Here is a 44924-nt window from a genome sequence, read left to right on the forward strand (position 1 = left end):
GGTTAACTTTGAGCATATCGACATCGCTGGAGATCGGGCGGGATAATAGCGCAGTTCGGCCCAATCGCAGGCTCGCGAGCTGTTCTAGCACGACATCTCACGGAGCTCCTCGCTGCGGCTTGTATGCCACCGATCTCGTCCTTCCCCTTTCACTGCATATCGGTACGCTTGATGAGAACTTCGGCCACGCCAAAGACAACAACCTTGTCGCCGACCTTGGCGCCGAGAATTGCCCGAGGGTTCAGTAGCTTGAGAGCCACTCCTGCTGCACGAGCGGAATAACGAGCGAAAATTGTGAGGGTTTGCGGCAATTGCCGAAAATATGCCGGAAACGTCAGGCGCTTACGGCTTGGTCGACAGTGCCCTGATGACCGATTCGCGGCCATGAAACTGCACGCGGCTGCGGTGAGATTTTCTCCGGAAGCGGCCATTTCAAAATCGAGAGGAAACTCGCCATGTCACCAGCGCCCATTGCGCACGCCTCAAATGCCAAATCGCGCATTGGCGCCATCTTACGTGCCACGAGCGGCAACTTCCTCGAGCAGTTCGACTTCTTCTTGTTCGGGTTCTACGCCAGTGCCATCGGAAACGCGTTCTTTCCATCAGGAAGCGAAACCGCTTCACTGCTTAACACCTTCGGTGTGTTCTGGCTGGGTGCCTTGATGCGACCTGTTGGTGCGATCGTGCTTGGAGCCTATATTGACCAGATTGGCCGTCGGCAAGGCCTGATCATCACGCTTTCGATCATGGCCATTGGCACCATCATCATCGCCTTTTGTCCGGGCTATGCGACGATCGGCATTGCCGCACCTGCGATCGTGCTGTTCGGACGGCTGTTGCAGGGCTTTTCTGCCGGCGTTGAGGTTGGTGGTGTTTCCGTTTACCTCTCCGAGATTGCCACTCCGGGCAACCGCGGCTTTTACACATCTTTCCAGTCCTCGAGCCAGCAGGTTGCGATCTTTGTCGCGGCCCTTATCGGATATTTTTTGAGCGAAGCACTTCCGGCCGAAATGGTTGCCGCTTGGGGCTGGCGGATCCCGTTCTTCCTTGGCTGCTTGATCGTACCGCTTATCTTCTTCCTGCGCCGGACGCTGGAGGAAACTCCGGAGTTTCTGGTCATGAAGAACCACCCGACGGCCCGCGAGATCTTTGCCTCCACACTTGCGAACTGGCGCATCGTCATTCTCGGCATGATGATCGCGATGCTGACGACCACGACCTTCTATTTCGTGACGGTGTACACGCCTACGTTCGGCAGGCACGTATTGCAGTTGTCCTCGCAGAACACGCTGTTGGTGACGCTCTTGGTCGCGGTGACGAACTTCATGTGGAACCCAATTGGCGGCGCGATTTCCGACAGAATCGGCCGGAAACCGGTCCTGCTGACCATTGCCGGCCTAGCCTTGGTGACTGCATATCCGGCGTTGTCTTGGCTTGTAACGGACCCAAGCTTTGGCAAGATGCTGATCGTGGAGATGATGTTCTCGTTTTACTTTGGCACCTATAGCGGCGCCATGTTGGGCGCTCTGGTCGAAATCGTGCCGAAGCACATTCGCACAACTTGCTTTTCTTTGGCGTTCGCACTCGCCGCGGCTCTGTTTGGCACGTTTACGCCGCTTGCATCGACTTGGCTGATCGACCGGACAGATGACAAGGCGTCGCCCGGTTTCTGGTTGATGTTTGCGGCTTTGCTCGGCATTATCGCCGCGCTCACGATTTATCCAGGAAACACCAAGAGAGTTGCGAAAGCCGTTGCGACCCGAGCGGCCTAACTTGGCGGTAAGCGCGCAATTTACCACGCGTTAGCACGCGCGCCCGCGGGACGTTGGGGGCCGAAGGCTGAACTGAAGTTGGTGCGCGACTATCCCTGCGGTGATTTTCACGATGCTGCGCGGCCGTTCTGGCGATCACGGTTCTTCCTATGTGATCTGGGGCAGTATAGGGACGAGCTGGCGGTGATGTTGACCGGGAAAGGCTTAGCTTATCAGCCAACCTCGATTCCGTCCGGTGGTCGGACGGTGCGCTGCCCGCACTTGCAGTTGCGTGAAACACGGCGGATTTCGCGCGAGGACTGGGATCCCTCGTGCGAGCTCCACGCTCTGATATTCTGTGCGGCCGCCACAAAACTCGAAGGCGCACATCCTCGGGCTGCGTGAATTCCCCAGCGGACTGGTCGTCTCGCAGGTAGCGACAAACGTTAGCGTAGCGGGCCGTCTTGTATCCTGGTCCGATACCGACCTCTCGGCGCTCGGGTACGCAGGTTGAAGGCTCACCTTCTTGTCGCATCTGGCGGGGAGTGGTCGAGAAGTTTGGTCGTGCCTGTACAACGAGCGATGGGCCAATGCGTAACCAGACCCAGGCTGTTGCTCGCTGCGCTCGATCAGCCGTGACCTCACGCACCGCGAGCTTGCGCAGATGAGGCGAGCTGTGCGAGCTCCGTTTCGAGCATAGGGTTGCGCTTGAACATAGCGTCGATCAATGCTTGGGCCGGCTGCTCGGCCGCCTCCACCCACGTCGCCTTCTCCGCTCGCGCGGAGGGCGCGAACACACGCTTGACCACGGTCGGCGATCCCCTCAGACCGCAATTGGCCATGTCATCCACGCCAGCACTTTGGGCGCTCCATTTTACGATTGTGGTGCGGGCGGCACGCAACGCATCTATCATTGCGCCGCGGCGAATTTGATTTGTTGCCTCTAACATGCTGACGAGACACGGCAGCTTGGAACCCAACACCTGGACGCCCCCTTCGCAGCGCCGTTCGGCCTCGATGGTCCGTAGCTTGAGGTCCAACGCTTTGATCGTGGAAACATAAGTGAGCTGCTGGACCCCGAGCCGCCTTGCAATGCCAGGTCCCACCTGCGCCGTATCGCCGTCGATCGTCTGCTTGCCGGTGAATATGACGTCCGGTGGGCCATATTCCTTGCCGATGTTGCGAATCGCGCTCGCCAACGCGTAACTCGTCGCCAGCGTATCCGAGCCCGCGAAGCTACGGTCGGTGAGCAGGACAGCGCGATCGGCACCAAATGTCAGTGCCTTTCGGAGAGATTCTTCGGCCGACGGCGGTCCCATTGTCAGGACGGTGACTTCGCCGCCGAATTGATCTCTTAGCTCGAGCGCAGCTTCCAATGCGAAGAGATCATAGGGGTTGATGATTGTCGGCACGCCCTGGCGCATGATCGTGTTCGTAACAGGGTGCACGCGGATTTGCGCGGAGTCGGGGACTTGTTTGATGCAGACGATGCTGTGCATGTACTTCTCCTAAGATGCCGAGCCGACTCCCGACGCAGCAAATGTCATACCATCCAAGGCATTTCGCCAACGAGGAATGAATGCAGGCTGACGACGAGCCGGTTGTCGCAACTGCGATGGTTTACGCACCGGCGTGATCTCAAGCTGATCGGAGTCAGGGGCGGCAACGGAGCCGCAGCGATCACGCGCCGCTTCGACGCCAAAGCCATTTTCAGGGCGCGTAGGTTGCAAACAGACGATGACAAGACTGGGCTAAGCGAAGACGCCCTACGCGTCGCCGGCGAGTAAATCCCAACCCAAGGCACACGCTAGCATCCCGATCATGCATCCGAGCTGGCGACCGCCCTCTTTTCCACGCTCTCCTATGCCAGTCGGCCGAGCGAGAGAGAGAGGAGCGAGCTCGACGCTTGGCTCAGAAGCGTTTGATCTCGATGCCGTGTCTTCGCAAGGCGTAGCCAATCTGGCGTGGGGTCAGTCCAAGCAGGCGCGCCGCCTTCGCCTGTACCCACCCGGATCTTTCCATGGCTGCGATGACGCGCTCGCGATCGGTGACTTTCGCGGCACCTACCACGGGGCGCCCAGGCGGCCCTAGCGGCGTCAGCTCGCTGCTCACCGGCCGAACGGGTGTCGCGGCTTCCGTTGCCGGCATGCTCAGCCTCGCGGGCGGTGCGATTGTCGGGCTCGGCTGTCGCGCCACTTCCGCCGGTCCACCCTTCCATAGCAAGGCCGACAGGCATTGCCCATGGCAGCACGCAAAATCATCTCTTACGATCGACGATCCTAGCGCTAGCGTCGCGGTCCGCTGCACGCAGTTTTCGAGCTCACGGACGTTGCCGGGAAATCCGCAATTCATGAGGACCTCAATCGCACTTGAATCGAATACCAGGGCACGGCCGTTCTCATCGTTGAAGTTCTTCAAAAAACGAGCAGCGAGAAGCGGAATATCAGTGCGTCTTTCGCGCAGCGGCGGCAATAGCAGAGGAACCACGCTGATGCGGTAATAGAGATCGGCACGAAACTCGTTCCTGGCCACCGCCTCTTCAAGATTCTTGTTCGTGGCCGCAATCACGCGGACGTCGACTTTGATCGTCTGATTGCCGCCCACCCGCTCGAATTCCTGCTCCTGAAGCACGCGCAGGAGCTTCGCCTGGAACGAGCCCGAGATCTCTCCAATCTCATCCAGAAACAACGTTCCCTTGTCGGCGATCTCGAAGCGCCCCTTGCGCGCGTTGAATGCGCCCGTAAACGCCCCCTTCTCGTGTCCGAACAATTCGGATTCCAGCACCGTCTCTGTGAGGGCTGCGCAATTCAGCTTGATAAAGGGGCGTTTGGCGCGCGCTGAACGCTCGTGAATAGCCTTCGCGACCAGCTCTTTGCCGGTACCCGATTCGCCACGCAACAAAACCGTGCTATTTGATTTTGAGATCACCTCGATCTTGTCAAGTAGCGCGCGCAGCGCCGGGCTGTCGCCGATAATTCCCTCGACTTGGACCTTCTTACGGTCCCGCCCATGAGGCTTGAGTTCGGAAAGTTGCTTCTGCAGCCGGAACTCCTCGTCCATAAGGCGCCCGCGATCGCGCACAAACGAGCAATGCAGTTTCGTCGTCTGGCCTAGCAGGCTGGCGACCATCGTCAGAAGGCGGAGGTCGTCCTCGAGCTGCGCACGCGTCCCATTGTCCGCGATGCGGTCAATGCTCAGCGTACCCACAACTTTGCCGTCAACATCTATGGGAACGCCGATGAACGCAACACGCGTATGACCGCCGGCATTTAGCATATCGACCTCCGAAGAACTGAAGGCCGAATGCAGCGCTAGATTCTCCACGATGAGCGGCTGCCCCGACGCGACGATTTGATCGATTGCTCCTTGCGGCAAGCGCACCCGGCAGCGCGCGTCGCGGTCTTCGCTCCTGCCGTCCTCTACGATGATCTCCGGCCCGCCGTCATGCTCGAACAGACATACGATGCCGCGCCGCATCCGCACGAGCGATCCCAGGCGCTCGATGACGCTCGCCAGCTTAGCCTCGAGCCGACATAGGCCAGTGAGCGTGTGCGCTATTTCAACGATCGTGCTTAGCGATTTCTCTTGGGACCGCACAATACAAGCGGAAGCGTCCGCGTCGGAGGTTGAGTTTGGCTTTTCGCGCAGGGAAATGCTGTCTAGCATCACGACTTCTCCGTTCCTTTCTCGATCCTCCCCATCGGACTTGTTGGATTCGTGTTGCATGCCCGATCTGACATCCTGTTCTCAGGGCGGGACGAGAGATTACCCCTCTTCATGGCACGTCGGCAGCACTTAGAGTAACTCGCTTTGCCGCTTTGTTTTCCAACTCGCTGCGCGGATTCACCCCGGCCAACATGACTTCCATCGATGAAGCTCAGAACAGCCGGGGCTCTTGGGGGCTGATTGAATTATAAGTGTTGCCCGCCATTGATCGGCACTTCGGCGCCGGTGACATAACTTGCCGCATCTGAACATAGGAAGAAAATGACCTTGGCGACCTCTTCGGGTGTACCCACTCGGCGGAGTGGGATCTTTGGCACAAGATGCGCTTCCGTGTCAGGCGACAAAATGCCCGTCTTGATTTCGCCGGGCGCGATCGCATTGACGCGAATGCCATGCGCGGCGTAATCGTGCGCCATTTCGCGCGTGAGACAAGCGAGCGCAGCTTTCGAAGTCGCATATGCCGAGCCAGCAAATGGATGCACCCGCGAGCCGGCGATCGACGTCACGTTGACGATCGAGCCTGACGCCCTTTTCAATTCGTCGAACAGGCCTTGAGCGAGTAGGATCGGTGCCACCAGATTGAGGTGGAACACGCTCATCCAGGTGTCGACTGAGGTCGCCAGCGATGTCAGCCTGGTACCGTTTGCCGCTTTTGGTGAGTTTCCGGCATTGTTTACCAGTCCGTGCAACGGTGCGCCAGCAAGGCGCTCCTTGATCTCGGCAATCACGCGCGGCAGCATCCGATGATCGCCCAGGTCGACTTCGATATAGCTGTCGCCCTCTGAGTCTGATGGGCGACGCGCCGCGTCCAATGGTTGGCGCGCGCAAGAAATGATGCGCCAACCGGCTTTCGAAAACAATTTTCCGGTGGCGCGACCGATACCGCGCGATGCCCCGGTCAATACCAGCGTCTTTCGCTCACGCAGCGGACGGCCCGCTCGATCGGCGTGAATTGGACCGCTAGGGTCCGTTTCCGACGATTGAGGTGCGACCGCTTTGTCATCTGGTAGATCTAGATTCACACGCGGCTCCCTTCCGCTCCCATCGGCTGTGCACCTGGTGCAGGATCCGGGCCAAAGCGACGCAGGGCATAAGGGGCGCACTTTTGCGACAAATGGCAGGTTCTGAACATCTGGCCTGTTTGCTTTTCGACAACAGCAACGCCGCGTCAAGCCACCACGGCCCGTTGACCGCGTCGCACTCCAGGGGTGGTCTGTGGCTCATTCGAATTGGCGGAGATAGTTTAGCTGCCTTGTGCGGAGATCAGGATCGATGGCCAGTTCGTTCAATTTTCTCGGTTGGACGCGCCGCCGCAGATGCGGCTCTGGTTCGACATCGGTGGGCTGGGGCTCGTGCCGTTGATCAGATGCGGTCGAAAGTATTTCGCAACCAGCGCATGAACAAGGCCGTCGTCCAGAAGACGAGCTGACCGCGAAGGGATTAACGCAGAAACGGCGATACGTCTACCTGACGCGCGTCCTTGCTGCTGGGACATTCTGACGTGACCGTCTGCTACGTCAGATTCCTCGGCGGCCCGGGCCACCATTGCCGTGCTCTTCACCGCGTGGCCGCCGATGGCGGTTTCGGCCCGGCGATGCCGGGACCCTAACCTTTTCTCCGGCCAGTCGACTTACACGTCGCAGTCCGACATATCCCGGGACAAGGCCGCCGATGCTCGCCGGGATTGGCCTACGCTTCGCCGGGCATTCGCTGTACCACTGCATCCCGGCAGTGCGTCGGTCAGCTCTCAGCTGCGGACGTTGCGAAACCCGATGCTGTGGAAGCCAGCAGTGTCAGGCCGACGATCTAGGCGACGATTGCGCAGGTTCAGATTCGCGGCACCTCATGAAGCCGCGAAATGCTCGTATGGATTATCGACCAGGGTCAACTGCTCCGGGTTGCTCAGATCGAATTCAATAATGCGTGGCACGAGCAGACGGGCATAGCGCGTAAAGGCGCTGGTGGGGGGAAAGCGGATCACGGTGGCGCATCGCGCAAGAAGATACATGTCGATGAGCGCGGAAGCTCCACCTTCAATTCCCATTTCCGCACTATGCAACGGCCCTGCCAGATCGGCATGGAACCGTTTTGGTACGGCGAAGATATCGGGAAACAGACCCGATATGTGATCGAGCACCTGTGCGCTATCCGTGCACAGGAAGATCTTAACAGGCTTTGGATATGGCAAAGCCATGGCTTTACGGACTGCCATGCAGACCTGACGAAGAGCGAGCTCCGAATCGGCCCAGTACGGAGCATGCCCCATGATATCTTCGCCATTGCCGTGCCGAACATGAACGCCGATGATACTATGGCCGCTAAAGTGTTGCTCATACAAGTCCTCGATCCGCGCTCGAATCTCAGACCTGAGTTTGATGTTTCGGAAGATCAGTCGTTCGGCTTCCTCATCACAACGCCACATCAGGCAAGCGTCACAGACAATGGTGTTGGCCTCGTTATCGTCTCCTGCTTGGAACAGCTCAGTCAGTTCGTCACGTTCTCGGAAGATCTGCTCGTCCGGACGATTGATACAGTCGATCGATGGCCTATTCCACCACGGCGGGAAGAACGGGCCGGGAAACGAGAGCTGGTTGACCCTGTCATCGCAAATCACCGGCACGCCAGCGATCTCCTCAACCGGCTCGAAGAACACCGGAAAGGCATTGCTGAACGGTTCGTCGACATAACAGGAACCGCGCCAGTCAATAACGAGCGTTCGCCCGGTCCGCTGCGCGTACGACCAGGCTGATGCCAACGACCAGAGGCAATCACCAAAGCCGGTGCGCCTCCGAGAAACAACAAAGCGTTCCTTCGTCACGTTATCAAACCCTTCTCGTTGCGCGAGTGTGGCGCACCAACTCATCTGCGATGCCGATCCACGCCGGGCGCTGGTCACCTGGACGCAAGTCACCCAACCCGCAAACTCATCCTGCACGGCACTGCGATTGGCAGGTCATGCTAGAGGTGTCACATTACGCACCTTTTACGACGGCCCAGTCTGTGACGGATGCAGCCGAATACGACGCTGATCCCACAGCCCGCGCAGTTCGTTCAGGAGAGCTTCGCGCCTGGTCCTGTCGGACGTGACCCTGGCGAGAAGATCGGCCAGAACAGCTTCCTTCTCGATTTGCATCAGCATGTCGAATAGGTCATGCGAGACGCGTACGCTGTCATGGCTGGAGTGACCCAGGCGGATCTCGCAGATTGTCTCCTGGCGGTCTCGGCCCGCATGAGCGCGAACCCGGTAAAGAGATACATGGGGCGGCAGTGATACAGCGAGCGCGGTCCAGTTTTCGAGCGTTGTTGCCCGTTTTTTGATGAGGAATGACCCGACCACAAGGCCATCCAGCTCGGTCGACAAAAACGCCGTAATCGCATCGGCAACGGAATCTACGATCGGTTCGGCATTGTTGTTGAACGACGTATTAAGCAGAATCGGGACGCCCGTTCGAGCTTTGAACGCATTGATAAGTTCCCAATAGGCGGCATTGCTCGTGCGGGACACCGTTTGCAGCCGAGCCGTACCATCGATATGCGTGATCGCGCCCAGCAATGCACGCATGGATTCGCGCACGCGCACGACGAAATTCATGAAGGGATATTCTGCGCGACCATCCGGCAACTCAAAGAACGCGCCCGCATCCTCCTCGAGAACCGATGGCGCGAACGGTCGATAACTCTCGCGCTTCTTGACCATCGCGTTGATCCGGTCCTTGTTTGCCGCGGGCCTCGGGTCCGCAAGAATGCTGCGGTTGCCGAGCGCACGAGGGCCGAACTCGGACCGGCCCTGTACCCACCCGATCACAGCGCCATCAGCGATCCACTCGGCTGCTCTGGCTGCGACGTCAGCGGTCCGTTCAATCTCGAGGTGTCCGGCCCATCCCTTCAGTTCCTGTTCAATGCTGTCGTCGCTGCCGACATCGGGCCCCCAATAAACCGCCTGTAGTCGTTCGCGGGGCGGAGCCTGCCCGGCCTCCTTCGACACCATCAGCGCCGCACCCAATGCGCATCCGGCATCATGCGAGGCCGGCTGCACAAAAATCTCTTCGAATAACCCTGAGTACAGCAGTTTTCCGTTTAGCGTGCAGTTGTGGGCTACCCCGCCAGCCAGGCACAGCCGTTTCATTCCGGTCTGCTCACGATAATGCCGAAGAATGTGAAAGACGATCCGCTCCAGCGCCTCCTGCAATGAAGCGCTCACATCTCGGTGTTGTTGCGTGAACGGCATTCCCTTTCGCCGGACCTCGATATTGCGCAGCAATGCCGGGCCGATACGGTCGAGGTGAACGCGGTAGGCACCGTTGGGGGAGAGCTCATAAAATTGGGAGAAAAGCTCGCGATAGCGAGCGGGATCTCCATAAGGAGCCAATCCCATGACCTTATATTCGTCGAACAGGCCGTAGCCGAGGTATCGGATCGTTTCCAGATAGAACAGTCCGAGAGAGTTGGTCTCTGGAAACGTCATGAGCTCGGTCATTTCGGTGCCCGACCCCACCGCCAACAGACCCGAGAGGAAGTCGCCACAGCCGTCGATCGCGAGAACCAGACTCTCTTCAAAGCCGGACATTGCCAAAGCGCTTACGGCATGGGCCTGATGATGGCCTACGAATGACACCCGCGAAGGGTCAACTTGGGTACCGAACTCTGCCGCGAGAAGGTGCCGCAACAGGAGATTCGCATCCAGCGGAATTGAGATCTCAGGCTGTGAGATGAACAACCGTTCGAGCATCGAATTGCAGTAGGCTTCAGTCGCGTAGAACGCAATACGATCGACGTCGCGAAGCTCCACGCCTGCGGCTGCTAGACAGTATTCTATCGCACTACTCGGAAGCTTGTTTGAATGTTTGATTCGGTTGAGACGCTCCTCTTCGACGGCAGCGATCACGCGACCATCCTTGACGAGCACCGCGGCGCCGTCGTGCAGAAACGTGTTCGGTAGTTGCAGGGGGTTTTCATAGACCCTGTCAAGCCCGCCACTCAATCCTAGACACAGCATGTTGTTCTCCGTTCATTCTGAGAGGTCTGTTGACCTATTTCGTATCGCTCGCTTGGCGAGTAGGCCGCACGTCGCCGCGGGGCCGCAGTCATCGCCAACGAAACGAGGCTCATATAAGCGTCGGCCGCGACTCGAACATTCGTTACGTCCGGTATCTGATCTCGCACGCGCGACGCTTCGCTTTAGGTCTTATTCCTCTTACCGCATCAGGCGTTGCCGAAGCAGCGCGGCCGAGACGATGAAGGGCAACGCTGCGCAGATGCAAAGTGCGCCCACATGCAAACCGACGCTGTCGACCGGCCGACCGAGCATTGCTGGACGAATGAGATCGACCGAATGTGTCAGGGGCAACAAGGCCGCTATGCGTTGAAATGAACCCGGTAACTGGCTGATTGGGAAGATCGCGCCACTCAGATACATCATGGGGGTGAGGATAAGTGATTGGTAGAAGATGAAATAGTCGTGGCTCGGTGCAAGAGCTGAAACGACCATTGCGAGGCTCGCGAAAGCAACGCCAGTGAGGGCGATCGCTGGTAACGCATAGGGAATGGACGACCACTCTGCATACCCCAGCGCGACGGCAACAATCGTGATCGCCGTCCCGGCGAGCAAGGCCTTGCTCGCTGCCCACGCCACTTCACCTAGAACAATGTCGCCGAGCGTAAGAGGCGTACAGAGCACCGCCTCCCACGTGCAACCTGTCTGCATGCGAGCGTAAGCCCCATAGATGGTTTCAAAGGTTGAGGAGACCATTGCGCTTGTGGCGACCATCCCAGCTGCCAGAAACGAGATGTATGAAGTCCCCTCAACGCCACCTACGATCATTCCAAGGCCAAAACCAAGACCGAACAGAGAGCTCATCGGCTCGGCCAGATTCCCAAGAATCGATGCCAGAGCGACTTTCCGCCAGACCAGAAAGTTGCGGCGCCATACCGCGATCCAGTTCCATGGATTAGCAGGAAGCGCGGGCGCAAAACGTTGCCACATCGTTCAGTCCTTCATCTCTCGCCCGGTTAGCCGCAAGAAGACATCCTCCAGATTTGGCGGACGCTGCAGAAGGCGGAGATCCGTACGGCTGGCAAGTCGGCGACGCACCTGCTCGGGATCCGTGACATAGCAGAACAGTGTCTCCCCGCTCACCTCGGCGTGCTGCACTGTGGTTCTGACCAGCGGCAGCAGCTCATGGGGATTACCACCGTAGATCTCGATCACCTGGCAGCCGATCTGCTGCTCGATCAGGACATGAGGCTGCCCTTCCGCGATTTTGCGGCCGTGTTCAAGCACGCACAGGCGATCGCACAATCGCTCCGCCTCTTCCATGAAATGGGTGGTCAGAAGGATCGTTTTGCCGCGCGCTAATAGCCAGCGCAAGCGTTCCCAGATGAGATGCCGGCCGTGCGGATCGAGGCCAGTCGTCGGCTCGTCAAGCACCAAGAGCTGCGGGTCGTTAATGAGGGCACGTGCCAGCGTCAGTCGCCGCTTCATGCCGCCGGACAGTTCGGCGACGCGCGCGTCCGCCTTGTTCTCCAGGCGGGCGAATTCGAGCAGTGACGGAGTCACCGTTTTGACCTCGGTCGCGCTCATGCCGAAGTAGCGACCGAAAACGAGCAAGTTTTCGCGCACGGTGAGCTGAAGATCGAGGTTATCGAACTGTGGGACAACCCCGATGCCCCGACGCGCCAAGGGCGCACGTGCCGGCACCGGCTCGCCAAGCACGTGGATCTTACCTGCGTCGGGCGATGCAACACCCAGGATCAATCGCGCAAGCGTGCTTTTACCCGCGCCGTTTGGTCCCAGCAGACCGAAGCACTCTCCGGGCGAGACCGTAAACGAAAGAGCGTCCACGACGGTCCGGTCCTTGTAGGACTTGCTCACCTCGAAAAGGTCGATTGCCGGGGTTGACATTTGCTTACGCGATCGCGACGGACGTTGTTCGCACCGCGTCCTTTGTTGCGTGCTTTTTCGTCCAAAGCAGGCCGTCACACCACACGTGATCGACGCGTCCCCACTGGCAGGCGGCGGCAGCATCCGGGAAAAAGCCGCGTCCATGCAAATTGGCGCTGGTATTGCAAAGCAGCGGAATGGCTGTGAGCTTCTCGTACGCGATGAGAAGCTCGACCACTTTATGCTGAGATGTTCTGGAAACCGTCTGTAGGCGAGCAGATCCATCGAGATGCACGACGGCGGGAATTTTGTCCCGCCATTCCGGTCGCGTCTGGTGATCGAACAGCATGTACGGATCGGGTACTCCAGGGCTAAAAATCTCCGCCGCACGATCCTCCAGGCATATCGGCGCTACCGGCCTGAAATGCTCTCGAAGCTTGACGTCGTTGAGATGGTCTTTCATTCCCTCCCAGCTCGCAGCCGCGAGAATGCTTCTGCCACCCAACGCACGTGGTCCGAGCTCGGCACGCCCGGCAAGGAAGATCACGGGCTGGTCACTCGCGAGGATTGCCGCAAGTTCGCCCATAGTGCAGGGCGCGCCGTCCCATCCGGGCGGGACTTCGCTGGGACGAACGGCCGGTCCACTGTAGACCGTCCATTCCAGAGCTCTAAAGCCTTGCTGTGCCGCCAGTGCAGAGCAAGCAGCACCGATCGCTGAGCCGCTGTCGTTCGGAAAGGGCGGCACCCACACGTCGTCGAACAGACCGGTCGCACGAAATGCACTATTCCACTTGATATTCAGGCCACAGCCGCCGGTTATGCAGAGGTTACGCACCCCCGCAAGATCCGAATGTCGCTGCACAACATCAGCAATTGTGCGAACCAGCAGACGCTCTAGAAAGACGTGAAATGACGCCAGGACGTCTTCGGCCTGCTTGGCCTTCAACCGCAGTGCGCACGCATCGAAGAAGTCGTGCAGAGCTTCAAGTGGCGATTTTGGGCTGTTGATCTGTGCAAGCTTATGGCAAGTGCCATCAGCATCCGTGGCAAAGTGCGCCTGATAAAGCTCCTGAAACGTCGCAATAATCTCCTCGTCGGGAGCTCCGAGAGCGATATAGGCCATCAGCTTGCCGGCGATGCCGAGATCCCAGCTGGTCCGGTCTGCCCGCCTGTAAGGTCCAAAGTGGTGTCCTGCCGTCGCATAGGCGTGGCCTATCATCGGAAACAGGCACTCGATGAACCGGATGCCGTTCGGCTCGACATGGTAGAGGCGCGGAAACATGCAGCCGTCCCACACCAAGCAGAAAGCAGATTGTGCGGATTTGGCAAACGAGCTGGTGCAGTATGCGGATGCTACGTGCCCGGTGACATGCGGATAGCTTCGATAGGGATATAGTTTCCCATCAAGCATAAGGCCGATGCGATCGCGGGACGCGAGGGGGCTATCGCCTTGGCGTTCGACATACGGCGCGCCCTTGAGCTTAACGGTCGTCGTCCCACTAAGGACTTCAAACTGGGATTCGAACTCTCCATCCCAGCCATCAATGACGAACTGATCGACATCGCTCGGATCTAGCCCGTGCTCCGCCAAGGCGCTAACAACGGAATCCAGGTTGTCGATGGTTTGATAACGCGGATTATTGTTCAGCTTCTCCTGCTCGACGCAGAACACCACTTGCCCGTCCTCAATCAGAGCGACGGCCCCGTCATGCGTCAACTTGATACCGCAGATACGCATAGTGGCTCCTCTCAGCCTCGGCCGTTGGGTGGGATCGAAGATGGCTCCGGATTCCGAAAGCGGACCAAAAGGCAGTCTTCGTCAGCCGACTGCCCCTGGCACTGCACGCGTTCGACCTCAATGAGCGCTTCAGTCAAAATCGTGATGACCGTCTCGGCGCCAGCGACATGCCCCCATCGCTTGCAGGTCGCATCACGTGCAGATCCGAAGACCAGACGACCACCCGGAGCAAGCATCTTGACCATGTTGTCGACTGCAGTACGCATTTGTGTCATGTCTTCGAGATAATAGAGAACTTCGGCGACCACGATCAGATCGAACCGCTCTGCGGCCGAGAACTGCAGAATGTCAGTCGCCGCCCAGCTGATATGCGACCACCTCTTGGTCCGCTGGACCGCTCGACCGATCGCTCGCGGCATAACATCGATGACCGTGAGCCGTTTGCAGTGAGGAGCAAGCTTCTCTGTAAACGCACCGGCCGCGCACCCGATTTCGAGGCCATTTGAGACGGCGCTGTTCGACAGCGACAGCCGCAGCAATTGGGTGTGACGCTCACGTTCGAACGGATTGTCGTCGAGCCGCCACGGATCCTCATTAGACAGCTCCCGTTCCAACGATTGATATGTCTGATGCACGTTCACGACCTAATCTCCTACAAAGCTGCTCACTCAGTCTCGGCCGCAATGCCATCCGGCGCGATCAGCTGCGATGGAGCGCGCGAAAGACCTGCCCTGCGAAGTGCGCCAGGCATTTCCGATCCGGGGTTAAGGCCTGGTCCAGTTGTCGCGTCTTCGGTCGAGCCCTTCGATTCATCAACGTCTGGTGATTTCGCTACTTTGCGAGAGAGCCAATCGCTGTTGCTCAAGGTACAGAGCGCATAGGCTTTCATCGGGAGCAGTAGGAAGATGTTGATGGGGGTGTGCAGCGAGAAGCCGAGAAATCGAAGCTCACCGGCACGAACGGCTGCCACGCTGCATCTTATCATCGTCATCGCAATGATGGTCAGACCGGTCCACCAGGGCACGGTGCCAGTGAGCGCAAGCTGAGCGAGCGCGGCAATCGATGAGATTGCGAGCAGCAGCGGCCCTAGGTTCTGTCCAACCACGTCGAGCGTGAGGTACCGATCGAGGCCGGGCAGCAGGTGCAAACCGAGCAGGGTGTCGCGGTAGGTGCTGCGTGCCCAACGGAGCTGCTGGCGCAGATACGGCAAGAGCGTGTCCGGGACCACCGTGGCGGCGATGGCGTCCGGAACGTACTCGGTTCGGAACCCTGCCTTGAGCATGAGGATGGTCAGATGACGGTCCTCACCGAAGTCGCTAGGTTTTCCCCGGAAGAACTGCGTCTCGTATTGCTCGAGCAGCAGCAGCAGCGCGGAGCGGCGGTACATGGCGCACGGCCCGCAGCAGCACATGACGGCGCCAAAGCGCGTCTGTGCCGCGCGCTCCTCGTTGCAAGCCAACCAGTACTCCATGTCGATCAATCGGGTCAGCCAGCTGTCGTTTCGGTTGCTGGCCTTCAATTGGCCCATGGCCGCGCCGACGGCAGGATTCTGCATCTTGCGCACGAGCTTGCTGACCACGTCGCTGTCGATTTCCGTGTCGGAGTCGACGTTGAGCACGAGATCGCCGAATGAGCGGCGAATCGCTGCGATCTGCGCCTTGCGTTTTCCAACATTGCTTGGCAGCAGAATGATGGTGAATCTCGGGTCATACGCGTAGCTCGCGTGGACCGCGGCCACTGCGCCGACATTTGCAGAGCCGTCGTCGACCACGTAGACCTGCAATCGCCCTGGGTAATCCTGACTTGCGATAGACTTCAGGCAGGCCGCCAGCGTGCGCGGGTCCTCGTTGAAGCAGGGCACGATGACATCGACGCTGGGCAGAGCATCGGCGTCGACCGGGTCGCACGGTGGCAGTGGAGCGTCGCTTCGCAGCGCATAAAGCGCCTGCGCGCTCTTGTGGACGCTGGAGAGCAACGCGTAGGAGGCAACAGCAGCGGTGCTGATGGTGGCAAGCAGGCTCATGGGAATCGATCTATTCAGTGAGGTTGAGGAAGCGACCGGATTGCAAATCCACGGTCATGCAGTGCTGGAATGAGTTGGGCGAGCGCCGTCACAGTCTGGTCGCGCCGACCAGCATGAGGGCAGCGTCCCAACTCGTCGGGAGGGCATCCGTCGTGCAGGAGCACGATTGCACCCGGCCGGACGGAGGCCAGCACCGCGGCAACAATCGCCTCGACGCCGGGACGAGACCAGTCTTGCGGGTCGACTGACCAGTGCAGGGCTGCCAGTTCGGCCTTCGCCGACGCGGCGAAGGCTTCCTTGCTCCAGATCCCGTACGGCGCACGCATGTGCCGCACAGAGGCTCCGGGGCAGGCCATTCCGATGACCTTATTCGTCGTGAGGATCTCGTATTCCACCTCATCCGCTATGCAATTGGCCAAGTCCGGGTGCGTCATTGTGTGGTTTGCGACCTCGTGCCCTTCTGCAATGATGCGCTGGATCAGCTGCGGCTGGGCCGCCGCGTATGCACCGATCACGCAGAAGGTGGCGGGCGTCCGATGCTGCGCCAGCACATCCAGGATAGCCGGCGTGCAAAGCGGGTTGGGACCATCATCAAAGCTCAGATAGACGCAGGGCTCACCGCCGGCCTCGGCGTAGTCGCTCCGCGCTTCAGTCAAGTCGTTTGTGGAGCTCACAGTTCTGGCCCGTTCCGTTCGATCATCTCACCGGCCGGCCATTCGCTCATGGGTCTCGCAATCGGCAGAACGAGGCCGACCACGTCCTCCACGCGCGTCGGAGGCACAGTGAGGTAGATGTCCGGACGAGCGGACCGGACCCGGAGCCCTGGCAGAATAGTCGCCAATCCCTGTCGCCCGAGCAGCCTGGTGATATGTTTCTGCAGGGCAGATCGGACCGTGCCAAAGCCGAACGGCACGCCAAGATCTCGCAATACAGGATACATCACACGGATGGAGTGGGTGATTCCGAGCCCCTCCAGATCCGGGCGTACCCCGTACAATCCGAGTTCAGCCACGAGCAGATCGGTCTCGCCAACTTTTATGAAGCGGCGCAGTGCGGCGATGTGAATCGCAATGCCACGATCATCGTAGCCGATTGCCCGAATCTCGGGCCTTGCGCCGGCCCAGCTTCGATGACCTTCAAACGGCTTTGCATTGAACTCCCCGGTCGGACCATAGGTCTTCCGGAAGAAGTCGGATAATTCAATATGGTCAGCAAGTTCAAGGTCATTCTCCCAGCACAACCTCCAACGGACTGGAGGGCGCGCCGAAACACCTCGTGTGGATTCGGGCGCGATCATGTTCATAGGGCGTCATTCCTGTTCGCTATCTGGCTGCTGACGCAGGCCAGCAGTTCGCTACCTTCGAAAGGCTTGCTCATGAACTGGAGTCCAGGGCCTCGCCTGACATCGTGTTCGGAGTGGCCTGTGAGCAGAATAGTGGGACTCGCGCCTCCGGATGCAACCAGATGATCGAAGAGCTCGAGGCCACTCATCGCGCTCGAGTGCATGTCCGCGCTCAAGCACGACGTGATCGAACGGCGGTCTGATTTCGAGAACCCCTCTGCGCTCGCGAATGGTTCAGGCACGTAACCTGCGGAAAACACCATATCCGTCAGAGCTTCACGCACTGACTGATCTGCATTCCTAATCGCGACCACATCGCGCGTGTGCGCAACTTTCATCAGATTCGCCAAGGACGCCTTCGCTTGCATGTTCCGCACGATTTCACCGCCGCAAGGACGCAACCCATTCGGATGCGACCAAGGCACATTTGGCACCCGCAACCGGAGGGGTGCGACCGGACGGCAATCTACGGCGTGGTTGAGGGTTCGCTCAATTCTACGGCGGTACACGGTGGATATAGAATGGGTTGGCGAAGCCATACGATGGTTTGCTCGTCGTATACGCCCACGCAACTTTGCGGATTCCGATCGTGCTAGCTCACCGGAATATGGCTTGCGCAACACGCGCGAAACTGCGACCGCACGATCGAGACGTCTTGATTGATACCTAGCGCTGGGCTGAGACGCGCAACGATTTGTAACCATTATGATGGATCTGACATCTCGCTAAACTATCGTTTGCTATCCTCATTCGGTACAAACGGTAAAATCGATTGTATCGATAGAACACATTCACAGCGTGGATCGCTCAGGATTATGCGTTTCAAGGGCCTTGATCTGAATCTCCTCGTCGCGTTCGACGCCCTGGTGACGCAAGGCAATCTCACTACGGCGGCAAGAAGCATCAACCTCAGTCAACCTGCGATGAGTGCCGCCGTCGCGCGGCTTCGCACTTACTTTCGCGATGAGCTATTCACCATGAAAGGACGGAAGCTTGTCCCAACGCCGCGGGCTGAAGCGCTCGCAGCCCCGGTTCGCGAGGCTCTCGCTCACATTCAGCTCTCAATTATTTCTCCAGACGGCTTCGATCCGTCTCAATCGAATCGGCGATTTAGGATCATCCTGTCCGACTTCATGACTGTCGTGTTTCTTCGAGGGGTCGTGGACCGAGTCGCGCGGGAAGCGCCAACAATCAGTTTCGAGTTGCTGCCGCCCGCAGAGGAACCTGATGAGCTTCTCCGGCGCGGTGAAGTCGATTTTCTCATGTATCCGCAGATGTTCATGTCGAGCGCGCATCCGAAGGCGGCTCTGTTCGAGGACACTTTCGTCTGCGTGGGGTGCCCCATGAACAAGCAGCTAGCATCGCGTCTCACGTTCGAGAAATACATCTCGATCGGGCACGTGGAAGCCCAGTTCGGGCGCTCCCTGAGGCCCTCCTTCCACGAATGGCTCTTGCTCGAGCATGGTTTCAAGATACGCACCGAGGTCGCGGTGCAAGGTTTTGGCATGATTCCGCCTATGTTATTGGGCACCAACCGTATAGCGAGCATGCCCTCAAGATTGGTCAGCCATTTCGCACAGACGATGCCGCTGCGGGTTATCGAACCTCCCCTGCGACTTCTCACATTCACAGAGGCCGTCCAATGGCCCGCCATTCATAATACTGATCCTGCAAGCATGTGGTTGCGCAACATATTCTTTCAGCAGGCATCCACGATGGTCTCTCCGTCCGAGATCAGCCAATGTCACGGGCCGTCCTAGGACTGTTCGGGCCGGTTGCGGCCTGCTCCCGCTAACCGGACTTACGCCAGGCCCGAAGCCCCCGGTCCTCTGATTGACGTTTGGCATAGTGAAAAAAAGCGCGCTTAAGCGTAGTTTGGTCGGGTGGCAGCCGATTGACTCGCGGTGCCGTGACGATCCTGCGCATCACACAGCTTGCTTGGCGGCTAAGGACTTTCCGCTGATTCGGACGGGACCGCATCACAGGTGCATGCGCCAGCTTCAGAGTACGCAAAAATTATGTGGCGTGTCCGGCGAACAATGTTCGCCCTCAGCACCAAACTCGCTTGAATCGCACGCCGCGTCAGGTTCAAGGTCAGCACCTGCGATCGAAGTTGCAGGCTTCACCTGGTAGCGAACCCGCATCGCTGTTTGCCTGAACTGGTGGATCTCATTGCCTTCAACAGCGATGGAGCTAGTCCCGAAGCGCGCCACTAGATACAAATGGCTGATGACCGGCAGAGGCGCTTCCTGCTCGTTCAGGTCGAATCAACATGAAAGCTGAACGCAAACGCCGCCCACGATCGGCCCCCCCCAAAGCCAACCGTCAGCTCGCGCAAACCCGCATGGGCAGGGAAGACTGCGTGTCTTTGCACAATGTCACAATGGAAATTCGGAACACTTCCTCTCTCGACGGCGCTTATCTTCCTCTCGATGCGCGCGATGCCGCGTGATCGAGTGCAACTGCAAGCTTGCAGACCGCAGGATCAACCCGGATCAAGTGACATCAGCTGGCGGCACTTATCCGGCTGCGCGCGTGTTGCGGTGAGGAGTGTTCATGATGAGAGGACCGCAACTGTGCCAAGGTGCGGCCGCGTAAGCGCTCGCCGCTCCCACTCGCCAAGCCTGCTCCTCCTCCAGCTTTCGATCATTTCGGCCGACATGTTCACCCGAGCCAAATCGGATCATCGGCGCGGGGTCCTTCTTTCCGACGTCGCAACAATCGTGTTTTTCGAAAGATCGCGGCGTGACTCACACCGCGCCACCGCCGTCCATCTCGAGCTGCTGCCTCGCACCGCTATCCCCGAAGGGCTCCTTTGCTGCGGCAAGATGATTTGCCTATCTTACTCGAAGCATATATGTCCAGCGCGCTTGCCAAAGCGATACTGTTAGAGGCTGGAATTGAGTGAGTGAGCGGCCGGACGAGCAAGCCAATACCGCGACAGCTCGCCGTCGAGCCTTGTGTTCGATGGGATTCTTACGGCGAATCCGCCAGACACTGCCCCCCCGATCTGGGGAGTCGCTTTGACTTGAGCACGGTCTTAAGACGCGCATTAAACTCCTCCACCAAGCTACAGCATCTCTGCCGTATAGCGAGGCTACCAAAGGCTTGCCAAGTGATTCTGCAAAGGCAGTGTCGCTAGGAATCCTTGCACTTCGGGTGGATTACATCTGCCGAGGGCCGTCCGATGTACTGCGCTCCGCGACACCGAGCCGGCGCAAGCCTAAACACGCAAGTTATTGCTGTATTAGTTATGCCAAGGCTTTCCCCGGGCGTGAGCGCGTGGCGCCTGGGGCGGCCGTAGACGCGTTTGAGTGCCGCCACATGCAACGGATATGGCACGATCATTCGAAGACCCGGTCCTTAATTGCGAGCAACGTTTTGCCAGACGCTTGAGGTGAACCTGCGTTGAGATGAAGCCTTCACGAATGGTCTTGAGCTCGCCTTCCGTCATACTCCCGACGTTCACGGCGGCGGACCTGCGCAGTTGAAGAGCAGCCATCATCTTCCGGCACTCAAAACCTGGGCAGCGATCACGCCAGCAACGCCTTTGATCCCACAGTGCCACAACGGGGCTAGCGGACGATCGAAAAAGCTGATAGGCGCCAAGCCCGCCGCCGCGCCACGACTGCTGGTGCGATTGATCCGCGATGATCAACCCAATCAACCGCGCCGCGCGCCTAGGTGATAGACGTCACGGCAAGGATTGCGACTGAAAGAGAGCCATCCGATGAGATCAGTGCTATGTCTAGGTTCGCCGTTTCGGGAGGCCGTGTCTCAGCGGGCTGTCACGCACATGCTTTCGCTTTCCTGATGATCAGGCCGCAGAATAGCCACCGCTGCTGCAGGATCGAGGAGGCATTGCACACTTTGGATTAGCGCACTGTCGGGCAGAGGAAGCAAACGCCCTGTTGCACAACGGCATCACGTGGACGCACCTGTCACATTCTTTCACGCACGTCGCCGCTCCGTCTCCTTTTTGCCCCACCACAGCCAAACGGCTTCGTCACGTGCGGCGCGAGTGCAATCACCAAAGGAGGTTTCTGTTGGAAAAGCCGAGCGGAGTCTACGATCCCGATGATCTCGCGAGCTTGGGAAGGCTGTTCGATCAAGCGATCGCGTCTTTACCGTCATGCATGCGAACTAGCGAGAATCGCGTGGCGATCGCCAGACTGGTGATGCAACGCGCAGCGCGGGACGAATTGGCGTCGCTCGCGTACTTGATGCTTGCACTTGTCTCGGCCGCTTGAGCACCGGCATGCACTCTAACCTTCTGGGGCCTGCAGCAAGAGACGCATCATCTAGATCATTGAAATAACTTGATTCTCACGTGACGTCAGGTTGTAGGCTTGCAAATTGAGGATCATGACAAACGCGATACCACGACGGCGCCGATGGCGTATTGGAGAACTTGCAGAGGCGACCGGTGTAACCGTACGCACTCTGCATCATTACGAACATACCGGGTTATTGACGGTGTCGGAACGTACCTGTGGCGGTCACCGCATGTACGATCGGGAAAGCCTACAACGCGTCTCCCAGATTCGTGCTCTACGTGAGCTCGGCTTCTCGCTTCCTGAGATCCGCAAGGCGATCGAGGGGCGGACATCTCTCACGGACCTGTTGCGAAACCATCTGGAGCGGATTGAGCTTCAAGTCGCGCGCGCGACATTATTACGGGATCGATTGCGCACTATGACGACGCAAGGTGAGACAGAAGTCAGTGTCGACGGGCTGCCGGCCACGCTAGATGCCATGTCGCGGATTGAGGAGCGTAGTACCCCCTCTGCCATCTGCACGTGCGCCTCTAACGCTAGCCGCGAAGATCGGTGGCGAAAGATTCGGGACGAGCTACGAAGCTGCATGGACCAGGGTGAGCCTCCGTGCTGCGAGCGGGCAAATGCAATCGCGCGTCAGGCCCGTTCGCTGCTGACTGAGATCGCAGGGGTTGATTCGACGGTCTCGATGATACTTAAGGTGCTGACGCGATTGACCGAACCACACAATCTCGCCGGCTGGGATGCGAGCCTCATGCGATACCTCGATCTCGCCCTCGCCGCGCTGGAGGACCAGCTGGGAAAGACTTGAGCGCACCCGTTGCGACGCCCTATTACTGAAATGTCTCTAGACCGGATGAGGTGATGGTGATCCTGTCTGACCGCGGATGGTTTGTCCCTAGCAGTCGCCTCGGACTCTGCGTTGTCGGTTGGGTCTTTCGCTCTTTCGCTCTGTCGATCTTGGCAATCAACCCCAACGAGCACGCTTCGAAGTACTTGATTCGTACGTAGCGTCACATTGTACCTTCTAAAGCATCGACGCAGCGACGGGGCGACAGACAGAGCGCCGGTTAAACCGAGGGAGACTCCTTTGATCGGCATTAGTTTCGGAAGTTCTCGGTGAGAGTTCTCGACGAGAACAAGTCGATGGATGGTCGTACGCCCCTTCCAAGCGCCTGCTCGGCACACGCCTGTCGAGCACGGGAGACTGGCGAATCTACCGGGTATCAGCAGAATGTTCGATATTGGTCCTGTCAGCCCCTAGACGACCGCTTCTCCTGACCAGTGTCGGAACGTCTGCTCGTCCGTGCCCGCCCGAAGCTTATGGCCCAACCTGGCAACAACCTGAGCCTATTCGTACGCAACCTGAGTTCGCTCCAAACATCATTGCGCCAGATTGTTGGCCGCCGCGTCACACCAGAATGGCGAAGCAGACCAAGTCGTCTCGCGAGACACCGGGAGTCATATATGACGATCCTTCGCATTCACAGGCTTGCAGCTGCTGCGCTCCTTTCCGTGGCCCTGAGCTCGAGCGCCAGGGCAAAAGATGTTTACATTGCCATAGCGGGTCCGATGACGGGAAGCACTGCGGCGCTCGGCGCGCAGATACGCGATGGAGCGGCCGCAGCTGTGGATTCGATAAATGCTTCGGGTCTGCTGCCTGACACGAGGCTCATATTGAGAATCGCCGACGACGCATGCGATCCCAAGCAGGCTGTCGCTGTTGCCAATCGCCTGACAACTGACGGAATCAAGCTCGTCGTTGGTCACTTCTGTTCATCTTCGTCGATTCCGGCTTCAGACATATACGCCGAAGCCGAGGTAATTCAGATTTCACCTGGGTCCACCAATCCCCGTCTGACAGAGCGTGGCCTAACGACCCTGTTTCGGATTTGCGGCCGCGATGACCAGCAAGGCAGAGTTGCCGCCGAATACATCGCGCGGCATCACCAAGGTGCAAAGCTCGCAGTCCTCGACGACAAGAGCACAGCAGGCAGGGGTATCGCCGATATCGTTGAATCGCGCCTTCGTGCAGCCGGCGAGCATCCCGTTCGACAAAGCTATGTTGCAGGCGAGAAGGATTATACCGCTCTCGTTTCGCGACTGAAGCGAGAGGGAATCCAGCTCGTCTATATCGGCGGCTATTACAACGAGATCGGCCTGATCGTGCGTCAAGCCGCGGAGGCGGGCGCACGTCTGACCGTGATCGCCAACGATCCGCTGATGACAACCGACTTTTGGGCCATTGCCGGCGAGGCCGCGAACGGCACGCTCTTTACCTTTATGCCGGACCCGACGAAGAATGCTGCAGGCGCAGCTGCTGTCGCCAAGCTCAAGGGTTCGAGCCTAACCGCCGCAGGTTACACGCTCTACGCTTATGCCGCGGTCCAAGCATGGGCCGACTTCGTCAAACGGGCCGGCACCTTCGATGCTATGCGGGTTGCTGTGGCCCTCCGCTCCGAGTCAATCGACACGGCTATTGGCACTGTTAGATTCGACTCCAGGGGAGACAATGCCGCTCCTGACTTCATCGTTTACCGCTGGCGCGACAATACCGTCGAAGCGGTCGAGCAGAACTGACCGCCCGTGCCAACACCGTACGAAGCGTTCGAATGATGAACCATCCTCGATATATCGATTACGCGCTGCTCACGTGCCTCGCAATCGCCGCAGTCGCAGCATTTCTCACCCTCGCAGCAATGCTATCACAGCTATCGTGCGCGCCCGCAGGGCCGCCCGAAGAGTACGTTCCCATTCGTCTGGTGCCACTGCAGTGAGCATCACATCCACATTCGTAAGGCCGACGAAGACCGGTGTCTTTTTCCAGCCAGTGAACTTGATGCCCGCCTCGCTCTCGGGAGAGAGCTGTCAGGACCTCTTTAGAACGAACGTACGTCGTGAAACGATGTCAGTCACGCGCAGTCCGTCTGCGGATTGCGCGAGTTCGAGCCAATCGTTAGCTGCGCTGTTCGGTCGAGGGACGTGGCCTTCCATCCCTTTCCTGGAAGCAGGTATTGGCTCGGAAAACGCCGTGCGACGCCTGATCCGTGCTGATCGCTTTCGGACCTTGAGACGGAGTCTGATCCGGTACGGCCCTTAGAGCCAGGTCCGCCTCCCAACACTCACATTCACGCGGGCCTCGCGCTTCTCGGGTCCGAACAAAGCGCACGCACCCACGTAGGCTCGCCGAACGCCCTCAACTACTCTCGTCGACAAAAAGGGAGACACCACTTTGGATGCAAAGTTGCAGACTATGCTTTCCGCGCTCTCGCCGGTGGCTCGGGAATTGAATGCTCTACCGTCCGGGCGGCCCACCACCGACAACAATTGCGTGAAACTAAACACGAACGAGAACCCCTTTCCTTTGCCAGGCGTCGTGATGCGTAGCGCAATTGCAGCTCTCGAGCTGCAATACCGCTATCCAGAAGACGACAATGTCAGCTTGAGGCAAGCGGCCGCAGCTGCGTATGGCATAGCAACTGATCGCGTGATCGCTGGCAATGGATCGTCTGAACTCCTCAGCCTGATTTACAGAGCCTTTCTTGCCCCGGGCGACCACGTTGCAATGATGTCGCCGGGTTTTTCATTCAATCGCAAGCTTGCCATGTTGCAAGGGGCCCGCTTCATTGAAATTCCCTGGTCTGAACCGGACTGCTTGCCGATGGACGAGCTGCTTTTCGGTGCGGCTAAACAGGCCAAGTTCATTCTGCTGGCCAATCCGAACAATCCGACCGGAACGTTTATTCCGCTCGCTGAGATCGAACGCCTCGTTGCACGATCTGACCGATTGATCGTACTGGACGAAGCTTACGTCGATTTCGCACCTGAGGACGGCCTACGCCTCGTTGAGCGCCATTCGAATCTTCTGGTGCTGCGCACATTTTCCAAGAGTTATTCGGCCGCTGGCATTCGCGTCGGCTTCGGTTTCGGCCATCACGAGCTGATCGGGCGGCTTCGCAACATGCAGAACGTTTTCAACATGAATGTGGTCGCTCACGCCGTGGGGATGAGCGTCCTTGCGCATCGCGACGCCTATGAGGAGAACCATCGCCACGTCAGGCTTGAGCGCCAGCGCGTAGCCGCCGCCCTCTCTGAATTTGGGTTCTCTGTAACGCCTTCCCACGCGAACTTCCTCCTCGCCCGTGTGCCGGTAGGCCAGGGTGGCAGATGGTGGCAGGCGGCGTTGCAAGACCAGAGAGTCCTTGTTGCCTTCTTTCCGGATGCCGGCCTGGAAGAGTGCATTCGGGTTAGCATCGGTACAAAGCGTCAGATGGATGCGTTTCTTGCGGCCGTCGGCAGCGTTCTTAGGAAAGTGGGATGTCGTGGCTAGGGGTCCCTTCCACTCATCTCACAGATCTCCGTCGTAATCGATCCGGACCCACACATGATGCAGCTCCGCGACAGAGCCCTCGGTCAGTTGTTCTCCAGTCGCCGCATTACGAACTTTGTGAACGGCTTCGCAATAATACAGCGCATTGCCAGCGAGCGCCTCTTGCACTCCCGAAACCCGGCGGACTCCGGTCCTCTCTATATAGGAGATAACTGAGTGAGAAACGTTGTTCCCTCAAATCTGACCTGCGGCATCTTTGATCATCTTGACGACGACGGCCGCAATATCACCCGGCAATACGCTGACCGCCTTATCCTAGCGGAGGCCTACGACCGGCTCGGTTTCTATGCCTATCATCTGGCGGAGCATCATTGCACTCCGCATGGACTGGGTCCGTCGCCGAATTTGTTTCTGTCAAGCGTCATACAACGCACACGGCGACTTCGCGTCGGTCCTTTGGTCATGCTGCTCAATCTCTATCACCCGCTGCGTGCATTCGAGGAGATCTGCATGTTGGATCACCTGAGCGGCGGCAGGGTTGAGGTCGGCCTTGGTCGCGGCTCTCTGCCGATCGAACTGAGCTATTTTGGTGTTGGAGCCGATGTCGCCTCGAGCCGTTACGAGGAAGCTTCTCGAATCTTCTTTGGGGCGATGAATGGCGGCCCGCTCACATACGAAGGGCAGCATTTTGCGCTGAGTGACGTCCCTTTGACGCTTTTACCTCACCAGCATCCTTGTCCCCCGACGTGGATTGCAACAAATCGGCCAGATTCAGCCCGCTGGGCTGCGGCAATTGGCGCCAATCTTGCGTGCATGGGCCCCTCTTCTGCCGTTCGAAAGATAACCGATGTCTATCGCGCTAATCGAGAGGCAAAGCCTGTTGCCAGCGGCGCAGCATCATTCCTCGCATTGCTCCGCATGGTCGTAATTGCCAGCTCTGAAGCCGTCGCCCGCTCCCTCGCGGCGCCAGCCTACGAAACATGGCTCAAGAGCTTTAAGTTCCTGTACGAGCTCAATGACATCCCGCCTCCGTCCAACCTGCCCCTGACATTGGATGCCGCAATTGAGAGTGAACTGTGCGTTGTCGGCACGCGCGCTTCGGTGCGCCAAACTCTTCTCGATCACGTCGAAGAGGCAGGCATCAACTATCTCCTTTGCCAGCTCGCCTTCGGATCTCTGTCACTGGATGCCTGCCTCAACACCGCAAATGCCATTCACTCCGAGCTCATAGCGGCAGATCGCTGACGGTGACCCAACAGCGGTTTCAACAACTGCGCCCTTGACCCGGCAATAAATGGCGACAGCGAGGCCAATGAGTACGGCAGCCGAATGCATCGATCAGGCTACTCTTATCGTTCAAATGGCCATTACGCGCATGCGATCCGTTCGACTACATTACCAAACAGGGCGCTTAACGGCAGTAAATGCCCTGACTCTAATTTTGCGTGCGTTGGTATCGACCGAACAGTGGCCGGCATGGACAGGTGAGTTGGCTCACGCTGATCCCGCTTTGGCGCGCCAGTTCGTCGATCGCATTTCACACAAATTCAAGGTGTGCCCTATCGCCCGGTCGGGCCTGTCGTGACGCAGTGCCGGCGGCGCTCCGACCGGACGGAGGAGATCGCGCGTAAGCTCGAGATCGTGCTGGCGGAGCTGGCTTCGCTGCGCATTCTGCTGGCTGCGCACGGCATTAGCACCCCGCCACCTCTCGATGATGACTACCTCACTGTTCAGCGGTTCGCGGCGACGAATCACATAAGTCCCGAAGCCGTGCTCTCTCGGATCCGCCGCGGCAAGTTGCGTGCGGAGAAACGCGGTGGTCGCTGGTGGGTGACGGTTTGCACAGCATAGCCGTGCAGTGACGAGGACAGTAAGAGAGAATGGATCAACATACGGAAGCGGCACATGGAAATGATCTGTGCGTTCACGTTGGTATCTCCTCTGGGCTCGACGCGATAGCCAATGGAAAATCAAGAGATTTATCGAGGTGAACGTGGCGCACGACCAACACACCGACGTAAGACCGCGAGGCTCGATCTCGATGCCCTACGCAATCACAAAACGCGTCGGCGCCCCGAGCACTTGCACATCGGATGACCATCTTTACGTGACCGGGATCACTCAGTCGATTCGGTCTTGTCAACAGAGCGATCCGAGTGAACAAAGGAAAGAGCACGGACGCGTGCCACCAAACGTTCCACCCCGGCTGCAGCAAGTCCTGTAGCAAATGGAACGCGGCGCACACGCTCCATCTCGGTTTTGAACGTGAGCCACCGCACGCTTATGGCCCGGAGCATAGGAAGAGAGATGCTTTGCTCGCAAGTCGCACAGTTGCGAGTTTCCCTGATCATAACTCGAACGTCCGTCTCACACCCGTAGCAGCGGCAAATGTATCCAGGTCATTTCGCCTATTCGGGCCTCGGCTCGCGCACCGGTGTCAAACGGAACAAATCTGATTTCGCTGGGATGCGCGCCAGAACCTGGCTGCAGAAGGAGATAGCCGATGATGTCACCAAGACTGATGTCAGTCCTCGGGTCGATGGTAGCGGTCGAGCGTATGTTTTGGAAACTTAGAGAATTGATCGACGGCGACAGCTCGATCCCACCTGATGTTCGAGAGACGCTTCACATAATGTTAGACGCAAAGCTTCTTGCCGCGAAGGATAAGATCGTGGGCGACGCGCGCGCTGCAATTGGTGCAACTCCTGATTTGCCGCAGGCGGTCCGCGACCGCGCATACAGATCGCTCGACTCTGCAATGAAAATGTTCATGTCCAGCGAACCGCACCGCACTCAGCATGCTCGTAGCTAAGTCGGTATCTCCAGCGCTCATCCCAAGATGCATTGACGCATGCTCCGCTCCATCGAGCGCTTGCCGCGAAAGGGCTAGGTTAACTCACTCAAACCGGCGACCAGAAGACATCGCCTCCATTTTTCGAGATCGCCAAGCGCTGCATGTAAGGCAGCGTCTTTCTCATCACAGATTGTTCCATCAGTAGGCAAGCCTGGAAAGATGGGTACGCCACCTTCTCCGGCACCATCGCTCGTAATTCCGGCCCTCGGTCTCAGAGGATGAGTGCGGTCCCCTTGCACCTCAATGCGGCCGGCTGGCAGCCTGCCGACCCGGCAACAGCGCTTGACGACAGTTGCGCCAGCGCGTGGGACGATGCCGTCGAGACAAGTGCACCACTCTGACCAGACCACATCGATCGCCATCACGAGTTTCCTTTCCTGCAACGATTACCGCGTGTGGACTGCTCCGCAACTGATCTGCAGAGCTGTGTCAGGCTAAGAGAAGAGAGATCCAGAACGCTCCCCCGACGTCGCTTTGATCTCGCATCAGGATCAACGTTGCGCTGACCGTGACAAATAGTTCCTTGCCCAGTTCGATTTGCTGAACTCGCCTACCTAAACTGAGAGGTTTCGAAGGTGTGGCTTCCTGCCTAGAACTCGCCCTGCGATGGTTAGTACAGCGGATGCATCATGAAGCCTTACGAGCGCCTCGCCGAAGTACTCGGAAATAGCGCGTGTTTTGATGATGAGGCATGTGAGGTGTGGGCACAGTGCCTCTCACCCACCGAGCGGCTGGCGTATATTCGCAAGCATCGCTCTCACTTCCGGTTCACAGATTACGATGAAGTGATAGCTGTTGTACGCGGTCGTCGCTTCACCGGTTGCTCATCGCAGCTCCTTAGATGGCGCCACAGGATACGCGCAAGGACGTTGCAAAGCGCTTTGCTCTTCTCGGTTGCGGTTTGGCTGGGGGTCATCTGGCTTGCGGTGCGCTTCATCCGCTGAGATCAGCAGCCGGGTTTTCGTCCACACCTGAGCGCCACTGTGTTCGCACGCGACTGAGCATGCAACGTCGTTGGAGATGATCTGAAAAGCGGCAACCTGACCCAGCGTTCGGTTCGAACATTCCTTTAGGCGCTAAGGTTGGGATGCAGTTACAGCAGTTCTCGCCGACATTGTTAAGACGCACGAGGCTGGGGGCGCCAAGACAAGAGAGTCGTGGCGTTTGGCGCGGCGGCGCCGGCATTCGGTGCAGATCTGACTGGACTGCCAGTCCAAGCTCTCTACACCAAAGCTCCGGGGCCTGTCGCGGCTGCAATCTACGACTGGAGCGGCTACAACGTTGGTATGAACGGCGGCTTGGCCTCAAGCTCGAGTTGCTGGGATTCCGATGGCGGCAAGCCTGAGGGCTGTCATGATGCGACCGGCGGAAGCGTGGGTGGCCAGATCGGCTATCGATGGCAGATGGGCCAGATCGTGCTTGGTCTTGAAGGCCAGGGGAACTGGGCTGATTTGACCGGATGGAATCCCAGCGCTGCTTTTTTGGATATCAACTAGACCAAGATTGATGCGTTCGGCCTGGTAAAGGGGCAGATCGGTTATGGCTTCGACAACGTACTGCTTTAGGCCAAAGCGGCGCCGCGGTGACGAGCAACACGTTTCGAATCATCTGGACTACGGGCGAGCTGGGTGGAGAAAGCAAACACGTTCTTTGGGGCGGCGCGTTGGCAGCCGGTATCGAGTACGGCTTCGCACCGAATTGGTCGGTTCGGTCCGAGTACGCACACCTGTTCATGCGGCCTGCCATGGTCAGCTTCACCGAGCCCGCTGGTGGGATCGACCGCGTCCGCCAAGATTTGGATCTTCTGACTGCACGGCTCAATTACAAGTTCGGCCGTCCGATTCTTCTCAAATATTGATCTACCGTTCAATCGGCGGATCGAAAGCCCGGCCCATGGCCTGAGCTTTTTTTGACCTGTTGGCCTAGTGTACAGGAGGCACACAGCATTCCGGGAGACCGCGCTTGCTGAGAAAGCCGTTCCCCTGCGCTAGTCATCGCAATCTCCGCCCCCCTCACTTACGCGAGGGTGACGAACCCGGCAGATGAGGCCCGTACCTTCCGGAGCTGCTGTTCGATTTGGCAACGTGGCGCTGAGCGGGCCTCTTTTGCTCTGGGGTCCGCTCGACCTCAGGTTCACAGGGACTAACCCGTAAAGAGCGCGTCCGCAGAATAGGGGAATCGTGCGCTTAATTAAGTTTCCGGCGCGATTGGGCAGCCAGATTGACGGGCAAGAGGAACATCCCGCGTGCATGTCTTGACAGTTGCATGCGCGCCCATCCTTGAGCGGGCAGCAGCACGGGCTCGAGGGTCGGGCTACGCGCCAATGATGACGCTTGCGCTGAGGATCACTTCACTTCGGGGAGATTGGTGGGCCAGCTGATATCTATTTCGCCCTCCGTGGACTACGCACTGGCGGTCCGCATGGGGCAGCACTACGAAAACGTAGTCGTGAGGGCTGAGATCACTGAGTGCAGGTGGCGCCGCAAACGCTCTGCGCTGAGTGTAATAATATGCCTCTTTGAGCGGGGCCCAGGCGCGGGATAGCTGCTCGAACGCGGTGCCGGGAGCGGTTTCGGAATAAGGTATCGCCAGGAGCTTTCCCCCGGGAGTTATAGGGCCAGGCTCGCCCGGAGCGGTCGCTGCGATTTGCGACAGAGTTGGCTTTGGCGCTTTTAACTTGCTTCCGCCGAACAGATCCGTGCGATATGGCACACCTTCGACGGCGAGCGTACGCGCCAACATGAACGCGCTCGGCTTTACCGGGAGTTGCACCGCGACTAACGGGCAAGACCCCCGAGTCAGTCGATGAAAAATCGAATATCGCGTCTCCGGCTCCGTTGCCGCTCGCCGCCCCTGCATGTCAACGACTGGTAGCTGCCGCAGCCCTGCCTCACCCTGCGGCGGCCTGGGCTCGTGATCCATGGTTTGCAGAACCTGACGCACGTCGAAGACGGATGCAGGATGTTGAGCCCGGATCCTCGCCGCATCATGCGTCATGAATGAGTCCAGCGCATCAATGGTCCGTTCAGCCACGCGATGCGGTCGGGCGATTAGCGGGCACGCTGACAACCGGTCCCGCGTTCTGCCCGAGCAGGATCGCTGGATGGGCGTAACGAAGCCATCGACCGAATCGTCTGCCCCCTAAATCAACAGCGCACACACGGCACTTTTCGCTCTCGGCGCGCTCGGACAGCGCACCTCGCGGCCCCCCTTTCCTCTTCTCAGAACTGATAGTAGAACTCCGTTCCCGTTTGAGCTATTCCTTCCAGGTCGATGAATACTTGCCGCCCAACCACGGCCACAGCCGATTGGCGGCCAATAGCCGAACTTTGAAGTCGCTGATGCTGGTTTCGAGTGCTGCGATGTGAGTAGCAAGACAAGTCGACAGTCGCTTGAGCCGGAGCACCTCCGCTATGGGTTGTTCCACATGAATGTGAGCTGTCACCCAGCGAAGGGGCATGGTGATTCAGGTCCTCGATACCCGTTCAAGTGACTGCGCTCCGCCCATTGTTTTTGTCGGCAAAAATCGGGCTGGTAACTGGATTGCCCGCGAAAAACGGGGCGCGTTTGGCGGGCTTTTTATCAACCGCGCCGAAGCTCTGAAATACGCTCTCTTCAAGAACGGACGCCAACCAGAGAACATCATCGAAGTGGCGCGTGAGATCGAGCTCGATATTCCCAGCCCGTGAACTGCAGAACACGAAGGATTGACCGCCCTTCTGCATCCGCTGACCCGTCGGAGCCGGGCACTCGCTAATCGATGTTATTGAATGTGCGCACTTCAACCTTCAATTAGGCAGCCCACAGGCTTCCCGCTGCAGGTTCTATCGTCGGCAATCATCGGCCAATCGTGCTTCCGCTCGATGAGCGCTACATCGTTAAAATCCTGAACATCAGCCGTCCTGATTCGACTGCGACGACCCAAGATGAGAGAAGGACGCACCATCGACTGCTCCATCTGGCACACATTTCATTACGCAAGCATAGCGCACAAGTTAAAGAACTAGTCAGTTTCATCTGCATCGGGCTATCTTGAGGTGGGATGCGTTCGCGGGCGTAGCGCCATCTCGTTCGCAGCGATACTCAGAAACACTCAGATTCGCGGCGTCCGCCGCAAACATATTCAGCTTATGATTTGAGCCGCTAGATCATCGCAATCTTCGCATTGGTGGTCCGCGAAAAGGTAGTTCATTAAGCTAGCTGCGGGCGCGTAATTCGCTGCGCATTTCGCCGGAGCAACCCACAGTCGCACCTTACATTTCGACAGATCTGCGTCAGCGGGAACGGAAGCGCGGCCGTTACTTTAAATAAGACGCAGACGCCGTGCCTTGACGACGCACTGCGTACGGCTGGTCGTTTCCAGCTTTCGCATTGCATTTTTGACATGAAAGTTGACGGTGTTCTCGCTTACTTTCAGGATGACTCCGATGGCCCAGGATGACTTCCCCTCCTCGACCCATAGCAAGCACTGTTTTTCCCGTTCCGACAGCGCAACCTCTTGCACATCCGCCATGAGTTTCTCCTGAAGCCGAGAGGACGTGGATCGAGATCAGCAAATGCCATACCAGTCGGTGGCACCGCAAACTCTCGCGGCAGCGACAAGATCTTGGGAGATTGCCGGTTCACTTCTCCGGAGACTGCAATCCAACTGCAGCCCTATGGACGGGATTGCGACATATGTCGAAAACGCAACTGCAGTATTTGAGACAACCGTAGCAGGTCGATATTTGCTGAACATCTGCGTGAGCTAGATATCACCCTTTGGTCAAGCGTTCCTCCCGCAAAGGGTGAATGCTCTGTGAAGGCCGTAGCACCCGGCTCGCGAGCCGAGATCCTTCATTTGCACTAAAGCTTTCCTTCCAACGTGTCGGCTCCGATCCACCCACCACAACAGCCCCGCGTTCGGCGCCACCCTACGGCGATAAAGCAAGCTTTCACGTCCAATCAACTACCAACGCTGGTCATTGATCGGCATCACAACAAAACGGTATGAGCAGTGGGGCTTGCGCCAAGCGAAGCGCGGCCTCCAGGACTTCTGTATGAAGTATCAACCACAATCCGCCCGGCCCAACGCAGGTCATCAATGCACTCGGCCGTCGCCTGTCGAGATGCTTCGTGCCCAGGTCTGCTCGAATGGCGAGCTCTCGTTTCTGCTGGATGCGCATGACGGCCTGGCCGCCACAATCGCTCAGCGGTCAGGATCTGGTTTGTCGATTGCTAGCTCGCTCGGCTATCGCGATGCCAATGAAGCTTCATCGACCCAGCTCGTCGAGAGCGTCGAACGAATAGTGGATTCGACCGAGCTACCTGTGGCTCGTGGACGGCGACGGGGGGTTCGGTAATTTCAACAATGAGCGCCTCTTGGCACGCAAACTCCGTCAGGGTGGCGCGGCCGGTGGCTCGCTCGAGGACAGCTGCTTTGCAGCTCACGCATCGCGTTTTGCCATTGTGCTAAGTACAAATTTTCATCGAGTGCTTGGGCGTGCTAGGAACGAGGCCGTGAAGCATTGACGCGCGGTCCCGCTGCGCGCGAGGCGCGTCCACGCGCTGGAAAATTGACAGAACAGGAAAGACGCTCGAATGGCGCCTGGAGAAGACCATAGACCGAATCGTCTGCAGTATCCGTACTGAACTTGTAACACCGTCGAAGAATGGGATATCCAGTTGGGACTCCGAATAGTTCTTCGAACTGACCGGTGGCGGGAGCGGCATCAATGATAAGATCAGTATTTGTCACAAGAATGCTGTGACGGCGCAGCGCTTGAGCGACAAATTGCTCAGCAAACTCGTCTACGATCTCACCGTCCACATCTGTAGACAGATAGGTCGAGTCATACAAGAACGGCATATCGTCGATAAATATCGTCTTGCGGACGCACAGCATCGCTTCCCTCGGCGGGCGGAAGGTAAGCATAACCGGGTCTGAAATCCTCTCTCGTGTGATGGAAAGCAATTTCATGGTCGTCCCTCAAAGGAGGGAGCCGTAAATCTAGCGTGCGCAGAATTCTCGCCTGCTTCTTGACCTTGTGCCCTTCTCCGCAACAGAGATGGGTCACGCCAGCAGCTTGGAGGTCGCGAAGCGCCCGTTTAATCGTGATGAGGCTGACTCCGAATTCCTCTCCAAGCATAGCAGTGGACGGAATTGGAGCATCCGGCTGATAAGTCTCATTGGAGATGCGCTTCATAATCTCCTTGCCTACCGTCATGTGAAACGATGAGCTGGGACGGAGACCAGAAGGTGCTGTCGACATTTCGTTCCGATCTCCCTCTGGCCGAACGTATTCGCATTCCGATTGCGGCTAGTGGAACTGTCCCTAGCAATCTCGATCGTCAGCGAGGTGCCTTGATTGCGAACACGTAGCCCAGGGCCATGGCATACCTTATGCTTGGCATTTTCTGTCAACGTGCCGCATTGAATTGCGTTACGGCAGCTGGCATTGGGCCTTAGTAGCAATCTCCAGGATACAAAGACGAAATCTTGCTTGGCTTTGAGATGTATGAAATGATGGTCGCCGCTTTCCGTTTTTGGTCCCAGCCTGACTTCGGAACCGGCCTTGAACTCTGGCGGATCATGCTCCGTTGAAGCGCATGATAGGGAGTTCGCTGGAGGACAGCGTGGCATGGCCACCGAGCGCGAGTATCAAGCGACATCCTCCATCAACGACATTAGACCAAAAAGCGCATCACCCGTGTGAGCCAAAGTCGGAAAGCGTCGGTAAGCAACGACACCAGAGGCAGGAAACTTCAGTTCGGCCGGTTCGGCAGCAACATCACCTAATGGATAGACCCGTCCCGCCGGCTGGTTCGCCTTGACTTCATCGGCCGGTTTGGCAAATGGCTCGAACAGGCCGTCGCAAGGCGCGTAGATGGAGTTGTGCGGGCTTTGATATTTGAGAATCACGGACGAGCTGGGCTCGATGCGGTCCATAGCCGGAAGAATTTCATAATCGTGCAGAACCCGTCTCAGGCCACGCTCAGCGATCCGCAGCCCACGTTGTGAGAGAGTGGCCCCGAAACCCAGCTCAGTCGTCAGAGCAGGAATTCCGTGTTGCTCAGCAGCGGCGTAGAGAGTTGACCCGGCACCTGCACCCGCGCCATGGGTAATCGCCCCAAATGGTGCGTCAAAGCTTTTCAGAAGCCGCAAAATCGCGGCAGCCTCAGCGTCGTTCCGGCCGGAGCGAGCGAGCGCGACCGGCAAATAGTCCAGCGACCGGCCTCCGGAGTGAAGATCAAGGACCACATCCGCCAGAGGAAAAAGTTCTGACGTCACATAGTGGGCGATCATTGCGGTTGGCCCACCATTTGCGTGGCCCGGAAACTCACGATTGAGGTTACCGCCGTCGAGTGGAGAATTCCGCCGACCAGCGCTAACGGCGGGCCAATTCAGAGCAGGAAGGATAATGATTCGACCGCGCAGATTTGCGCTTGAAGACAACTCCCGTGCGAGATTGCGTAGCGCGATTTGGCCCTCGTACTCGTCGCCGTGCGTTCCTGCTGTCAATAGAGCGGTTGGTCCGCTACCGCCGTTGAAACAGAGTATGGGAACAGGTATCCAGCCGTAGGCGGATATGTCGGACGAATATGGGACGCGGGCATAGTCCGCCTGCATTCCAGTTGCCGAAAAATCGATCTTGCTCCACACGCGGCTTTTCATTGTTAACCCTGTTCAGTAAGCGATCTGGCTGTCATCGCTCGGCTCACGCAACGAAATTTTCTTCGCTTGCAGGTCGACGACTAGGGCGGGACCATGCGGGCTTGATATAGATTTTACAGATCGACTGGGCAATCGCTCGGGCGCGATCTCGCTCAGAAATTCAGGACCACTTTCGGTAGCTCGAAAGACTTCTTCGGTCTGATACACGCCGCCCGTCATCTCAAGCTTGGGTTCAAGATGCAGGACCATGTCTTCCAGAATGATCTCGTTCGAGCCGGCCATCAATGATGGCAGTTCCGTTAACGCGTTACCTGAGCCGTGGCCAACACGACGCGCCGCCGTCAGGCGAGACTGGTTGCGCTCCGACCAGAGTTCCTCAAAGGGACGTAGACCATGGCGCCGGTCATCCCAGGCCTTATCTTCTCTGCTAATCGAATTGTCACGCCTCTCACGAACCCGTCAGGTCTTCCTGCTCTGGCGTTGCTTTACTGATCTTTCGCGACCCGATCCGGATCACTGATCTGATCAGCACGGCGTGCGCCTATATCAACCCAGATGAAGTTGCCGCGGGCCAATGGAACGTTGTAGTTCGGTTGTTCGTAACTCTTTCCTGCGGGATCAAAGCGAAGTGGAAGCCGGTCGACGCTATCGGCCCCCAGCGCGATCATTCGCTGCTTGAGCAATTGGCCGAACTCATATTCATCCATGTCGAGGCGCAGATCGGCCAAACTAGCAAAAAAGCTCGCCGTTGCTATGCGACGGGTCTGACGTTTGGTGGCCAGCTCGTGCTGACTTTTGACGAGCCGCTGCTGCCAGATGAGGTCGGCCTGGTGCGATAGCCTACACTTGCGCTGCGCCGCCCTCATGTAATCGATCAGTGCGATCGATCCGCGCCCAAACATGTCGGGTCCATAGTCAAATCGAACAGCAGCACCGGCCGAGAGATCATTCAGAAACTCGCCTGCGGCGGATACTGCGACTTCGGTGTAGCCATGATGATAGATGGGCTGAACATGGCGGTTCGGCCATGCTTGCGCATTGCGCTCTTCCGAGCTGCTAATGATTATTGCAATCCTGGCGCGATCATGTCGCGCAATCGCTAACAGCGGCTTGGTATCCAGAGTCCAGAATAGCGTTCTGAACCCGGAGTAATAATCACAATTCTGCCATGACGTCAGAATCACGGCATCGACATTTGCATCTGCTATGTTGGCGCACAGGCGGGCAATGACCTCCGCTTCAACCAGGCAGGTGGAGGCAATGCCATGTTGTTCTCCATCGCTTAATTTCATTTGCATGAGGTCGACTTCGCAGGCGACTGGCCGGTATGAGGGGGGTTCTGCCAAGGTTTGAAGCTGCGGCGGCTAACATCATACGTGATATACTGCTATGTCAGCCGGCTTCCTCAGAGCCGACATACCAGATATACTCGCCCAAAGTGGCGCAGCGAATCTGCCCGACGCAAGCGCCTACCAATCGTTCTAGCGCTGCAGAAGATTCTAAAAAGGGACCCAATGGTTGCAACCAAGGACGCAGATGCGCCCCGGCGGTGGTCAAACGCATCATATGAAAGGCGATGGAGGCATTGGCACAAAAGCGCACATAGGCATGATCGTGATGGATAACGCTCAGACTCTGTCACATGAAGCGCGTGGCATGCTTACCTTACCTGGCGTGGCGCTGTATCGAATCTCGACACCGGGAAATGGTGCAACTTCGCTTCGGTTGATCTATTGAAGGATGCGTTCTCTGGACTTGACGAAGCGCTGGCTCAGATCAACGCAACGCGTCCGTCGTTTGCGTTTCCACCTGAGGACAAAGAACTCCGTGACTTGATCGAGATCAATGCCTCGCTCAGAAAAATCGTGAAGGCTTTGTTGCAAGAACGATCATGAGCTACGACTTCCCTGAGCGTGATGCAACGCCTGCTACAGCGAAATAGCTTTGCGGAATCGACTATCGTTAACTACCCAAATAGCCCTCCAGACCTGCCGCTCGCGGGCCGTTCATACGATGCCGGCCGGCCCTCTTCGGGTGGTACGTATCGCGATAGGTCCGCGCAGAAAAGCAGAAGCGCTTGATATTAGGCCCCATGGACATCAGCTCGAACAACAACGAAACGCTGTGCGTCGCTCCGCCCCCCGCGTCGCTCGAAGGGTTTGCTAGTCTCTCGGTACCGCTTTATCGAGCTTCAACGATTGTTTTCCCAAACGCAGCGGCCTATCGCGCGCGTGCGACACGGTCGCCGGATGGCTATACCTATGGCCTCTCTGGAACTCCAACAACCCGGACGTTGGAGAACCAGCTGGCGGCAATTCATTCCGCAAGCCGATCTATCATCGTGCCGTCGGGGCAGTGCGCGATAACATCCGTTATGCTCGGCCTGGTGAACCATGGCGAGCACTTGTTGATCGCCGACAATGTCTATCCTCCGGTGAAGCTATTCGCGCGGACAATCCTTCAGTCCTTTGGAGTCGATACAGAGTACTTTGATCCGACTCGTCTCGCCGACCTCGACGCCAAGTTCCGACCTGGCGCAACCAAGCTAGTTTGGGTTGAGTCGCCGGGCTCAACCACGATGGAAATCTGCGATATCCCGGCCATCGCAGCGATTGGTGCGGCCGAGGCCCTGGATCGCGGCGTCGGCCTTCCAGCCGGGCTCGAGCAGGTAATGGACGCGGAGGCGACGATTCCGCGCCGACAGCTCGGCATGGTAGCTCCTCCCCGTGCCACCGGCGTCGGAGAACACGAGGATCCGCTTGATGTCATCCATGAAGGCCGAGGTCTCGGTGAGGTTGGCCGAACCGGCCCGGTTTTCGACGACCAGCCGGTCGCCCCTGCGAATGATGCGGCGCGAGCGGCCGGTCACCTCCGCGACCATATCGGTGCCGAAGCGCTGGACGACCTGGTCCAGCGCACCCGGTACCGGCGGCAACGAGGCGAGCTTCTCGATGAGGCGGTCGCGGCGAGCGACGGCGTCCCGGCTCTCGATCGGTTGGCCGTCGCGATAGACAGGCCGGGAGCAGAGATTGCCCTGCGAATCCGTGAACGGCTCGTAGAGCTGGACCGGGAAGGAATGGGCGAGATAGTCGAGGACATACTCGCGTGGGGTAATATCAACCCGAACGTCGCCCCACTCCTCGGTCGGCATCTCGGCGAGCCGACGCTCCATCAGCGCTTCGCCGGTCGAGACAATCTGGATGACGGCGGCATGGCCGGCGTCGAGATCGCACTCGATCGAGCGGATCAGCGACGGCGTCTTCATTGAGGTCAGGAGGTGACCAAAGAAGCGCTGTTTGGCGCTCTCGAAAGCCGATCGCGCGGCCGATTTGGCCTGGCCGTTCAGCGTACCGGTCTCGCCCGTGATGTTGACGGCCCGCATTGCCGCGTCGAGGTTGTTATGGATGACGCTGAACGCGCCGGCGTACGCGTCGTAGATCCGAATCTGCTCGGGCGTGAGCTGGTGCTCGACGAGCTCGTACGCGACGCCCTCGTAAGAGAGCGAGCGGGCGGCATAGAGGCCGAGCGCCTTGAGGTCGCGCGCCAGCACCTCCATCGCCGCCACGCCACCCTCCTCGATCGCCTCGACGAACTCGGCGCGGGTCGCAAACGGGAAGTCGTCGCCGCCCCACAAGCCCAACCGCTGGGCGTAGGCGAGGTTGTGCACGGTGGTCGCGCCGGTTGCGGAGACATAGACGACGCGGGCATTCGGCAAGGCGTGCTGGAGCCGTAGGCCCGCACGCCCCTGCTGGGAGGCCGCCTGGTCTCCGCGCTCGCCCTTCTGGCCTGCCGCGTTCTGCATCGCGTGGCTCTCGTCGAAGACGATCACTCCCTCGAAGTCGGAGCCCAACCATTCGGCGATCTGCCGCACGCGCGAAAGCTTGTCGCCGCGCTCGTCGGTGCGCAGCGTAGCGTAGGTGGTGAATAGGACGCCTTCAGAAAGCCGGATCGGCATGCCCTGACGAAACCGCGATAGCGGCGTCACGAGCAGCCGCTCCATGTCGAGCGCGGACCAGTCGCGCTGCGCATCTTCGATCAGCTTGTCGGATTTGCTGATCCAGACCGCGCGGCGGTGGCCCTTGAGCCAATTGTCGACAAGGATGCCGGCGACCTGCGGCCCCTTGCCCGCACCGGTGCCGTCACCCAAGAACCAGCCGCGGCGAAAGCGGACGGCATTTTCTGCATCGTCGCGCGCGGCCGCCACAACATCAAAGGTCGCATCCACCGTCCAGGAGCCCGCAAGAAACTCGGAGTGCGCCTCGCCGGCATAGATGACGCTCTCAAGCTGGGCGTCCGACAGAGTGCCATTCGCCACGAGATTGGCCGGCAGATGGGGCCGGTAAGACGGCCTCGGCGGCGCGACCGAGGCCATCGCGGCGGACTGCACGAGTTTGGTGGGGTGCGCATGCGCGTCCGGAATGCGGATCGCCTGCAGCGCGTATTCCTCATAAAGCGCGTCGGTGAGCCGGGCGCCTTCCGGAGGCGTCCACTCGACCGTCTCGTAGGTGAGTTCGACGCCCTCTGCCCCACCATCTTGCGAAGTGGAAGGCGGTGGCGCAAAGGCGCCGACCGGCCGCGGCGTCGCGGGGCGCCTGATCGCATCGACCATGACGGGGGTGGCAACAGGCAGCCTCGGAGGCACATGCTGGGTCACCCAGTCAAGCAAGGTAGCGACATCGCCCGGCATGCCGGGCGAGGCTGGAAAGAATTTCGGCTCTGCGGCGGGCTGCTTGTCGATCACCAGCAGCCGTGTGCCGGTCTGCGTTCCGTGTTTCGCGTAGACCACGCCATGGATTGCGGCAGAAAACACGACCCGCCCGCGTTGCTGGAGGCGAACGAAAGCATCTCGCCACGCCGGATTATCCGGCGCAAGGCTCGCGCCGGTAATGGCAACCAGACGCCCACCGTCGCAAAGACGCGCCAAGGCCGAAGTGGCGTGCCGGAAAGCCGCGTCCGCCATTCGTCGATCGACACTCACCAATGCCGAGAACGGCGGGTTCATCAAGACGACGCTCGGGACGACAGCGGCGTCGAGATGATCATCGATCTGGGCGGCGTCTAACCGCGTAACCTTGACGTTGGAAAACAATTGGTCGAGCAATTCTGCGCGGCTCTCGGCCAGCTCGTTCAATACCAAGCCGCCGCCGGCGAGTTCGGCAAAGATGGCGAGCAAGCCGGTCCCCGCGGACGGCTCCAGAACCCAGTCGGACGGCGTGATGCCGGCCGCGGTGCATGCGGCAAGCCCAAGTGGGATCGGCGTCGAGAATTGTTGAAAGGCCTGGCTGTCCTCGGAGCGCCGTGTTTGGGTCGGCAGACAGCGCGCGATTTTCGCGAGCATCGGCAGCATCGCGGCCGTTGAGCCAGCCTTGGTCCGGATAGCCGGGCCGAACTTGCGAAGGAACAGAACGGTTGCCGCCTCGCAGACATCATAGGCGGTCTTCCAGTTCCAGACGCCAGTGGCGTCGGAAGCGCCGAAGGCAGCTTCCATGGCGTTACGCAGCACAGCGGCATCAATGCGACGGCCGCGCTCGAGATCAATCACGAGCTGTCGCGCGGCCTTGACGGCGGCGGAGGTGAGAGTTGCAGCGGCGCGCATCGAGAGCGGCGCGGCGGCAGCGCCGCCGGCGAGAGATTGGGTCATGACAGGATTTCTTTCGGAGAGCAGGAAACGGGTCGAACCATCCGGCGCTCTCCTTAAAACCCGACGGCTCAAACCCTTGCCGGCCCGGCTCTCCCTTTCAGTCCTCGCCCCTAAAAAATGGGGACCGGCGCGGCACACCAGTCCCCAAGCAATTGTCGGACGGCCACAGCCATCCCGTTCTAGATGTCACTCAGCCGCATCGAGCTGTTGCGGATCATCGTCGCTCGCGTTGTCCTGATCCTCGTCCTTGCCGAGGAATTCGGGCAGCGGGCCCGCTTCACTCTCCTGCTCCACTGACGCCGCATTGGGATCGACGAGACGCAGCGGCTCCGGCAACCAGCCCGAACCATCGAGCAGACGCTCAGCCTCCTTGGCCATGTCCGCCTTCTTCAGGTGGTCGATCAATTGTGCGGACGATTCACCCTTGGCTTCCCGCACTGCCTCCAAAATGCGAGGCTTGGTGACCCGACCGAGATAGTTGTCGACGGAGGGCTTCCAGCCCGCACGAACCATGTCGAGGTCGACAGCGCGTGCCAGCACATCAGCCTGGCCGAGCCGGGAGCCGACGCCGTGGGCGGAGACGCGACCCTGATTGTAGCGGTTAGCCGGCTCATAGACGGCGTTGACCGCAAACGAGGCGCAGTGCGCGAACAGGGATGCCTGCGCACCGCCATCGAGGGCCGTGAGCGCATTCCAAAGATCGTTCTCGCTGTCCGGCAATCTTGCTTTCCAGGACTCATGCCGCGCCTCAACGGCATTCGCGGACGCGCTTTCCCTCAAGCCAGGCGCTTGAGCCGGAAAGGCCGGCGTCCGAAGGCCGATCTCAAGGCAGCTTCCAGACGACGCGAACCGGTAAAAGGCCGTCAGCACGAAGTTGTGCAGCACCGCCTGGAACGCAATCGCAGGATTTTCCGCCAGCGCATCCCGCAACGCCAGCGTGCGATGCGCCGTCAGCTCGGTGATGAGCCGATCCGGCAGAGGTTTCGTCGTGTCCTCATCATCTTCTTCCGCGTCAGCAGCGCCACCCGCGACCGCGATGACCGTGCGTTGGACGGAAGTACCAGCCGCCTTCCCCTCGATCGACTGGGTGTCGTCGGCATGTCCGACCTCAGGATCGTTTGCCGACAAATCGTCCCCCGGCCGGACGTAACCCCGATCCACCGAGAGGCGCCCTTCGGAATCGATGCTGATGAAGACACCGGCGCGGGCGATCTCGGCCGGATCGTAAATCATCGGCCGGTCTTCGAACGCCATCAGTGCCGTCTCGATTTCGCCGAGACGCTGATCGACCTCATCGGGCAACTCGTCGGCATCCTGATAATCGGATTCAAGCCTGGCTTGCTCGGCGTTGAGCGCGTCGATGGTGGCCTGTTCCTCCTGGGAAAGGTCCACCAGTTTGCCCTCGATTTCGCGTAGGCCCTCCGTGTGGCCGTAGGGGAACTCGACGGCGACCGAAATCCACTTCCACCCTTCGGCCGCAATCGTCTCGGCTTCGGCCTTGAGCTTTTCTGTCACGAGACGGTCGAGCAAGGCGATATCCTGGAGCCAGCCGCCATCATCGTGCTCGAACAGATCCCGCAAAACGCCGCCACCAGCCTGCGCGTAAGCGTCGAGCCCAATGAACTGAACGCGGCGATCGGACGCGCGCACGGTATGTTCCGTGAGCATTCGCCGGATCTGATAGGGCTCATCATAGCCGGATCGGCTGACGTTCTCCCAGAGCTGCTCCTGCCTGGCGTGGTCGGCTGTGACAGAGAAAGCCGTGAGTTGCTCGAGTGTCATGCCGTCTTCGGCATAGACGTCGTGGAGTTTTGGCGACACCGACGCCAGCCGAAGTCGTTGCTTCACGACGGCCGGTGTCACGAAATGTCGGGCAGCGATATCCTCCTCGGATAGGCCGGCGCCACTCAAGGTCTTGAAGGCTCGGAACTGATCGAGCGGATGAAGCCCTACCCGCTCGTCATTCTCGGCAAGCGAATCGTCTTCAGCGATGCCCCCCTGCGCACGACACAAGGAACGGCCTGGGTCTTTGCCATCCGCTTCTGCTTTACGAGAAGGTCCAGCGCCCGATAACGCCTGCCGCCTGCCGGCACCTCGAACATGCCGGTCTCATTGCCTTCGGCATCCACAACCGCCCGCACGTTGAGACTTTGCAGCAGCGTACGCTGCGCGATGCTTTCAGCGAGCTGCTCGATGGAAATGCCCGCCTTCACATGCCGGACATTGGACTGGCTCAGCACCAGCTTGTTGAACGGAATATCGCGTGAGGGCGAAAGCGTGATCTTTTGGACAGCCTTGGTCATATCGATTCTCCACGACGGCGGCCGGGAGCCTCTCTCTCGGCCTCCAACCCGTCGCGAAAACCGCCGCTGCCCTCTCACTCTCGTGCTCGCGGTTGACGGAGGAGAACCTCACGCCGCTTCCTGATTCGCTCTCTCCGTGGTGATGTCGACAACCACTTCCGGCAGGAAGCCAAGGAGATAGTCCGCAACCTTGCTGGCCTGCGAAGCAGCTCGCACGATCGCACGATTATCCTCTCGCAGGACCTCCAACCAGGAGCCAATATAATCGGCGTGCCGCACCGTGGGCACGATACCAAGCGACGCGCAACCGAACGCAGAGGAGATTTCCGCAACATATCCTGACAGTCCAGCCCTTATTTGAAATTTTACGCCGCTGGAGATGGTGCTGATCATGCTGCCATCTCC

At 58.8% G+C, this 44924-nt stretch carries 29 protein-coding genes and 8 pseudogenes; 14 read left to right on the forward strand and 23 right to left on the reverse strand.

What is annotated here, in order from left to right:
* Nucleotides 1–149: 149 nt before the first annotated feature.
* On the reverse strand, nucleotides 150–431 hold the full coding sequence (locus AC0L3A_RS13185; protein WP_456766029.1) for a hypothetical protein: 282 nt from the start codon (nucleotides 429–431) through the stop codon (nucleotides 150–152).
* Nucleotides 432–455: 24 nt separating this feature from the next.
* Between AC0L3A_RS13185 and tcuC the strand changes: the two genes are divergently transcribed.
* Entirely contained in the window at nucleotides 456–1772 is a 1317-nt protein-coding gene (gene tcuC, locus AC0L3A_RS13190; protein ID WP_456766030.1) for an MFS transporter, read from the forward strand.
* Nucleotides 1773–2392: 620 nt separating this feature from the next.
* Here tcuC and AC0L3A_RS13195 read toward each other — a convergent pair.
* The 12 genes from AC0L3A_RS13195 to AC0L3A_RS13250 form a co-directional block, all read right to left on the reverse strand.
* Entirely contained in the window at nucleotides 2393–3250 is an 858-nt protein-coding gene (locus tag AC0L3A_RS13195; protein ID WP_007605808.1) for an electron transfer flavoprotein subunit beta/FixA family protein, read from the reverse strand.
* Between the two features lie 412 nt (nucleotides 3251–3662).
* On the reverse strand, nucleotides 3663–5477 hold the full coding sequence (gene nifA / locus AC0L3A_RS13200; RefSeq protein ID WP_456766031.1) for a nif-specific transcriptional activator NifA: 1815 nt from the start codon (nucleotides 5475–5477) through the stop codon (nucleotides 3663–3665).
* Nucleotides 5478–5662: 185 nt separating this feature from the next.
* Entirely contained in the window at nucleotides 5663–6499 is an 837-nt protein-coding gene (locus AC0L3A_RS13205; RefSeq protein ID WP_473254502.1) for an SDR family NAD(P)-dependent oxidoreductase, read from the reverse strand.
* 821 nt (nucleotides 6500–7320) lie between these two features.
* Nucleotides 7321–8340 carry a nodulation protein NodZ gene (locus tag AC0L3A_RS13210; RefSeq protein ID WP_456769716.1) on the reverse strand — a complete coding sequence of 340 codons (1020 nt, stop codon included), beginning with the start codon at nucleotides 8338–8340 and terminating at the stop codon, nucleotides 7321–7323.
* 120 nt (nucleotides 8341–8460) lie between these two features.
* On the reverse strand, nucleotides 8461–10473 hold the full coding sequence (locus AC0L3A_RS13215; protein ID WP_456766033.1) for a carbamoyltransferase family protein: 2013 nt from the start codon (nucleotides 10471–10473) through the stop codon (nucleotides 8461–8463).
* Nucleotides 10474–10671: 198 nt separating this feature from the next.
* Nucleotides 10672–11460 carry an ABC transporter permease gene (locus tag AC0L3A_RS13220; protein WP_204513569.1) on the reverse strand — a complete coding sequence of 263 codons (789 nt, stop codon included), beginning with the start codon at nucleotides 11458–11460 and terminating at the stop codon, nucleotides 10672–10674.
* 3 nt (nucleotides 11461–11463) lie between these two features.
* Nucleotides 11464–12378: a nodulation factor ABC transporter ATP-binding protein NodI gene (gene nodI / locus AC0L3A_RS13225; protein ID WP_259219162.1), complete on the reverse strand. Its 915-nt coding sequence runs from the start codon at nucleotides 12376–12378 to the stop codon at nucleotides 11464–11466.
* Nucleotides 12379–12382: 4 nt separating this feature from the next.
* Nucleotides 12383–14095, reverse strand: a complete 1713-nt coding sequence (gene nodU, locus AC0L3A_RS13230; RefSeq protein ID WP_473254503.1) for a nodulation protein NodU — start codon at nucleotides 14093–14095, stop codon at nucleotides 12383–12385.
* A gap of 11 nt (nucleotides 14096–14106) precedes the next feature.
* A complete protein-coding gene (gene nodS, locus AC0L3A_RS13235; protein ID WP_473254504.1) occupies nucleotides 14107–14736 on the reverse strand; it encodes a nodulation methyltransferase NodS in 630 nt (209 codons plus the stop codon).
* Nucleotides 14737–14759: 23 nt separating this feature from the next.
* A complete protein-coding gene (gene nodC / locus AC0L3A_RS13240; RefSeq protein WP_473254505.1) occupies nucleotides 14760–16118 on the reverse strand; it encodes a chitooligosaccharide synthase NodC in 1359 nt (452 codons plus the stop codon).
* Between the two features lie 14 nt (nucleotides 16119–16132).
* Nucleotides 16133–16792: a chitooligosaccharide deacetylase NodB gene (nodB, locus tag AC0L3A_RS13245; protein ID WP_204513564.1), complete on the reverse strand. Its 660-nt coding sequence runs from the start codon at nucleotides 16790–16792 to the stop codon at nucleotides 16133–16135.
* Complete coding sequence (locus AC0L3A_RS13250; protein ID WP_085393966.1) at nucleotides 16789–17421, reverse strand: NodA family N-acyltransferase; 633 nt, start codon at nucleotides 17419–17421, stop codon at nucleotides 16789–16791. The genes nodB and AC0L3A_RS13250 overlap by 4 nt, the downstream gene beginning before the upstream one ends.
* A gap of 854 nt (nucleotides 17422–18275) precedes the next feature.
* Between AC0L3A_RS13250 and AC0L3A_RS13255 the strand changes: the two genes are divergently transcribed.
* From AC0L3A_RS13255 to AC0L3A_RS13295, 9 genes and pseudogenes are all read left to right on the forward strand, one after another.
* Nucleotides 18276–19220 carry a LysR family transcriptional regulator gene (locus tag AC0L3A_RS13255; RefSeq protein ID WP_473254506.1) on the forward strand — a complete coding sequence of 315 codons (945 nt, stop codon included), beginning with the start codon at nucleotides 18276–18278 and terminating at the stop codon, nucleotides 19218–19220.
* A 2286-nt stretch (nucleotides 19221–21506) separates the two neighbouring features.
* Nucleotides 21507–21710, forward strand: coding sequence for a hypothetical protein (locus AC0L3A_RS13260; protein ID WP_085348244.1), 204 nt, complete (start codon nucleotides 21507–21509; stop codon nucleotides 21708–21710).
* Between the two features lie 115 nt (nucleotides 21711–21825).
* A complete protein-coding gene (locus tag AC0L3A_RS13265; protein WP_473254507.1) occupies nucleotides 21826–22548 on the forward strand; it encodes a MerR family transcriptional regulator in 723 nt (240 codons plus the stop codon).
* 656 nt (nucleotides 22549–23204) lie between these two features.
* Nucleotides 23205–24317, forward strand: coding sequence for a branched-chain amino acid ABC transporter substrate-binding protein (locus AC0L3A_RS13270; RefSeq protein ID WP_473254508.1), 1113 nt, complete (start codon nucleotides 23205–23207; stop codon nucleotides 24315–24317).
* Nucleotides 24318–24990: 673 nt separating this feature from the next.
* On the forward strand, nucleotides 24991–26067 hold the full coding sequence (gene hisC / locus AC0L3A_RS13275; RefSeq protein WP_473254521.1) for a histidinol-phosphate transaminase: 1077 nt from the start codon (nucleotides 24991–24993) through the stop codon (nucleotides 26065–26067).
* A 216-nt stretch (nucleotides 26068–26283) separates the two neighbouring features.
* Complete coding sequence (locus AC0L3A_RS13280; protein WP_473254509.1) at nucleotides 26284–27312, forward strand: LLM class flavin-dependent oxidoreductase; 1029 nt, start codon at nucleotides 26284–26286, stop codon at nucleotides 27310–27312.
* Between the two features lie 1258 nt (nucleotides 27313–28570).
* Complete coding sequence (locus AC0L3A_RS13285; protein WP_473254510.1) at nucleotides 28571–28879, forward strand: hypothetical protein; 309 nt, start codon at nucleotides 28571–28573, stop codon at nucleotides 28877–28879.
* A gap of 671 nt (nucleotides 28880–29550) precedes the next feature.
* Nucleotides 29551–29865 carry a hypothetical protein gene (locus AC0L3A_RS13290; RefSeq protein WP_473254511.1) on the forward strand — a complete coding sequence of 105 codons (315 nt, stop codon included), beginning with the start codon at nucleotides 29551–29553 and terminating at the stop codon, nucleotides 29863–29865.
* 213 nt (nucleotides 29866–30078) lie between these two features.
* Nucleotides 30079–30779, forward strand: a pseudogene (locus AC0L3A_RS13295) (outer membrane protein).
* Between the two features lie 584 nt (nucleotides 30780–31363).
* Here the strand turns inward: AC0L3A_RS13295 and AC0L3A_RS13300 are convergent.
* A pseudogene (locus tag AC0L3A_RS13300) lies at nucleotides 31364–31951 on the reverse strand (shikimate kinase); the annotation flags it as partial.
* A gap of 428 nt (nucleotides 31952–32379) precedes the next feature.
* On the opposite strand from AC0L3A_RS13300, the gene AC0L3A_RS13305 reads away from it, so the two are divergent.
* Nucleotides 32380–32610, forward strand: a complete 231-nt coding sequence (locus AC0L3A_RS13305) for a hypothetical protein (protein ID WP_231189095.1) — start codon at nucleotides 32380–32382, stop codon at nucleotides 32608–32610.
* 614 nt (nucleotides 32611–33224) lie between these two features.
* Here AC0L3A_RS13305 and AC0L3A_RS13310 read toward each other — a convergent pair.
* Nucleotides 33225–33419: pseudogene (locus AC0L3A_RS13310) on the reverse strand (response regulator transcription factor); the annotation flags it as partial.
* A gap of 610 nt (nucleotides 33420–34029) precedes the next feature.
* On the opposite strand from AC0L3A_RS13310, the pseudogene AC0L3A_RS13315 reads away from it, so the two are divergent.
* Nucleotides 34030–34342 (forward strand): annotated as a pseudogene (locus tag AC0L3A_RS13315) (isocitrate lyase/phosphoenolpyruvate mutase family protein); the annotation flags it as partial.
* A 64-nt stretch (nucleotides 34343–34406) separates the two neighbouring features.
* On the opposite strand, the gene AC0L3A_RS13320 reads toward AC0L3A_RS13315, so the two are convergent.
* The 5 genes and pseudogenes from AC0L3A_RS13320 to AC0L3A_RS13340 all read right to left on the reverse strand — a co-directional run bounded on the left by AC0L3A_RS13320 (nucleotide 34407) and on the right by AC0L3A_RS13340 (nucleotide 37873).
* Nucleotides 34407–34880 (reverse strand): UTRA domain-containing protein, encoded by a 474-nt coding sequence (locus AC0L3A_RS13320; RefSeq protein WP_473254512.1) that lies wholly within the window; start codon nucleotides 34878–34880, stop codon nucleotides 34407–34409.
* 82 nt (nucleotides 34881–34962) lie between these two features.
* Nucleotides 34963–35172, reverse strand: a pseudogene (locus AC0L3A_RS13325) (GntR family transcriptional regulator); the annotation flags it as partial.
* Between the two features lie 389 nt (nucleotides 35173–35561).
* Nucleotides 35562–36575, reverse strand: coding sequence for a succinylglutamate desuccinylase/aspartoacylase family protein (locus AC0L3A_RS13330; RefSeq protein ID WP_204513551.1), 1014 nt, complete (start codon nucleotides 36573–36575; stop codon nucleotides 35562–35564).
* Between the two features lie 12 nt (nucleotides 36576–36587).
* A complete protein-coding gene (locus AC0L3A_RS13335; protein ID WP_473254513.1) occupies nucleotides 36588–36857 on the reverse strand; it encodes a hypothetical protein in 270 nt (89 codons plus the stop codon).
* Nucleotides 36858–37060: 203 nt separating this feature from the next.
* Complete coding sequence (locus AC0L3A_RS13340) at nucleotides 37061–37873, reverse strand: hypothetical protein (RefSeq protein WP_473254514.1); 813 nt, start codon at nucleotides 37871–37873, stop codon at nucleotides 37061–37063.
* Between the two features lie 435 nt (nucleotides 37874–38308).
* Between AC0L3A_RS13340 and AC0L3A_RS13345 the strand changes: the two genes are divergently transcribed.
* Nucleotides 38309–38470 carry a hypothetical protein gene (locus AC0L3A_RS13345; RefSeq protein WP_473254515.1) on the forward strand — a complete coding sequence of 54 codons (162 nt, stop codon included), beginning with the start codon at nucleotides 38309–38311 and terminating at the stop codon, nucleotides 38468–38470.
* Between the two features lie 197 nt (nucleotides 38471–38667).
* Nucleotides 38668–39132 (forward strand): annotated as a pseudogene (locus AC0L3A_RS13350) (PLP-dependent transferase); the annotation flags it as partial.
* A gap of 51 nt (nucleotides 39133–39183) precedes the next feature.
* On the opposite strand, the pseudogene AC0L3A_RS13355 reads toward AC0L3A_RS13350, so the two are convergent.
* From AC0L3A_RS13355 to AC0L3A_RS13365, 3 genes and pseudogenes are all read right to left on the reverse strand, one after another.
* Nucleotides 39184–42216: pseudogene (locus AC0L3A_RS13355) on the reverse strand (strawberry notch-like NTP hydrolase domain-containing protein); the annotation flags it as partial.
* Between the two features lie 186 nt (nucleotides 42217–42402).
* A pseudogene (locus AC0L3A_RS13360) lies at nucleotides 42403–44519 on the reverse strand (ParB/RepB/Spo0J family partition protein).
* 108 nt (nucleotides 44520–44627) lie between these two features.
* Nucleotides 44628–44924 (reverse strand): zincin-like metallopeptidase domain-containing protein (locus tag AC0L3A_RS13365; RefSeq protein ID WP_473254516.1); only part of this gene is annotated, 297 nt, incomplete at its 5' end.

The organism is Bradyrhizobium sp. MI1.3 (genome assembly GCF_055811695.1).

Bases quoted from the DNA above. Each gene is read 5' to 3' on its own strand.
- AC0L3A_RS13185 (WP_456766029.1), bottom strand. From the start codon at position 431: ATGGCCGCTTCCGGAGAAAATCTCACCGCAGCCGCGTGCAGTTTCATG.
- tcuC (WP_456766030.1), top strand. From the start codon at position 456: ATGTCACCAGCGCCCATTGCGCACGCCTCAAATGCCAAATCGCGCATT.
- AC0L3A_RS13195 (WP_007605808.1), bottom strand. From the start codon at position 3,250: ATGCACAGCATCGTCTGCATCAAACAAGTCCCCGACTCCGCGCAAATC.
- nifA (WP_456766031.1), bottom strand. From the start codon at position 5,477: ATGCAACACGAATCCAACAAGTCCGATGGGGAGGATCGAGAAAGGAAC.
- AC0L3A_RS13210 (WP_456769716.1), bottom strand. From the start codon at position 8,340: ATGAGTTGGTGCGCCACACTCGCGCAACGAGAAGGGTTTGATAACGTG.
- AC0L3A_RS13215 (WP_456766033.1), bottom strand. From the start codon at position 10,473: ATGCTGTGTCTAGGATTGAGTGGCGGGCTTGACAGGGTCTATGAAAAC.
- AC0L3A_RS13220 (WP_204513569.1), bottom strand. From the start codon at position 11,460: ATGTGGCAACGTTTTGCGCCCGCGCTTCCTGCTAATCCATGGAACTGG.
- nodI (WP_259219162.1), bottom strand. From the start codon at position 12,378: ATGTCAACCCCGGCAATCGACCTTTTCGAGGTGAGCAAGTCCTACAAG.
- nodU (WP_473254503.1), bottom strand. From the start codon at position 14,095: ATGCGTATCTGCGGTATCAAGTTGACGCATGACGGGGCCGTCGCTCTG.
- nodC (WP_473254505.1), bottom strand. From the start codon at position 16,118: ATGAGCCTGCTTGCCACCATCAGCACCGCTGCTGTTGCCTCCTACGCG.
- AC0L3A_RS13250 (WP_085393966.1), bottom strand. From the start codon at position 17,421: ATGAACATGATCGCGCCCGAATCCACACGAGGTGTTTCGGCGCGCCCT.
- AC0L3A_RS13255 (WP_473254506.1), top strand. From the start codon at position 18,276: ATGCGTTTCAAGGGCCTTGATCTGAATCTCCTCGTCGCGTTCGACGCC.
- AC0L3A_RS13265 (WP_473254507.1), top strand. From the start codon at position 21,826: ATGACAAACGCGATACCACGACGGCGCCGATGGCGTATTGGAGAACTT.
- AC0L3A_RS13270 (WP_473254508.1), top strand. From the start codon at position 23,205: ATGACGATCCTTCGCATTCACAGGCTTGCAGCTGCTGCGCTCCTTTCC.
- hisC (WP_473254521.1), top strand. From the start codon at position 24,991: ATGCTTTCCGCGCTCTCGCCGGTGGCTCGGGAATTGAATGCTCTACCG.
- AC0L3A_RS13285 (WP_473254510.1), top strand. From the start codon at position 28,571: ATGATGTCACCAAGACTGATGTCAGTCCTCGGGTCGATGGTAGCGGTC.
- AC0L3A_RS13290 (WP_473254511.1), top strand. From the start codon at position 29,551: ATGAAGCCTTACGAGCGCCTCGCCGAAGTACTCGGAAATAGCGCGTGT.
- AC0L3A_RS13305 (WP_231189095.1), top strand. From the start codon at position 32,380: ATGGTGATTCAGGTCCTCGATACCCGTTCAAGTGACTGCGCTCCGCCC.
- AC0L3A_RS13320 (WP_473254512.1), bottom strand. From the start codon at position 34,880: ATGAAATTGCTTTCCATCACACGAGAGAGGATTTCAGACCCGGTTATG.
- AC0L3A_RS13330 (WP_204513551.1), bottom strand. From the start codon at position 36,575: ATGAAAAGCCGCGTGTGGAGCAAGATCGATTTTTCGGCAACTGGAATG.
- AC0L3A_RS13335 (WP_473254513.1), bottom strand. From the start codon at position 36,857: ATGGCCGGCTCGAACGAGATCATTCTGGAAGACATGGTCCTGCATCTT.
- AC0L3A_RS13340 (WP_473254514.1), bottom strand. From the start codon at position 37,873: ATGCAAATGAAATTAAGCGATGGAGAACAACATGGCATTGCCTCCACC.